General features: G+C 69.1%; 49 protein-coding genes (2 of these 49 cut by a window edge). 26 read left to right on the plus strand and 23 right to left on the minus strand.

Translation table 11 applies throughout. From position 1 onward, the window contains the following. From QE410_RS16610 to QE410_RS16635, 6 genes are all read left to right on the plus strand, one after another. Positions 1-55, plus strand: partial view of a single-stranded DNA-binding protein gene (locus QE410_RS16610; protein ID WP_307334042.1) — the 3' portion only. Its footprint begins 464 nt before the window's first position; 55 of the gene's 519 nt are visible here — the last part of the coding sequence; its start codon lies beyond the left edge, outside the window; its stop codon occupies positions 53-55. A 101-nt stretch (positions 56-156) separates the two neighbouring features. Further along, the gene (gene rpsR, locus QE410_RS16615) at positions 157-411 is read left to right on the plus strand and encodes a 30S ribosomal protein S18 (protein ID WP_013584646.1); all 255 of its coding nucleotides are present in this window, start codon (positions 157-159) and stop codon (positions 409-411) included. 10 nt (positions 412-421) lie between these two features. Continuing rightward, a complete protein-coding gene (rplI, locus tag QE410_RS16620; protein WP_307334047.1) occupies positions 422-874 on the plus strand; it encodes a 50S ribosomal protein L9 in 453 nt (150 codons plus the stop codon). A gap of 657 nt (positions 875-1,531) precedes the next feature. Next, positions 1,532-2,398 (plus strand): ABC transporter substrate-binding protein, encoded by an 867-nt coding sequence (locus QE410_RS16625; protein WP_307334049.1) that lies wholly within the window; start codon positions 1,532-1,534, stop codon positions 2,396-2,398. Positions 2,399-2,403: 5 nt separating this feature from the next. Further along, the gene (locus QE410_RS16630) at positions 2,404-3,270 is read left to right on the plus strand and encodes an amino acid ABC transporter permease (protein ID WP_307334051.1); all 867 of its coding nucleotides are present in this window, start codon (positions 2,404-2,406) and stop codon (positions 3,268-3,270) included. Next, a complete protein-coding gene (locus QE410_RS16635) occupies positions 3,267-4,010 on the plus strand; it encodes an amino acid ABC transporter ATP-binding protein (protein ID WP_307334053.1) in 744 nt (247 codons plus the stop codon). The genes QE410_RS16630 and QE410_RS16635 overlap by 4 nt, the downstream gene beginning before the upstream one ends. 260 nt (positions 4,011-4,270) lie before the next feature. Here the strand turns inward: QE410_RS16635 and QE410_RS16640 are convergent, their stop codons facing one another. The 3 genes from QE410_RS16640 to QE410_RS16650 form a co-directional block, all read right to left on the minus strand. Beyond that, positions 4,271-4,432, minus strand: a complete 162-nt coding sequence (locus tag QE410_RS16640) for an LPXTG cell wall anchor domain-containing protein (RefSeq protein ID WP_307334055.1) — start codon at positions 4,430-4,432, stop codon at positions 4,271-4,273. 46 nt (positions 4,433-4,478) lie between these two features. Next, positions 4,479-5,909: a chaplin family protein gene (locus QE410_RS16645; protein ID WP_307334057.1), complete on the minus strand. Its 1,431-nt coding sequence runs from the start codon at positions 5,907-5,909 to the stop codon at positions 4,479-4,481. A 78-nt stretch (positions 5,910-5,987) separates the two neighbouring features. Continuing rightward, positions 5,988-7,304, minus strand: coding sequence for a hypothetical protein (locus QE410_RS16650; RefSeq protein WP_307334059.1), 1,317 nt, complete (start codon positions 7,302-7,304; stop codon positions 5,988-5,990). Between the two features lie 661 nt (positions 7,305-7,965). Between QE410_RS16650 and dnaB the strand changes: the two genes are divergently transcribed. Next, the gene (gene dnaB / locus QE410_RS16655; protein WP_285836963.1) at positions 7,966-9,261 is read left to right on the plus strand and encodes a replicative DNA helicase; all 1,296 of its coding nucleotides are present in this window, start codon (positions 7,966-7,968) and stop codon (positions 9,259-9,261) included. Positions 9,262-9,406: 145 nt separating this feature from the next. Beyond that, positions 9,407-10,936 (plus strand): CoA-acylating methylmalonate-semialdehyde dehydrogenase, encoded by a 1,530-nt coding sequence (locus QE410_RS16660; protein WP_307334061.1) that lies wholly within the window; start codon positions 9,407-9,409, stop codon positions 10,934-10,936. A gap of 218 nt (positions 10,937-11,154) precedes the next feature. On the opposite strand, the gene QE410_RS16665 is transcribed toward QE410_RS16660, so the two are convergent. Then, positions 11,155-12,675, minus strand: coding sequence for a PucR family transcriptional regulator (locus QE410_RS16665; protein WP_307334063.1), 1,521 nt, complete (start codon positions 12,673-12,675; stop codon positions 11,155-11,157). Positions 12,676-12,805: 130 nt separating this feature from the next. Between QE410_RS16665 and QE410_RS16670 the strand changes: the two genes are divergently transcribed. Together QE410_RS16670 and QE410_RS16675 are read left to right on the plus strand one after the other, a co-directional pair. Then, positions 12,806-14,140 (plus strand): aspartate aminotransferase family protein, encoded by a 1,335-nt coding sequence (locus QE410_RS16670; RefSeq protein ID WP_307334065.1) that lies wholly within the window; start codon positions 12,806-12,808, stop codon positions 14,138-14,140. Between the two features lie 19 nt (positions 14,141-14,159). Then, entirely contained in the window at positions 14,160-15,494 is a 1,335-nt protein-coding gene (locus QE410_RS16675) for a Glu/Leu/Phe/Val dehydrogenase (protein WP_307334067.1), read from the plus strand. Between the two features lie 40 nt (positions 15,495-15,534). Here the strand turns inward: QE410_RS16675 and QE410_RS16680 are convergent, their stop codons facing one another. Further along, a complete protein-coding gene (locus QE410_RS16680; RefSeq protein ID WP_307334069.1) occupies positions 15,535-16,275 on the minus strand; it encodes a FadR/GntR family transcriptional regulator in 741 nt (246 codons plus the stop codon). Between the two features lie 150 nt (positions 16,276-16,425). Between QE410_RS16680 and QE410_RS16685 the strand changes: the two genes are divergently transcribed. The 5 genes from QE410_RS16685 to QE410_RS16705 are packed head-to-tail and all read left to right on the plus strand — an operon-like array spanning position 16,426 to position 22,943. Then, on the plus strand, positions 16,426-17,937 hold the full coding sequence (locus tag QE410_RS16685; protein ID WP_307334071.1) for an ABC transporter substrate-binding protein: 1,512 nt from the start codon (positions 16,426-16,428) through the stop codon (positions 17,935-17,937). A 32-nt stretch (positions 17,938-17,969) separates the two neighbouring features. Next, positions 17,970-18,902, plus strand: a complete 933-nt coding sequence (locus tag QE410_RS16690) for an ABC transporter permease (protein ID WP_307334072.1) — start codon at positions 17,970-17,972, stop codon at positions 18,900-18,902. Further along, complete coding sequence (locus tag QE410_RS16695; protein WP_307334074.1) at positions 18,902-19,792, plus strand: ABC transporter permease; 891 nt, start codon at positions 18,902-18,904, stop codon at positions 19,790-19,792. Before QE410_RS16690 ends, QE410_RS16695 begins: the two co-directional genes overlap by 1 nt. Beyond that, complete coding sequence (locus QE410_RS16700) at positions 19,792-21,537, plus strand: ABC transporter ATP-binding protein (RefSeq protein WP_307334076.1); 1,746 nt, start codon at positions 19,792-19,794, stop codon at positions 21,535-21,537. The genes QE410_RS16695 and QE410_RS16700 overlap by 1 nt, the downstream gene beginning before the upstream one ends. Further along, complete coding sequence (locus QE410_RS16705; RefSeq protein ID WP_307334078.1) at positions 21,534-22,943, plus strand: amidase; 1,410 nt, start codon at positions 21,534-21,536, stop codon at positions 22,941-22,943. The genes QE410_RS16700 and QE410_RS16705 overlap by 4 nt, the downstream gene beginning before the upstream one ends. A 303-nt stretch (positions 22,944-23,246) precedes the next feature. Here the strand turns inward: QE410_RS16705 and QE410_RS16710 are convergent, their stop codons facing one another. Genes QE410_RS16710 through QE410_RS16725 form a run of 4 tightly spaced genes read right to left on the minus strand, consistent with a single transcriptional unit; the run spans position 23,247 to position 29,735 of the window. After that, on the minus strand, positions 23,247-23,462 hold the full coding sequence (locus QE410_RS16710; RefSeq protein ID WP_307334080.1) for a helix-turn-helix domain-containing protein: 216 nt from the start codon (positions 23,460-23,462) through the stop codon (positions 23,247-23,249). Continuing rightward, positions 23,459-26,566 (minus strand): type I restriction endonuclease subunit R, encoded by a 3,108-nt coding sequence (locus QE410_RS16715; protein WP_307334082.1) that lies wholly within the window; start codon positions 26,564-26,566, stop codon positions 23,459-23,461. Before QE410_RS16715 ends, QE410_RS16710 begins: the two co-directional genes overlap by 4 nt. 14 nt (positions 26,567-26,580) lie before the next feature. Beyond that, positions 26,581-27,789 carry a hypothetical protein gene (locus QE410_RS16720; protein WP_307334085.1) on the minus strand — a complete coding sequence of 403 codons (1,209 nt, stop codon included), beginning with the start codon at positions 27,787-27,789 and terminating at the stop codon, positions 26,581-26,583. Next, entirely contained in the window at positions 27,786-29,735 is a 1,950-nt protein-coding gene (locus QE410_RS16725; protein WP_307334087.1) for a class I SAM-dependent DNA methyltransferase, read from the minus strand. Before QE410_RS16725 ends, QE410_RS16720 begins: the two co-directional genes overlap by 4 nt. Positions 29,736-31,611: 1,876 nt before the next feature. Here QE410_RS16725 and QE410_RS16730 point away from each other — a divergent pair. Further along, positions 31,612-32,337, plus strand: a complete 726-nt coding sequence (locus QE410_RS16730) for a BBE domain-containing protein (RefSeq protein WP_307334089.1) — start codon at positions 31,612-31,614, stop codon at positions 32,335-32,337. A 233-nt stretch (positions 32,338-32,570) separates the two neighbouring features. Here the strand turns inward: QE410_RS16730 and QE410_RS16735 are convergent, their stop codons facing one another. Continuing rightward, complete coding sequence (locus QE410_RS16735) at positions 32,571-33,026, minus strand: VOC family protein (RefSeq protein WP_307334091.1); 456 nt, start codon at positions 33,024-33,026, stop codon at positions 32,571-32,573. Between the two features lie 98 nt (positions 33,027-33,124). Between QE410_RS16735 and QE410_RS16740 the strand changes: the two genes are divergently transcribed. Continuing rightward, positions 33,125-34,102: a YafY family protein gene (locus QE410_RS16740; RefSeq protein ID WP_307334093.1), complete on the plus strand. Its 978-nt coding sequence runs from the start codon at positions 33,125-33,127 to the stop codon at positions 34,100-34,102. 97 nt (positions 34,103-34,199) lie between these two features. On the opposite strand, the gene QE410_RS16745 is transcribed toward QE410_RS16740, so the two are convergent. The 3 genes from QE410_RS16745 to QE410_RS16755 all read right to left on the minus strand — a co-directional run bounded on the left by QE410_RS16745 (position 34,200) and on the right by QE410_RS16755 (position 37,287). Continuing rightward, positions 34,200-35,420, minus strand: a complete 1,221-nt coding sequence (locus QE410_RS16745) for an exonuclease domain-containing protein (RefSeq protein ID WP_307334095.1) — start codon at positions 35,418-35,420, stop codon at positions 34,200-34,202. 260 nt (positions 35,421-35,680) lie between these two features. Next, positions 35,681-37,030, minus strand: a complete 1,350-nt coding sequence (locus tag QE410_RS16750; RefSeq protein WP_307334097.1) for a type II toxin-antitoxin system HipA family toxin — start codon at positions 37,028-37,030, stop codon at positions 35,681-35,683. Further along, positions 37,003-37,287 carry a helix-turn-helix domain-containing protein gene (locus QE410_RS16755; protein WP_307334099.1) on the minus strand — a complete coding sequence of 95 codons (285 nt, stop codon included), beginning with the start codon at positions 37,285-37,287 and terminating at the stop codon, positions 37,003-37,005. Before QE410_RS16755 ends, QE410_RS16750 begins: the two co-directional genes overlap by 28 nt. Before the next feature lie 212 nt (positions 37,288-37,499). Here QE410_RS16755 and QE410_RS16760 point away from each other — a divergent pair, with 212 nt between their 5' ends. Both QE410_RS16760 and QE410_RS16765 read left to right on the plus strand, forming a co-directional pair. After that, positions 37,500-38,066, plus strand: a complete 567-nt coding sequence (locus tag QE410_RS16760; RefSeq protein WP_307334101.1) for a dihydrofolate reductase family protein — start codon at positions 37,500-37,502, stop codon at positions 38,064-38,066. A 117-nt stretch (positions 38,067-38,183) separates the two neighbouring features. After that, the gene (locus QE410_RS16765; RefSeq protein ID WP_307334103.1) at positions 38,184-39,260 is read left to right on the plus strand and encodes a DUF2510 domain-containing protein; all 1,077 of its coding nucleotides are present in this window, start codon (positions 38,184-38,186) and stop codon (positions 39,258-39,260) included. Positions 39,261-39,450: 190 nt separating this feature from the next. Here QE410_RS16765 and QE410_RS16770 read toward each other — a convergent pair whose 3' ends face one another. From QE410_RS16770 to QE410_RS16815, 10 genes are all read right to left on the minus strand, one after another. Further along, complete coding sequence (locus QE410_RS16770) at positions 39,451-39,774, minus strand: hypothetical protein (protein ID WP_307334104.1); 324 nt, start codon at positions 39,772-39,774, stop codon at positions 39,451-39,453. A 131-nt stretch (positions 39,775-39,905) separates the two neighbouring features. Further along, positions 39,906-40,982 (minus strand): alkene reductase, encoded by a 1,077-nt coding sequence (locus QE410_RS16775; protein WP_307334107.1) that lies wholly within the window; start codon positions 40,980-40,982, stop codon positions 39,906-39,908. Between the two features lie 287 nt (positions 40,983-41,269). Then, a complete protein-coding gene (locus tag QE410_RS16780; RefSeq protein WP_307334109.1) occupies positions 41,270-41,917 on the minus strand; it encodes a VOC family protein in 648 nt (215 codons plus the stop codon). Next, complete coding sequence (locus tag QE410_RS16785; protein ID WP_307334111.1) at positions 41,914-42,537, minus strand: alkylhydroperoxidase domain protein; 624 nt, start codon at positions 42,535-42,537, stop codon at positions 41,914-41,916. The genes QE410_RS16780 and QE410_RS16785 overlap by 4 nt, the downstream gene beginning before the upstream one ends. A gap of 1 nt (position 42,538) precedes the next feature. Next, positions 42,539-43,177 (minus strand): CMD domain protein, encoded by a 639-nt coding sequence (locus tag QE410_RS16790; RefSeq protein ID WP_307334113.1) that lies wholly within the window; start codon positions 43,175-43,177, stop codon positions 42,539-42,541. Further along, the gene (locus QE410_RS16795; protein WP_307334116.1) at positions 43,174-44,244 is read right to left on the minus strand and encodes a putative FMN-dependent luciferase-like monooxygenase; all 1,071 of its coding nucleotides are present in this window, start codon (positions 44,242-44,244) and stop codon (positions 43,174-43,176) included. The genes QE410_RS16790 and QE410_RS16795 overlap by 4 nt, the downstream gene beginning before the upstream one ends. Further along, the gene (locus QE410_RS16800) at positions 44,241-45,926 is read right to left on the minus strand and encodes an ABC transporter ATP-binding protein (RefSeq protein ID WP_307334120.1); all 1,686 of its coding nucleotides are present in this window, start codon (positions 45,924-45,926) and stop codon (positions 44,241-44,243) included. Before QE410_RS16800 ends, QE410_RS16795 begins: the two co-directional genes overlap by 4 nt. After that, positions 45,923-46,792, minus strand: coding sequence for an ABC transporter permease (locus QE410_RS16805; RefSeq protein ID WP_307334123.1), 870 nt, complete (start codon positions 46,790-46,792; stop codon positions 45,923-45,925). Before QE410_RS16805 ends, QE410_RS16800 begins: the two co-directional genes overlap by 4 nt. Further along, positions 46,789-47,823, minus strand: coding sequence for an ABC transporter permease (locus QE410_RS16810; protein ID WP_307334126.1), 1,035 nt, complete (start codon positions 47,821-47,823; stop codon positions 46,789-46,791). The genes QE410_RS16805 and QE410_RS16810 overlap by 4 nt, the downstream gene beginning before the upstream one ends. Before the next feature lie 31 nt (positions 47,824-47,854). Further along, on the minus strand, positions 47,855-49,507 hold the full coding sequence (locus QE410_RS16815) for a TIGR04028 family ABC transporter substrate-binding protein (RefSeq protein ID WP_307334128.1): 1,653 nt from the start codon (positions 49,505-49,507) through the stop codon (positions 47,855-47,857). Between the two features lie 300 nt (positions 49,508-49,807). Between QE410_RS16815 and QE410_RS16820 the strand changes: the two genes are divergently transcribed. The 7 genes from QE410_RS16820 to QE410_RS16850 all read left to right on the plus strand — a co-directional run. Continuing rightward, complete coding sequence (locus tag QE410_RS16820; RefSeq protein ID WP_307334131.1) at positions 49,808-50,752, plus strand: aldo/keto reductase; 945 nt, start codon at positions 49,808-49,810, stop codon at positions 50,750-50,752. Beyond that, positions 50,749-52,062 carry a M20 family metallopeptidase gene (locus QE410_RS16825; RefSeq protein ID WP_307334134.1) on the plus strand — a complete coding sequence of 438 codons (1,314 nt, stop codon included), beginning with the start codon at positions 50,749-50,751 and terminating at the stop codon, positions 52,060-52,062. Before QE410_RS16820 ends, QE410_RS16825 begins: the two co-directional genes overlap by 4 nt. After that, positions 52,059-53,072, plus strand: a complete 1,014-nt coding sequence (locus QE410_RS16830) for an ABC transporter permease (protein ID WP_307334136.1) — start codon at positions 52,059-52,061, stop codon at positions 53,070-53,072. Before QE410_RS16825 ends, QE410_RS16830 begins: the two co-directional genes overlap by 4 nt. Next, positions 53,069-53,923, plus strand: coding sequence for an ABC transporter permease (locus QE410_RS16835; protein ID WP_307334140.1), 855 nt, complete (start codon positions 53,069-53,071; stop codon positions 53,921-53,923). The genes QE410_RS16830 and QE410_RS16835 overlap by 4 nt, the downstream gene beginning before the upstream one ends. Beyond that, positions 53,920-55,650, plus strand: a complete 1,731-nt coding sequence (locus QE410_RS16840; RefSeq protein ID WP_307334143.1) for an ABC transporter ATP-binding protein — start codon at positions 53,920-53,922, stop codon at positions 55,648-55,650. The genes QE410_RS16835 and QE410_RS16840 overlap by 4 nt, the downstream gene beginning before the upstream one ends. 21 nt (positions 55,651-55,671) lie before the next feature. After that, on the plus strand, positions 55,672-57,336 hold the full coding sequence (locus QE410_RS16845) for an ABC transporter substrate-binding protein (RefSeq protein ID WP_307334146.1): 1,665 nt from the start codon (positions 55,672-55,674) through the stop codon (positions 57,334-57,336). A 68-nt stretch (positions 57,337-57,404) separates the two neighbouring features. Beyond that, on the plus strand, positions 57,405-57,671 hold the start of the coding sequence (locus QE410_RS16850) for an LLM class flavin-dependent oxidoreductase (RefSeq protein ID WP_307334148.1). The gene runs 867 nt beyond the window's last position; only the first 267 of its 1,134 coding nucleotides appear in the window; it begins with the start codon at positions 57,405-57,407; its stop codon lies beyond the right edge, outside the window.

The following is a 57,671-nucleotide window of genomic DNA, read 5'->3' on the forward strand; positions in this document are numbered from 1 at the left end:
CGGCGCAGACGCGTGGAGCACTCCTGGCTCCTACGGAGACGACACCCCGTTCTGATCTTCGCTGCGCCTCCCGGCGCGACGACCCCCGAAATTCCGGATGCCATGCCCCGGTCCGCGTGACCGGCTCGGCATCCGAACCACACGAAAGAAGGAAGCATGGCTGGAAAGGCCACTGGCGACCGCCGCAAGCCGCGGAAGGGCGCGAAGAACGCAGCCCCCGCGAAGGCGATCCGCGTCGGCGTCATCGACTACAAGGACGTCGCAACCCTCCGCAAGTTCATCTCGGAGCGCGGCAAGATCCGCGCCCGTCGTATCACCGGTGTCTCCGTGCAGGAGCAGCGCCTGATCGCCCGCGCCATCAAGAACGCGCGCGAGATGGCTCTCCTGCCCTACGCCGGCGCCGGCCGCTAAGGAGCACCCGATGGCAAAGCTGATTCTCACGAATGAGGTCACCGGGCTCGGTAGCGCCGGTGACGTTGTCGAGGTCAAGAACGGGTACGCCCGTAACTACCTCATCCCGCAGGGCTTCGCCGTGGCCTGGAGCCGTGGTGGCGAGAAGCAGGTCGCGTCGATCCGCGCCGCTCGCGAGTCCCGCGCGATCCACGACCACGAAGAGGCCGTGTCGCTGAAGAACAACCTCGAGTCGAACACCGTCAAGCTGTCGGTCAAGGCCGGCAACGAGGGACGCCTCTTCGGTTCGGTCAAGCCCGCCGATGTCGCCGACGCCGTGAAGGCTGCCGGCCTGGGCGAGCTCGACAAGCGCAAGATCCAGATCACCTCCGCGATCAAGTCGGTCGGCGAGCACGAGGCGACCGTTCGCCTGCGTGACGACGTCACCGCCGTGATCACCCTCCAGGTGGTCGCCGCGAAGTAATTCGCTGCGTTTCGAGAACGGCCCCGCTCCTGCTTCGGCAGGGCGGGGCCGTTCCGCGTTCCGGGGGCGCGGGCTCGCCGTGGGGCGCGGTTGTGGGGTGGGTCGCCCGGGGGTGTGGGTGGGTTGCGGGCGTTGGGGTGGGTCGCCCGGGTTTGGGGCGGATTCTGCGCATTGGGGCGGGAGAATCTCGCCCCAATGCGCCGATCTCGCCCCGAACCGGGGGGGCGGCGCCGCCCGCGGCGTCCGGCGGCGCGCCCTCCCTGCCCGGGCGACCGGTGGGTGAGCGCCCACGGGTTGCGCTTCGTGTGCGCAGGGCGGCGGCCCTGCGTTTGGGGCAGGTTCTGTGCCGCCGGGGCGCGCGGCGGCCGCCCCGGTGCACATTTCGCGACCCGAACCGGGGGTGCGCCCCCGCGGTGCACATTCCGTGACCCGGACCGGGAGCGCGGCGGCCGCCCCGGTGCACATTTCACGCCCCGAACCGCGGGTGCGCCACCGCGGTGCACATTCCTTGACCCGAACCGGCAAGAACGGTCGCCCGCGACCCCGGTCCGCGTGTCCCCCGAAGACGCCCCCCACGCCCGGCGGAGCGCCGACTGGGTACGCTGTGCTCCACACAGCACTCCGGGGATGCCCCCGATACGTCCACGAGGAGACACCGTGACCGCTTTCGCACGCCTGCGCCGTGCCGCCGCCCTGACCGCCGTGGCCGCTGCCACGGTCGTCTCGCTCACCGCCTGCGCCTTCGCCCCCACCGGCTCCGACGCCGAATCCGCGCCTGCCGCCGAGGGGGCCCTGCAGACGGTCACCGCCGGCAAGCTCACCATCGCCACCGGCGAGCCCGCGTTCTCGCCGTGGGTCGAGAACGACGACCCGGCTTCGGGTGAGGGCTTCGAGGCGGCCGTCGCCGACGCCGTGGCGACGCAGCTCGGCTTCGCGAAGGACGACGTTGTCTGGGTGCGCACCACCTTCGACAGCGCCATCGCCCCCGGCCCCAAGGACTGGGACCTCAACGTGCAGCAGTTCTCGATCACCGAGGAGCGCAGGCAGGCCGTCGACTTCTCGTCGCCGTATTACACCACCACGCAGGCCGTCGTGACGACCGGATCGTCGCCCGCGGCATCCGCCACCACCGTCGCCGAGCTGAAGAACATCCCCGTCGGCGTGATGAGCGCCACTACGAGCTACGCGGTCGCCGAAGACCAACTCGGCACCGCGAACCTCAGTGTCTACTCGTCGAACGACGACGCCGTCGCCGCCCTGCAGGCAGGGCAAGTGGATGCCATCGTGGTCGACCTTCCCACCGCCTTCTACCTCGCCGGCGCGGTGCTCGACGACGGCAAGGTCGTCGGGCAGCTGCCCGACTCCTCGGTCGGGGGTGACGAGCTCGCGTTCGTGCTTCCGAAGGATTCGGCCTTGACCACTCCCGTGTCCGAGGCGATCGACGCCTTGCGCGCGGACGGCACCCTCGACGAGCTGCAGCAGAAGTGGCTCGCCGGCACGGCCGCCGCGCCCCTGCTGAAGTAATCAACGTGGCATCCACGCCCGTCGACGCGGCGTGGCGCCCGAGCGAGCTCGAACTCGGTCGGCGCGCCACGCGGCGGCAGCAGTCGACGAAGTCGGTGCTGATCGCGCTCGTCAGCTCCGTGGTGTTCGTCGTCGTAGTGGGGTGGGCGATCCTCTCCAGCCCCGGCTGGGAAGACGTACGCCGCAGCTTCTTCGATGTCGACATCGCGATTGCGAGCTTCCCGTCGATCCTGGTCGGGCTGTGGGTGAACATCCAGGTGCTGTTCGTCGCGGCGATCGCCGTGGCGGTGCTGGGTACGACCCTGGCCGTGCTGCGGTCGCTGCGCGGGCCGGTGTTCTTCCCCCTCCGTGCGTTGGCGACGGTGTACACGGATCTCTTCCGTGGCATCCCTCTGCTGATCGTGCTGTACCTCGTCGGCTTCGGTGTGCCGGCGCTGGGCATCTTCGGTCGCGTACCGGTCGTGCTGTGGGGGACCATCGCGATCGTGCTGACCTACTCGGCGTACGTCAGCGAGGTGCTGCGCGCGGGCATGGAGGCCGTGCACCCCTCGCAGCGCGTCGCCGCCCGCTCGATGGGCCTCACGCACGGACAGACGCTGCGCATCGTCGTCATCCCGCAGGGCGTGCGCAAGGTCGTCCCGGCGCTCATGAACGACTTCGTCTCGATGCAGAAGGACGTCGGCCTGATCTCGGTGCTCGGAGTGGTGGATGCCATTCGGGCGGCGCAGATCGCCGCGGCGGAGTACTACAACTTCACGCCGTACATCGTGGCGGCGCTGTTGTTCGTGGCGTTGGCGCTGCCGATGATCCGGCTCACCGACTACGTCTCGGCGCGGCTGGCGAAGCGCGAGCAGATGGGCGGGATCGTGTGAGCGTGCTCGATGTCCGCGGTGTGCGCAAGGTGTTCGGCGACCACGTCGTGCTCGACGGGATCGACCTCGAACTCGCGAAGCACGAGGTGGTCGTGCTGATCGGAGCGTCGGGCTCGGGCAAGTCGACCCTGCTGCGCACCATCAACCTCATCGAGCGCGTCGACGACGGGCAGATCCTGCTGAACGGCGACGACCTCACCGATCCGACCATCGATCAGGATGCCGCCCGCGCGCGCATCGGCGTCGTGTTCCAGCATTTCAACCTCTTCCCGCATCTGCGCGTCATCGACAACGTGACGCTCGCGGCGCGGAAAGTGCACCGGATGCCGAAGGCCGAGGCCTACGCCCGCGGCACCGAGCTGCTCGAACAGCTCGGCCTCGCGGCCAAGGCGCGGGAGTTCCCGGATCGACTGTCGGGCGGTCAGCAGCAGCGCGTCGCGATCGTGCGAGCCGTCATGACCGATCCCGAGTTGCTGCTTCTGGACGAGATCACTTCGGCGCTCGACCCGCAGCTCGTCGGCGAGGTGCTCGACCTGGTGCGGGTGCTCCGCGACCGGGGCTCGACGATGCTGATGGCGACGCACGAGATGTCGTTCGCGCGCGAGGTGGCCGACCGTATCGTGTTCCTGAAGGGCGGGCGCATCGTCGAGCAGGGCACGCCGGCGCAGATTCTCGACGCGCCGCAGCACCCCGACACGGTTGCATTCCTCGAGCGCGAGCGGCGCGGGGGAGCGCTGTAACGGTTGCCGCCCGGACGGCGTGGCGGTCGCCGGGTCCGTGAGACGTCAGATCGCCGTGGAGGGAGGAGATTCCGCGACGGGAGGGTTCTCGATCGTCGTGGCATCCTCCCCTTCACGAATCCCCTCCCGTCAGGTCGACGGCGGTCCTGACGCTTTCCGTACGACAGCCGTGCGGGCACGCCGCGACACCGGATACCGCCCCGAGGGTGCGGCATCCGGTGTCGCTTCCGTTAGGGAATCGACCCCCACGAACCGGTGTGTCAGACGGTCGCGCGGCGGCGTCGCGTCAGCAGCGCGCCACCCAGCACGAGGGTCAGCAGACCCGCAATGCCGAGGGCGGCTGCCGACGAGCCGTCAGCTCCCGTCACAGCCAGCGTCTTGACGTCGCCGGAGGCGACAGGCGTTGTGGCGGAGTACGACATCGCCGACACGGATGCCGTGGAACCCTCGACGGGGGCGGTGACGTTGCTACCGGGGGTGCCGGAGGTGCCGGGGGTACCCGGGGGTGCCAGGCGTTCCGGGGGTGCCGGGGGTGCCGGGGGTGCCGGGGGTGCCGGGGGTGCCGGGCGTTCCCGGGGTGCCGGGGGTGCCGGGGGTGCCGGGCGTTCCGGGGGTACCCGGCGTGCCGGTGTGCGAGCCCCCGGTGTGGCTGTCGCCGATGATCGATACGGCGTTGCCGCCGATCGTCATGGGCAGACTGATCGGCACGATCAGCTGGTTGCCGCCGAGGATGCTGTCCGACCCGTCGGTGGTGATGCCGGCGAGCAGGCCGCCGCCGTTGCCGCCGATGGTGGTGGCATCCGTCGAGGTGCTGTCGCCGATCACCGAGATGGCGTTGCCGCCGACCGTGACGGGCAGGGTAATCGGGGCGATGAGCTGGTTGCCGCCCGACAGGCTGTCACCGCCGTCGGTCGTGACGTCGCCGCCGTGGCCGGAACCGCCGGAGCCGCCGATTGTCGTGGCATCCGAGGTGTGGCTGTCGCCGATCACGGATACCGCGTTGCCGCCGATGGTGACGGGCAGCGAGATCGGAGCGGCGAGCTGGTTGCCGCCCGACAGGCTGTCACCGCCGTCGGTCGTGACGTCGCCGCCGTGGTCGGATCCGTTCGAGCCGCCGCCGGTGGTGGTGGCGTCGTGCGAGACGCTGTCGCCGATCACTGACACGGCGTTCCCGCCGACGGTGACGGGCACCTCGACCGGGATGACGGCTTGGTTGCCGCCCAGCAGGCTGTCGCTGCCGTCGGTGGTTTCGTCACCGCCTGAGCCGGAGGATTCGGTCGAGGTGGTGGCATCCGAGGTGTGGCTGTCGCCGATGACCGAGACGGCGTTGCCGCCGACGGTCACCGGCACATCGATCGGAATGACGGCCTGATTGCCGCCGAGCGGGCTGTCGGTGCCGTCGCTGGTGGCGTCGCTCGAATCGCCGTGGTCGGAACCGCCCTCGTCGGAACCGCCCGAGCCCGAACCGCCCGAGTCCGAGCCGCCCGAGCCCGAGCCGCCCGAGCCCGAGCCGCCGGAGCTGCCCGAGGTCGTGGCATCCGAGGTGTGGCTGTCGCCGATGACCGAGACGGCGTTGCCGCTCACGGTCACGGGCACCTCGACCGAGACGACGCCTTGGTTGCCGCCCAGCAGGCCGTCGCTGCCGTCGGTGGTGACGTCGCCGCCTGAGCCGGAGGATCCGGTCGAGGTCGTGGCATCCGAGGTGTGGCTGTCGCCGATGACCGACACGGCGTTGCCGCCGATGCTGACGGGTGCGTCGACCGAGACGATGGCCTGGTCGCCGCCGAGCAGGCTGTCTGCTCCGGAGGTTTCTGCGGCGTTCGCGACGCCGCATCCGAGAACGGCCAAGCCGCTCCCGACGAGCGCGCCCATGAGGACGCGCGAGTGGATCTTGCGCATGAGAGTTTCTCCTGTAGATGAGTGAGGGTGCGCGTGCGCGCGGGTCGTCAGCCGTGCAGGAGCACAGCGAGACCGGCCTCAGTCAGGAGAAGCGTCGGTGCCGTAGACGGGGATGCCGGGGAGGTCGTCGTCGACGTCGCCCCCGTGAGCCAGAAGGGTCAGCGTGAAGGCGAACGCGCCGTGGTCGGCGGTGCCGGCGGTCGTGCCGCTCGCGCCCGATCCGGTGGATGCCGACGATCCGGCGCCGGTGCTCGCGCCCAGCGTCAGGTGGGCGGCGTCGGCGGGGGAGTGGGCGGGCGTCGAGGGTGCGTCCACGGCGGAGGGGGTGGATGCCACGACCGCGGCCGCGAAGGAGCGGGCGACCTGGGCGACGGAGGGGGGTGCCGAGACCGTGGGGATGACCGCCGTGGGAGCGGCCGCCGCCTCGGGGACCGGGACGAGCGTTTCGGGCTCGACGAGCGCGGACGGCTCTCGCGGCGACGTCACGGGAGGAGCCGTGACGCCGGGCGCGGGGGTCGTGCCGGCGCCACCGGGGAGCGAGGGCGCGACCGGCGCGATCTCGGGAGCGGTGCCGACGACGACCGGGAGGGTCTCGTCGACGGTGCCGGCGACGTCGGTGACGACCCCGCCCAGGCCGGTGTCCTCGACGACTCCGCCGACGATGGGCAGGGATTCGGCGGTGTCGACCACCGGCTCGATGATCGCGCCGACGATGCCCGACGAGGCGACGTCGCCGACGGCGCCTGTCACGGCGCCGGCCGCGCCGGTGACGACGGCGTCGGCGGTGTCGAGGGTGCCGCGCACGAAGCCCGGCGAGGCGACACCGGTGACGACGTCCGCGACGGTGTCGACGGTGCCGCCCACGAGGGAGCCGGATGAGCCGACGGTGGTGGTGGCGGCTCCGATCAGCTGGGGGGCCGCGTCGGTGACAGTGGGGACGACGTCTGCGACCGGGGCCGGAGCGATCTCGGCGACGGGTGCGGCGGTGTCGGCGACGACCTCGACGACCGGCTCCACGATCTCGGTGGCGACCGGCTCGACGGTCTTGGCGACCGGTTCTGCCACGGTGGAGACGACGGGCTCGACGGTCCCGGCGGCGGGTTCGACGACGGCGGAGGCCGCGGGTGCGACGGTCTGAGCGACGGGTTCGACGACGGCGGTGGCGACGGGCTCGACCACCTCGGTGGCGACCGGTTCGACGACGTCGCCCGCGGTGTCGGCGACGACGTCCACCGTCGATCCGGCAACGCCGAGCAGGCCCGATCCGGAGTCGGAAGCGGATGCCGAGGAGGTGGAGGCGAAGAGCGAGATGACCGCGAGAGCGAGTGAGACGAGCACGCCCAGCAGGAAGGCGCGCACGATGCGCGGCGCTCCCCGGCTCAACGTGGCATCCATGATCCGCCCCCCGAAGGTGAATCGTCGGCAACTCCAGGTGGGCGACGATACGCCCGGATTCGCCCGCACGAAAGAGGCCGGGTGAATTCTCGGTAGTGCCTACGTAGACACGGGGCGGCGGGCGACACGCCCACGGGTCACGCGATTTGACATGGGATGCCGCGCATCGATAGCCGACGCCGAGTTATCCCCCGAGTTGTACACATGCATTTGTCAAGTCGAGGAACCTTCAACGCGTACTTCAACCCGGATTTCCCCACACATACTGTGGAGAAATAAAAACCTGGTCAAGATGGGTATGCGCGACAGAATCCACAGTCATCCACCGAGTTGTCCACAGGAGTTGTGCACAGACACGGCGGCGTTTCCCGCAGGCTCTCCACAGAGTTATCCACAGGCATATTTGCGCGTGGCGAAGGTGGTATCTACCGTGGGGGCAGCCCATCGGGCATCCCCCTCACTTGCCACGCGCGTCGATGTCGGACGTCGGTGATTCGATGCTCCCGAGGTCGTTCCACCCTCGCCGTCGCATCGTCTCGCGCGCGCGTGAGGGGGTCGCCGGGGCGGCCCGAGAGCAGAAGGAGAGCCCGTGTCGATCGCTGACATCGCCGAGGAGCGCCTCGGAAAGGCACCGCGTCCTGAGCGCACGCCCCCGCACGACATGCTCGCCGAGCAGAGCGCGCTGGGCGGCATGCTGCTGTCGAAAGACGCCGTGGCCGATGTCATCGAGACCCTTCGTGGCCCCGACTTCTACGTGCCGAAGCACGAGCTGATCTTCGAGGCCATCCTCACGCTGTACTCGCACGGCGAGCCGACCGACGTCGTCGCCGTCACCGACGAGCTCATCAAGACCGGTGAACTGCAGCGCGCCGGGGGAGCGGACTACCTCCACACCCTCACCTCGATCGTGCCCACCGCGGCCAACGCGGGCTACTACGCGTCGATCGTCTCGGAGCGGGCGATGCTGCGCCGCCTCGTCGAGGCCGGCACGCGCATCGTGCAGATGGGCTACGCCGGCGAGGGCGACCCGGTCGAGCTGGTCAACAGCGCTCAGGCCGAGATCTACAACGTCTCGGGCGACGACAGCGCCGAAGACTACATTCCCCTGACGGTGGCGGTGGATGCCGCCGTCGACGAGATCGAGGCCGCTCGCGGCCGCGACGGGTCGATGACGGGCATCCCCACCGGCTTCGCCGGCCTCGACCAGTTGACCAACGGTCTGCACCCCGGCCAGATGATCGTGCTCGCCGCCCGCCCGGCCATGGGTAAGTCGACGCTCGCGCTCGACTTCGCCCGCGCCGCCGCGATCAAGTCGAACGCGCCGTGCATCTTCTTCTCGCTCGAGATGGGTCGCAGCGAGATCGCCATGCGCCTGCTCAGTGCCGAGGGCCAGATCCCCCTGCAGAGCATGCGCAAGGGCACGCTCGACTCCCGCGACTGGACCACGGTGGCCGCCACCCGTGGCCGCATCAACGACGCGCCCCTCTACATCGACGACAGCCCCAACATGACGCTGGTCGAGATCCGCGCGAAGTGCCGTCGCCTCAAGCAGCGCGAGGGTTTGAAGATGGTCGTCATCGACTATCTGCAGCTGCTCACCAGCGGTAAGCGCGTCGAGTCGCGTCAGCAGGAGGTCAGTGAGTTCTCGCGTGCGCTGAAGCTGATGGCGAAAGAGCTGCAGGTTCCCGTCATCGCCCTGTCGCAGCTGAACCGTGGTGCCGAACAGCGCGCCGACAAGAAGCCGGCGCTTTCCGACCTGCGTGAGTCGGGCTCGATCGAGCAGGATGCCGACATGGTGGTGCTGCTGCACCGTGAGGCGGCGTACGAGAAGGACTCCCCGCGCGCGGGCGAGGCCGACCTGATCGTGGCGAAGCACCGTAACGGCCCGACCGACACGATCACCGTGGCGTTCCAGGGGCACTACTCCCGATTCGCCGACATGGCGCCGGGAATGTAACGCGTAACCGACCCGGCGCAGCACGTCGGCGTTCTGCCGTTCCGTCGAATCGCGCCGCGCGATGTGGACTGATCGGCATGGACCGGATGTCGGCCCCGTCGTACTGTCGCTCATGCGCCCGACGGCGCCGAAAGAGGAGGACAGCATGGCCAATCAGTCGCTAGTCGACGTCGCGGTGGTTTCGCACTGGATCGACGGTGCGGAGCGCGCCTCGACCTCGGGCCGGACGGCGCCCGTGTACAACCCCGCGACCGGTGCCGTGCAGGCCGAGGTCGCGCTGGCGAACCAGGAGGAGATCGACGCCGCGATCGCCTCTGCTCAGGCGGGGTTCCGCGTATGGTCGCAGTACTCCGTCGCGAAGCGCCAGGCCGTTCTGTTCGCTTTCCGTGAGCTCCTCAACGCGCGCAAGCCCGAGCTCGCACGCCTCGTGACGAGCGAGCACGGCAAGGTCGTCTCGGACGCGATGGGTGAGATCCTGCGCGGCCAGGAAGTCGTCGAACTGGCGACGGGTTTCCCGCACCTGATCAAGGGTGCGTTCAGCGAGAACGCCTCCACCGGTGTCGACGTCTACTCGCTCAAGCAGCCGCTGGGCGTGGTTGGCGTCATCTCGCCGTTCAACTTCCCCGTCATGGTTCCGCTGTGGTTCGTTCCCATCGCTCTGGCCGCGGGGAACGCGGTGGTGCTCAAGCCCAGCGAGAAGGACCCCTCCGCGGCACTGTGGATGGCGAAGCTGTGGAAGGAAGCCGGTCTCCCCGACGGCGCGTTCACCGTGCTCCAGGGTGACAAGCTCGCCGTCGACGGTCTGCTGACCAGCCCGGTCGTGCAGTCGATCTCGTTCGTCGGGTCGACACCGATCGCTCAGTACATCTACGAGACCGCCTCGAAGAACGGCAAGCGCGTGCAGGCCCTCGGAGGGGCGAAGAACCACATGCTCGTCCTCCCGGATGCCGACCTCGACCTCGTCGCCGACTCCGCCGTCAACGCCGGTTACGGTGCGGCCGGTGAGCGGTGCATGGCGATCTCGGTGGTTCTCGCCGTCGAGCCCGTCGCCGATGACCTCGTCGCGAAGATCACCGAGCGCATCGCGAAGCTCCGCATCGGCAACGGCGCGGGCGTCGACGGTGTCGAGCCCGACATGGGTCCGCTCATCACCGACGTGCACCGCGACAAGGTCTCGTCGTACGTCGACATCGCCGAAGCCGATGGCGCGAAGATCGTCGTCGACGGTCGCAACTACGAAGTCGCCGGCCACGAAGACGGCTTCTTCTTCGGCCCCACCCTCATCGACGGCATCCCCACCACCAGCCGCGCGTACACCGAGGAGATCTTCGGGCCCGTGCTGTCGGTGGTACGCGTGTCGTCGTACGACGAGGGTCTCGAGCTGATCAACAGCGGCGAATTCGGCAACGGCACGGCGATCTTCACCAACGACGGCGGCGCTGCACGGCGGTTCCAGAACGAGGTCGAGGTCGGCATGATCGGCATCAACGTGCCCATCCCGGTCCCCGTGGCGTATCACTCGTTCGGCGGCTGGAAGAAGTCGCTGTTCGGTGACGCCAAGGCGTACGGCGTGCACGGCTTCGACTTCTTCACCCGCGAGAAGGCCGTCACCAGCCGGTGGCTCGACCCCGCCCTGCACGGCGGCATCAACCTCGGCTTCCCGCAGAACACCTGATCGACGCGTTCACGGATGCCGCGGCCACCGACCTCCTGAGGTCTCGGGGTCGCGGCATCCGTCGTTCCGGGCGCGAGCGCCGCGCGTCGCCTCGCTCGCCCGACGCGCGACGGCTGACGCCCGCCGCGTGGCATCCGTCATCCGCCCGCCGCCGCGCGGCACGCGTCGCGCCGCAGACGCCGTCTCTCGTCACGCAGTCGACCACCGCGCGGCATCCGTCACCCCGCGGTCAGCTGCAGCGCGTTCCACAGCTCCGCGCGACCCGCGAAGCCGTCGAGGTCGAGCCCGAGACGCGCCGCCGCGCCGTCGACGCGGTGGCGCAGGGTGTGGCGATGGATGCCGAGCTCGTCGGCCGCCGGCCCCCACGATCCGTTGTGCTCGAGCCACACCTCGAGGATGCGGCGCAGTTCGACGTCGTCGCCGAGGGGCAGCAGGATGCGGCGGGCGACCTCGTGCGCGCGCGTCTGCTCGAGGTGTCCGAGGATGCCCGCGCCGGCGAGCTCGTCGAAGAACACGACGGGCTGTCGTGACGTGCTGCGCTCGCCCGCGCGGCGCGCCTCGGTCAACGCCACCGCGAAGTCGTCCCACCCGAGGCGCGAAGACACCCCGCCCGTCGGACCGTGCGGTGCCGCCGCCTCGAAGAGCCCCGCATCGTCGCCGTCGCGGAAGACGGCCACCACGTGCTCGCCCTGCTCGGCGAAGAACAGCGCCCCGGGGCGCTTCTCGGCCACCACCTCGAGCGCCGGGATCAGCGGGTGCGTGTCGAGCGCGTCGTCGGAGCGCGCGACGGCGAGGCGTGCGACGCGGATCGGCTCGGCCGGCAGCCGCCCCCACAAGTGACGCACCGTGTCGCCGGCGACCCCCGTCACGCCCGCGGCGAGGAGTTCCAGGATGCCGCTGCGAAGGCGTCGGCGCGCACTGTCGAGCGTGCTGCTCTGTTCGAGCGAGATGCTCGCGAGGGCGATCACGCTGTCGACGAGGTCTTGCCGGGCTCGGTCGAACGATTCGCCCGCGATGCCCACCGCGAGCACGCCTCGGAGCTGTCCGCCCCGCCCCAGGGTCTGCAGCATCACCTCGCCCACCCCGCCCAGGCTCACTCGGGCGGCTGCCGCCCGTCGTCCGGCGAGGACGGTGCCCACGGCTTTCGCCACGTGCTCTTCCAGCGCGGTGGGGACACCGCTCGTCTGGGGCACGAGCACGCGCGCCCCGGCCGCGTCGAACAGCGCGACCCACGTCTGCAACGCGTGCTCGAGTTCGCGCAGGATCGCGCTCAGTCCGTCGGGGCGGAGTGCCGCCCGAGCCACCCGCCGCTGCGCGAGGAGGGAGCGTTCCAGGCGCGCGCGTTCATCGGCGGCCGTCGCATCGGACACGGCCTTGATGATCCCCATGAACGGCGTCTCGCGCGACACCTCCAGCAGCGGCAGGCCCCGCCGGGCGCACTCCTCGATCAACGCGGCCGGCACCTCCGGCACGAGGATGCCGACCGAGACGCCGAGAGCCCGCACCCCCAGATCGACCAGGCGCGCGACGTACTCGCCCGGCGCGGCGTCGTGCGGCGGAAGGAAGGGCGCGCCGTCGGTCAGCAGCAGGCCGCCCGGCTCGAGCCACGGCGTCGGGTCGGGCAGATCGGAGTTGTGCGCCCACGCGAGCGGCGCCGCCAGACTCGCCTCGTCGACGGATGCCAGGGGTGTCAGGCGGAAGGTGGGCTCGTCCATGAGCGAGCGCAGGTCAGCGGGCACGCGGCATCCTCTCCTCGCCGGATCTGCCGTTCGGTCGATAGTGGCGGCAGAGGTGCGACACATCGGCATGGTACCCGTCCGCTCGCGCGAGCAGGATGAACCCCACGACCATCCCGAGCATCGAGGACCCATGACACTCACCGCAGACGCCGCCTCCGCCATGACCAACGCCGACATCTCCGAGGCCGACCGCTCCCACGTCTTCCACTCGTGGTCGGCCCAGGGCTCGCTCGCCCCGATGCCGATCGTCTCGGGCGCCGGGTGCGTCGTGTGGGACGTCGAGGGCAACGAGTACCTCGACTTCTCGAGCCAGCTGGTCAACGTCAACATCGGCCACCAGCATCCGAAGGTCGTGGCCGCCATCCAGGCCCAGGCCGACGTGCTGACCACGGTCGCCCCCGCCCACGCCAACGCCACACGCGCAGAGGCCGCGGCGATGATCTGCGAGGTCGCACCGGCCGGCTTCTCGAAGGTGTTCTTCACCAACGGCGGGGCCGACGCCAACGAGAACGCCATCCGCATGGCCCGCCTGTTCACCGGCCGCGACAAGGTCATCTCGCGCTACCGGTCGTACCACGGCAACACGGGAGCCGCGATCGTGGCGACCGGTGACTGGCGCCGCATTCCCAACGAATACTCCCGCGGCCACGTGCACGTCTTCGGCCCCTACCTGTACCGCTCGGAGTTCTGGGCCACCACCGAGCAGGAGGAATGCGCGCGAGCGCTGCACCACCTCGAGCGGGTCGTGCAGGCGGAGGGGGCCTCGACGATCGCCGCGATCCTGCTCGAGACCGTTCCCGGCACGGCGGGTGTCATGACGCCGCCCGCGGGTTACCTCGCCGGCGTCCGCGAGATCTGCGACCGCTACGGCATCGTGCTCATCCTCGACGAGGTCATGGCCGGGTTCGGTCGCACAGGGGAGTGGTTCGCCTTCGACGCCCACGGCGTCACCCCCGACCTCATCACCTTCGCCAAGGGCGTCAACTCGGGCTACGTGCCCATCGGCGGCGTCATCATCTCCGACGCGATCGCCGCGCACTTCGACGACCGCGTCTTCCCCGGCGGGTTGACGTACTCGGGCCACCCCCTCGCCGCGGCGAGCATCGTCGCCGCCATCGGCGCCATGCGCGAGGAGGGGATCATCGACAACGCCCGGCGCGTGGGTGCCGAGGTGATCGGACCGCGACTCGCCGCGCTCGCCGAGCGTCACGAGCTGATCGGCGAGGTGCGCGGCAGCGGCGTGTTCTGGGCGATCGAACTCGTCGACGACCGCGAGACGCGTACGCCCGTCTCGGCCGCGACGATGGGCGCTCTCAAGTCCGCGCTGCTGAGCCGGGGCCTGCTGCCCTTCGTCGCCGACAACCGCATCCACGTGGTGCCGCCGTGCGTCATCACCGATGACGAGGCCCACCGCGGTCTCGACATCATCGACGCGGTGCTCACCGAGTTCGCCGCGGCGCGCTGACGCGGATCGGACACCGGCCGTGTCGACCACCCTCGCGCCCCCTGCCACCCGCCACCGCGACATGATGACCGCACCCGCCGCCGCGATCGCCGCGCGTCTGCATCGCGCCGGCGGGGGCGCGCGCGGCCCGCTCGGCGACGCCCGGGCGCAGTTCGAGGCGGCGAGCCGTCTGCTGGGCCTCGACCCCGCCCTGCACGCGGTGCTCAGCGTGCCCCACCGCGAGATGACCGTCATGCTGCCGCTGCGGCGTCCCGACGGCACGACCGAGATGGTGGCCGGTCACCGCGTGCAGCACTCGCTCGCGCGAGGGCCCGGAAAGGGCGGCATCCGGTTCAGCGCCCGCGCCGACCTCGACACCGTCCGCGCCCTCGCGATGTGGATGACGTGGAAGTGCGCTCTCTTCGACCTGCCGTTCGGTGGTGCGAAGGGCGCGATCGCGGTCGACCCCGGTGGCCTCGACCGGGGCGAGTACGAGCGCCTCGTGCGCCGCTACGCCCGGGCCGTGGCCCCCATCACGGGAGCGGACACCGACATCCCGGCGCCCGACGTCGGGTCCGGCGCCGACGAGATGGCCTGGATGATGGATGCCGCGCCCGCCGGCGGTGCGGGGTGGGGCGTCGTCACCGGCAAACCGCTCGCGCTCGGCGGCTCGCAGGGCCGGGCCGCCGCCACCTCGCTGGGTGTCGCCACCGTCGCGTTGCTCGCGCTGGAGCGCGCCGGGATCGACCCGCGCGAGGCGACCGCCGCGGTGCACGGTTTCGGCAAAGTCGGTCGGGGCGCCGCTCTCGAACTCGCCCGCGCCGGCGTGCGAGTGACCGCGGTCGCCGACGTGCGCGGCGGCACGCGCGCCGTCGACGGCCTGGACCTGTCCGCGCTCGCCGCCCACGTCGATGCCACGGGCAGCGTCGCGGGATTCGCCGACGGTGACGCGCTCGCCGCAGCCGACGTGCTCACCGAGCCCGTCGACGTGCTCATCCCCGCCGCCGTCGAGGGTGTCATCACCCACGAGAACGCCGACCGCGTGCGCGCGCGCATCATCGTCGAGGGGGCGAACGGACCGGTCACCTCGACGGCGGAGGCCGCGCTGCGCCATCGCGGGATCGAGATCGTGCCCGACCTGCTCGCCAACGGCGGGGGTGTCGTCGTCAGCTACTTCGAATGGGTGCAGGCGCGGCAGGGATGGTGGTGGGATGCCGCCGACGTCGAGCAGCGCCTCACGCAGCGCATGAGGGAGTCGTGGCGGCTCGTCGCGGGCCGCGCGTCGGCGGAGGGCGTCGACCTGCGCACGGCGGCGACCGCGCTCGCCGTGGAGCGAGTGGCGGCGGCCGTGCGCGCGCGGGGCTCGGAGGGCTGAGCCGAAGCGGTGGTCGCGGCGCCGAGCCGGTGCGGGCGGGTCAGAAAGCCGCCCGCACGGCCTCGCGCTCGGCGACGGTGAGATCGGCCTCGTAGAAGCGGTAGATGCTCTCGACGCTCGCCTGGCGTGCGGCGTGCGCGTCGCGCGCGCGGATGATGTTCACGAGCTTCGTGCCGTCGGCGGCGCTGCGCCGCAGCAGAGCGGTCGGTTCGCGATGCGACGCGATGCGTCCGCCCATGAGGTCGGTCATCGTCTCGCTGACGACGCTGCCGCACACCGCGATGAGGCTGTTGTGCGCGGCCGCGCGGATGGTGTCGTGGAAGGCGCGCACGAGACCCGGGTACTGGGTGACGTCACCGGATTCGACGCAGTCGTGCAGGCGCTGCGAGTTCTCGTCGATGTGGGCCATCTGCTCGTCGGTGTGGTGCTGTGCGGCCAGGAAGCTCGCCGTCCCCTCCAGGAACAGCCGGAACTGCAGCAGTTCGGTGCGGCTGGTCGCGCTGCGCGAGAGCTGGCCGAGCGACTTCTCGAGCAGGCGCGGCGTGAACGCCGCGATCACCGGGCCCCGCGGGTCGCCCGGACGGGACTCCACCACACCGGTCGCCTGCAGCACGCGCAGCGCCTCGCGCACGGTGGCACGGCTGACCGAGAAGTCCTCCATCAGCCGACGTTCGCCGGGCAGCCGGTCGCCCGGCTGGAGCTGGCCCGAGTCGACCGCGGCCTCGATCTGCTCGACGATGCCCTCGTACGCGCTGACCTTCTGAACGGGGGTGAACGCCACGTTTTGTCCCTCGGTTTCGGTGGAGGACGCGCCGTGTAAACAGTCTGTTTCCTGGCTTGCTCCGCTCTCGGCGTCATCTTATCGTTCGATTACTGGTCAGACCAGTAGACCGGTCCTGCATCCACCGACGCCCCCACCCAGGAGTAACCCGTGACTCTTCTCTCCCGTCGCTCCGCCGCCGCCGCTCTCGGCGCGGCTGCGCTCGCGCTCGCGCTCACCGCGTGCGCGGGCAGCACCGCGCCCGCCGAAGGACCCGCCCACGATCCCGTCGCGACCATCGGTCTGACCGGTGAGCCGACGAACTTCGACCTGACGACCACCTCGGGCGCGGCCATCCCGCAGGTGCTGCTCAACAACGTCTACGAGACGCTCGTCTCGCTCGATCAGGACGGTGAGCTCGTCCCGCAGCTCGCGACCGCGTGGACGGTCAGCGACGACGGCCTCACCTACGACTTCACCCTCCAGGAGGGCGTCACCTTCTCGAGCGGCGCGGCGTTCACCGCCGACGACGTGAAGTTCTCGCTGGAGCGCGTCAAGACGAACTGGACGATCAACCAGAGCAAGATGGCGCTCCTCGACCACGTCGAGGTCGTCTCGCCCACCGAGGCACGCGTCATCCTCACCAAGCCCAGCAACTCGTGGCTGTACAACATGGCGGGCACCGTCGGCATCATGTTCGACACCGACGGCGTCGCCGACCTGGCCAACACCCCCGTCGGCACCGGCCCCTTCACCATCACCGAGCGCGTGCAGGGCGACCACATCTCGCTCGCCGCCCGCGACGACTACTGGGGCGAGGCGCCCGCGATGCAGGACATCACGCTGCGCTACTTCGCCGACGCCACCGCGAGCACGAACGCGCTGCGCGCCGGTGACGTCGACATGCTCTACAACATGCAGGCGCCCGACCTCGTCTCGCAGTTCGAGACCGACCCCGCCTTCCAGGTGCTGCAGGGCTCGTCCAACGGCGAGATCCTGCTCGGCCTCAACAACCAGGCCGCGCCCTTCGACGACGTGCGCGTGCGCCAGGCGATCGCGTACGGCATCGACCGTCAGGCGGTTCTGGATGCCGCGTGGGCCGGCTACGGCGAGCTCATCGGTGCGATGGTGCCCCCCACCGACCCGTACTACGAAGACCTGAACGACCTGTACCCCTACGACCCCGACAAGGCGCGCGAGCTCCTCGCCGACGCCGGTGCCTCGAACCTGTCGGTCACGTTCAAGGTGCCCACGCGTCCGTACGCCACGGCGGTCGCCGAGGTCGTCGTCTCGCAGCTCGCCGAGATCGGCGTCACCGCGACCATCGAGACCCTCGAGTTCCCCGCCGTGTGGCTCGACGAGGTCTTCACCAAGGACGACTACGAGATGACGGTCATCCTCGCGGTGGAGCCGCGCGACATCCTCACGGTGTTCAACGACCCCGACTACTACATCGGATACGACAACGCGAAGATCGCGCCCATCGCTGCCGCGGCCGACGCGGGCACGAAGGAGGAGTGGATCGAGGGCATGAAGAAGGTCGCGAAGATCACCGCCGAAGACGTGGCATCCCTCCCTCTGTTCCTCTTCCCGAACATCGTCGTGGCGGATGCCGGGCTGCAGGGCATCGCGCCCAACGCGGTGACCGAGTCGCTCAACATGACGAAGCTCGCCTGGAACTGACCCACCCGATTCGATCCTGAAAGGGGGCGACCGTGCCTCTCCGTCTTCTCAAGCTCGCAGGGACCTTCCTGGCCACCGTCTGGGTGTCCACGCTGCTGGTCTTCCTGCTGCTGCGGGTCATGCCCGGAGACCCGGCCACGGTCGCCCTCGGGACCGACGCCACGGCCGAGCAGCTCGACGCCTGGCGTGCCCAGTACGGCACCACCGCACCGCTGTGGGAGCAGTATCTGCAGTGGATCGGCGGCATCCTGCGCGGTGACTTCGGCACTTCCTACGTGACGCAGGCGCCGATCGCACCGACCCTCGTCGAGCGGGCCCAGGTCACGCTGCTGCTGGTCGTGCTCGCCATGGTCGTGGCGCTCGTCGTGGCCGTGCCGCTGGGCACGCTCTCGGCGATGCGCCACGGCAAGGCCAGCGGCGGGGTGGTGTCGGCTCTCTCGCAGGTCGGTGTCGCCCTCCCGAGCTTCCTCGTGGGGATGCTGCTGATCGCCGTCTTCGCCATCCAGCTGCGCCTGCTCCCCTCCGGCGGCTGGCGGTGGGGACCCGACGTGCTGCGATACGCGATCCTGCCCGTGCTCGCCCTCGGGTCGGTGCAGGCCTCGATCCTCACCCGGTACGTGCGTTCCGCCGTGCTCGAGATCAAGGGCCAGGACTTCCTGCGCACCGCCCGATCCAAGGGGCTCACGGCCAACGCCGCGCTCGTGCGCCACGGCCTGAAGAACGCCGCGGTGCCGGTGCTGACGGTCGTGGGCGTGCAGCTCGCGGGTCTTCTCGTCGGTGCCGTCGTGGTGGAGCGGGTGTTCGCCATCCCGGGCCTCGGCAGCTACCTGGTCGACGCCGTCGCCAACCGCGACCTGCTGGCCGTGCAGAGCATCGTGCTGCTGCTCGTGCTCGCGGTCGTCGTCATCAACTTCCTCGTCGACGTGGCCTACACCTCGATCGACCCCCGCCTCCGGAGGGCCTGATGTCCACGACTCCTCTCACCGACCGTCCGGTCCCCGGCACCGTCTCCGAGACGGCCGTCCGCGTCCGCCGCGAACGCCGACCGCTCGAGCCGGGCCTCGTCATCGGCGGCGCCCTCATCGTGCTGGTGGCGCTGACCGCGCTGGTCTCGCTCGTGTGGACGCCGTACGACCCGACGATGGCCGTGGCATCCGACCGCCTGCAGCCGCCCTCGGGCGCGCACTGGATGGGAACCGACCGGTACGGCCGCGACGTGCTCTCGCAGGTCATGGCGGGAGCGCAGATCACGATGCTGGTCGGCACGATCGCGGTCGCCATCGGCCTGGTGATCGGCGCGCCGCTCGGCATCCTGGCCGGGATGCGCCCGAAGCGGGCCGGAGTGCTCGTCATGGGCGGCAGCGATGTGCTCATGGCCTTCCCGGGCCTGCTGCTGGCCATCGTGTTCGGGGCGGTCTTCGGCGGCGGCACCGTCACGGCGATGATCGCGCTGGGCATCGGTTCGGCACCGGCGTTCGCCCGGGTCGCCCGCGCCGGCACCCTGCAGGTGATGTCGATGGACTACGTGTTCGCGGCGAAGGCCGCCAACCGTCCCGACATCGCGATCGCGGTGCGGCACGTGCTGCCGAACATCGGCGGGATGCTGATCGTGCAGTGCTCGGTCAACTTCGCCATCGCGGTACTCGCCGAGGCGGGACTGTCGTTCCTGGGGCTCGGGACGATGCCGCCCACCCCGTCGTGGGGGCGCATGCTGCTGGATTCGCAGCAGTTCCTCGGTGTGAACGACTACCTCATCATCTTCCCGGGTCTGGCGATCGCCGTGGCCGTGCTCGGGTTCAACCTCTTCGGCGACGGTCTGCGCGACCGGCTCGATCCCACCCTCAGGAGTCGATGATGTCCACCGTTCTGCAGTCAGGCCCCGTGGGCACCCCTCCGGTCGAGGGTCGCGCCGTCGATGTGTCGGGCCTCACCATCCGCTCCGGCGACCGCACGCTCGTGTCGGAGCTGTCGTTCCACATCGAGCGCGGCGAGCGCGTCGGACTGATCGGCGAGTCGGGCTCGGGCAAGTCGCTCACCTCACTCGCGGTGATGGGTCTGCTTCCCGCGAACCTGCGGGCCGAGGGCAGCGTGCTCGTCGGCAGCGACCCGCGCAACCTGGTCGACCTGGGTGAGCGCGAGCTCGCCGGCATCCGGGGCACGCGCTCGGCCATGGTCTTCCAGGAGCCGATGACCGCGCTCAACCCGCTCATGCAGGTGGGTCCGCAGATCGCCGAGGCGATGATCGTGCACGGCACGCAGCGCGACCGCCGCGCGGCGACCGCTCGCGCCCTGCAGCTGCTCGAGGATGTCGGCATCCCGTCTCCCTCCGAGGCTGCGCAGGCGTATCCCCACCAGCTGTCGGGTGGTCAGCGGCAGCGGGTGGTGCTCGCCATCGCGCTGGCGAACGACCCCGAGCTGCTGGTGTGCGACGAGCCGACGACGGCGCTCGACGTGACGGTGCAGAAGCAGGTGCTCGACCTGGTGCTCGCGACCGTGAAGCGCCGCGACACGGGTCTGCTCTTCATCACGCACGACCTCGCCGTGGTCGGCGAGACGTGCGAGCGGGTACTCGTGATGAACAAGGGCGAGGTCGTCGAGCGAGGCTCGATCGATCAGATCTTCACGCGCCCGCAGCACCCGTACACGCGCGGGCTGCTCGCGGCATCCGATCTCTCGGCCACCGACGACAGCGGCCGGCTCTTCACCGTCGCCACCGCAGCGAACTACCGCCCGGGTCACGCGGTCTCGCGCATGACCGCGGCAGCCCCCGAGGTGTCGGGTGACGTGGTGCGGGTCGAGAACCTCACCCGCGTGTACAAGTCCCCCCGCACGTCGCTGTTCACCGCCCCGCGCGAGGTGAAGGCGCTGAACGGCGTCTCGTTCTCGATTGCCGCGGGCGACCGGTTCGGCATCGTGGGCGAGTCGGGGTCGGGCAAGTCGACGCTGCTGCGTCTGCTGTCGGGACTCGACCAGCCGACCTCGGGCGAGCTCGAGGTCGTGGGACGCAGCCTGGTGAAGGCCGGCGCGAAAGACCTGGCCGAGCTGCGCCGCAACCTGCAGATCGTGTTCCAAGACCCGATGGCCTCGCTCGATCCGCGCATGCGCATCCGCGACATCGTGGCCGAGCCGCTGCTGAACGCCGCGAACCTCGAGCATGGCACCGCCATGAACGCCAAGGAGCGGGCGGATGCCGTGGCCGAGATGATCGAGGCGGTGGGCCTGCCGCGTGACGCGGTGGACCGCTTCCCGCACCAGTTCTCAGGCGGTCAGCGCCAGCGCATCTCGATCGCGCGGGCGCTGGTGTGCCGGCCGCGCATCCTCGTCGCCGACGAGCCGGTGAGCGCCCTCGACGTGTCGGTGCGTGCGCAGGTGCTGAACCTGCTCGCCGACCTCGTCGACGAGTACCGTCTGACCCTCATCTTCGTCTCGCACGACCTCCACGTCGTGCGGTATTTGTGCGACCGCGTCGCGGTCATGCGCAAGGGCGAGATCGTCGAGCAGGGTCCGACCGAGTCGGTCTACGCATCCCCCCAGCAGGAGTACACGCGCGTTCTCATCGACGCGACTCCGACCATCAGCCACGTGCAGGAGACGCGATGACCGCGCAGCCCACCATCACCCCCGCGATCGAGATGACCGGGGCCGCCCTCACCGCGGCGTACGCGTCGGGGGAGCTCACGCCGGTGGATGCCGCCGAGTCGGTGCTCGCCGACATCGCCGCCCGCAACGGCGTGATCAACGCCTTCACCGACCTCGATCCCGCCCAGGTGCTCCAGGATGCCGCGGCCTCCGCCGCGCGGTGGGAGCGCGGCGAGCAGCGGGGTCCGCTCGACGGGCTGCCCGTCACCGTGAAGGAGAACTTCGTGCGCGCCGGCATCCCGGCGCACGCGGGCGTCGCCGGGACCGCCGGTGTCGTGCCCGAGCGCGACTCTCCCGTGGTGGAGCGCCTGCTCGAGCAGGGCGCGGTCATCGTCGGGTCGACCACCATGCCCGACTGGGGCATGCTCTCGTCGGGGGTGTCGAGCCTGTCGGGCATCACCCGCAGCCCGTGGAACCCTGAGTGGACGGTGGGCGGCTCGAGCTCGGGCGCGGGAGCGGCCGCCGCGGCCGGCTTCGGCGTCGTGCACATGGGCACCGACATCGGCGGCTCGGTGCGGCTGCCCGCCGCGTGGACGGGGGTTGCCACCCTCAAGCCGAGCAACGGCCGCATCCCGCTCGACAACCCGTACTTCGGGCGCTCGGCCGGCCCGCTGGCCCGTACCATCGCCGATGTGGCGCTCGGCATGCACGCCGTCGCGCGCCCCGACGAGCGCGACTACACCTCGCTTCCGGATGCCGACATCGACTGGCTCGACCTCGACACCGACGTGCGGGGGCGCCGCATCGCCGTGCACCTCGACCCGGGCGCGGGCATGCCCGTCGACCCCGAGGTGCGGGCGGCGGTGCTGCGCGCGGCGGACACGTTCGCCGACGCCGGAGCCGAGGTCGTGGAGCTGCCGGCGTTCATCGACGACGGCATTCTGCGCGACATCGACGACTTCTGGCGGATCCGCTTCTGGCGCACCTACCTGGGCCTGTCGCACGAGGCGCAGATCGCGGTGCTGCCCTACATCGCCGAGTGGGTGCACCCCGGCTCCGACATGACGGGCCGCCGCGCCCTGGAGGCGTACGAGACGTTCGGTGAGCTGCAGAAGCGCACGGTCGCCGCAACCTCGTCGTTCGACGCCGTGCTCGCGCCCGTCGCCCCGATGGCGGCCTTCCCCGCCGAGTGGCCGATGCCGTGGGGCTTCGACGCGAGCGAGGCCATGTCGCACATCGCGTTCACGCTGCCCTACAACATGTCGGGGCAGCCGGCGTCGTCGATCAACTGCGGGTTCACGGCCGATGGGCGGCCGATCGGGTTGCAGATCTCGGGGCGGCGGTTCGCGGATCTGGAGACGTTGCGGATGACGGCTTGGTACGAGGGGGCGCGGCCGGTGGATGCGAGGCCGGTGTTTCCGGGCTGAGGTTCGCAAGCGCCGCGAGCTTGTGCAACGGCGCGGGGTCGCGATGACCTCACGAGGGCGTGAATCCGGCGCTGCGACGAGCCACGCGGTTCGTTGATGTGGCGGGCGCTTCCTCGGACGGCGAGAATTTAGCGATCGTCACGCCTCCGTTCTCGCCGCTCAGTCTTTACAGACTCTCTGGCGCGCGTCGCATGGCAGCCGCACGACAACGGTGGAACGCTACTTCGGAGTCTTGAATCCGACATGCTTCACCGAGGAGTTCCCGTTCGTCCTGACGAGCGAGTTTTACCAATTCCATCATCGTTACTCCGTCTCCCGCTCGGCAAGCAGGATCTGCAGTCCGAGCACGTCAGCGATCTTCGTCAAATTCGCAGTCGACACGTCATCGCCGCGCTCGACACGTGCGACTGTGGGTCGGGAGACTCCGGCCTTCTCGGCCAGTATCTCCTGACTCCATTCCCGCTTTTTACGCGCCTCCCGAATGACGTCGCCGAACGAGGGCGGGGGCACGCCCGTCACGACACAACCTCGCTGGCGTCATTCCGGTACTGCGAATGGAGCGCGTCGGCGGCGATCGCGGCGATGTCGTTCAGGAACGACGGATCTGCCATGTACGTCTGAATCTCTTGTGCCTCGCGCACGGCCTTGAACATCGCCAGACCGACGGCATTCTGAAAGCTCTCCGACGCCTTCATCTGCGCCGCGGAGTTGTTCTGCGCCATCGCAACGGCGTCATCGTCGGCATCGAGGAAGCCCCAGAACGTCGTGATGAAGCCGGCGACGCTGTCCTTGCCGACGTCGACGCCCTTCGTGGAGAACAGCTCGTTGACCGCGTCAATCGCTTCGTCGAGCGGACCGCGCTTAGGAGCTGCGGCGCCGCCGCCGTGCTCACCGTCGAACTGCGGGAGCTCAATGCCGTCACTGCTGCCCTCACTAAGGGAGTAGTCCACAGCAATCGCGGCAGGAACAAGCTTCACCCCCGAGAGCTGAACCCCATCGAGGTAGCTGAGGTCGACCTGGATGCCGTCCGTGTGCAGACGGCGTGCGAGCAGCGTCGTCAGCACTGCGCGCTTGGCAAGCATTGGGTCGTCGTAGTCCACAATCTGGCTGAGAAACTGCCAGGCGTTGCGGTAACTGATGACATCGGAGCGGAAGCTCTCGATCTGCTCGTGCGCCGCTTTGTCCTTCGCGAGCTTCGCCTGCTTCCACTCGCCCTGCCACTTCGCGACGATCGGTGAGACGGCCTTCGAGATCTGCTCACTGCCCAGGTTCTCGATGTATGCCCTCGCCGCAGCCTCCAACCCGCTCTCGGTGTAGAAGCCGGCGGTGTCTAGGCGCTCTGCGAGCGTATGCAGCGCGTTCGGATCGACCTCACCCTTCACGTGCGCGTCTTCGTAGTAGAGCCGGAAGTCCTTTTGTATGTCCTCCGGCGAATTCATGAAGTCCACGACCATCGGCGCGGTCTTGCCCGGGTACATGCGGTTGAGGCGCGACAGCGTCTGCACGGTGGTGATGTTCGACAGTTTCTTGTCGACGTACATCGCCATGAGCCTCGGCTCATCGAACCCGGTCTGGAACTTATTCGCGACGATGAGCACCTTATAGATGCCTTCCTCGCGGAACGCGCGCGCGACATCGCCGGTGCCGTTGAGCGCAACCTCGGTGACCGTATCGCCGGCATCGTTCTTGAGCGAGCCGGAGTAGGCGACGAGTGTGTCCATGTCGTGGTACCCGCGCTCAGCGATGTATTCGTTCATCTTCTTCGACCAGGTGTAGGCCTCCATGCGGGTGCCGGTCACGACCATGGCCTTCGCCTCGCCGTCCAGCAGGTGCATGACGTTGCGACGGAAGTGCTCAACGACCACACGCACCTTCTGCGCGACGGCGGTCGGGTGCAGGCGGGCATACTTGACGATGTTCGTCACCGCCTCGCCCGTATTCACCTCTAGGTCGTGAGCTTCGCCGAGCGAATTTTTGACCCTCAGGAACATGTCGTAGGTCGAGTAATTCTGCAGCACGTCGAGGATGAAGCCCTCTTCGATCGCTTGAGCCATCGTGTACGTGTCGAAGGCCTCCCAGCGATCCGTGTCGGGATTCTGCGTGCCGAACAGGCGCAGGGTCTTCGACTTCGGCGTCGCGGTCAGCGCGATGAACGTGATGTTCTCCGCGTTCGCGACCGCGCTGTTATTTGCACGTAGCAGATCCTCGGCCGAGAGCTCGGCGTCGATGTCGTCCTCGTCGAAGTCCACTCCGACGGTATCGGCGAGAAGCTCCTTGAGCTTGCGCGCGCTCTCACCGGTCTGCGACGAGTGCGCCTCGTCGGCAACGACCGCCCAGCGACGGCCACGCAGGTCTTGAGTGTTCTCGATGAGCTTCATAACCTCAGGGAAGGTCTGCAGAGTGCAGGTGATGATGTGGTCGCCTTCGATGAGCGCCTTCTTCAGCTGCGGAGACTTCGCACCGGACTTCTCGCCCACCGATACCACGAGCCCCTTCGAAGACTGCACGAGATTCATGTCGTCGCGGATGTTCTCGTCCAGCACCGTGCGGTCGGTGACGACGATCACCGAGTCAAACGTCGAGGTGCTGTCCGGGCCCATGTGCCGGATTAGACGGTGGCTGAGCCACGCGATCGTCTTCGTCTTTCCGGAGCCCGCCGAGTGCCAGAGGAGATACTTCCCACCCGTGCCGCGCTGCTCGACGTCCGTGACGACACGCTCAACCGCGCGGAGCTGGTGAAAGCGCGGGAAGACGAGACGGCCGTCCTTCTTACCGGACTTGTTCGGCTCGAACAGCGCAAAGTCCTTCAGTATCCGCAGGAACGTCGGGCGCGCGAGGATCTCTCGCCACAGGTAGTTGGTCGGTGAGCCCGTGTCTGAGACAGGGTTGCCCTCGTGACCGTTGTTGCCCTGGTTGAAGGGCAAGAACACGGTGTCACTACCGGCGAGCTTCGTCGTCATGAACACGAGGTCGTTCGACACGGCGAAGTGCACGAGCGCACGGCCGGGTGCGAGGAGTGGACGGTTCTTGTTCGGCACGCGGTCCTGCTGGTACTGCCGGATCGCGTGCTGCACCGTCTGCGTGTTGTCGGTCTTCAGCTCCATGGTCACGAGCGGAATGCCGTTCGCCGTCAGCACGACGTCAATCGTCTCGGTCGACGTGGTGTCGAAACGCACCTGGCGCAGGATGCGGAGCGTCACGGCGTCGGACTGCCCAACGACCTCGGTGAGGTTCGGGTTCGCCGGCGGGAACACGACTAGGGGTCCGAATGTCGCCGACGGCCGCCCGACCTGCGCGTAGGAGAAACCCTTGCGGAGCACGCCGAGCAGGCCGCCCACCGGGTGCCCGGTGATGGGATCCATGCGCGTCTGCTTTGCCAGCTCCTTCGTGATATGTGTGAGGAGCTTCATCTCGGCGGCGTCACGCTGTCCGTTCACGAGATCGGCGGGCACCGCCTTCTCGTACTCGTCGGGGTACTGCGTCTCGAGCCACGGGAGCACGTCGCGCGGAACCATGGCGAGACCCACGTCCCAGCCGGCGGTGCCGGTGTTGCCATAGTCCTCGTATATCCATCCGCGTTCGGACAGCTCCGCGCAGAGGTCCTGCTCGAGGGCGAGTTCCATCAGCTGCGCATCGCTCATGAGCGCAGTTGCTTCTTTCCGGTAACAACGTCTGTGATGAGTGCCGAACGGCGCTCAAGGAGGAGAGATTTCAACTCAGCGGTCTTCGCTAGCATCTGGTCGATCTTGCCGGTGACCTCGTCGAGGTGATCGGCGATGCGGGCTTGTTCATGGGGGGACGATAAGGGGATACGGAAGTTTCGCACCTGATCCTCACTGATGTGTGGAACGCTAATTCCCGTGAACTTAGGGGTCGCGTATTCCTTGAATGATTGTGCACGCAGAGCATAGTAAACATAGCGCGCGTTACCCATGCCTTCGCGCACACGAATGCGGAGAACGCGTTGCACCAGGAGAGAGTGCGGAGCGTCCGCAGGTACTTGAACCACGCGAGTGCCTCCACTCACGAAAGGCCTGTCCATACCAAGCACGATGTCAGTTGGTCCGACGTAGTACTCGCTCAAGTCCGGAACGTTCCTGCTCCTCCAATACACTGTTTCTGACCAATCGAGCCCAAATGGCTTCACGTTGACGCCTCGGAGAAGCGGAATATCCGAGTCGTCGTTGCTGAATTGTCCGCTCGGAAAGGCGTATCCAGGGAGGCAATCAATTATGTGCCCAAGAGCACCTCGACGCCCGTCCGCAAAGATCGCGACTTCGATTGCCACGGCGCGCCGCGCCTCGAGTGTCTCCGACAGCTCGTTCATCTTCGCCAGCATCGCGTCGATCTCACCGGTCTCGCGGTCAAGGTAGTCGGCGATCCGCCTCTGCATTTCCCGAGGCGCATCGAGTAATTTATGCTCTTGTACGAACCGAGCGGTGATGCGACGGAGGTTTCCGACGCCCTGTAGGGAATGAGCACCCTCGTCGAGGAACGGCGCACTCTGCAACGAGTAAGTCACGAAGCGAGGGTCCACCCCCGGCTGCGCGCGGACAATATGTACCTCGGTCGACGCAACACCGAGATCTGTTGGAATCTGCGCGATGATCGACCGCCCGGCCTCAAACGTTGGAGTGATCTTGGGGACAAGAACATCGCCTCGACGGAATGTGGTGTAGCTCAACTTCTTTGACCAGCTGATTGAACGAGAGTAATCAGCACGCCCGCCAGGCCAGATCGTCTCGAGGGGCATGAAACCAACGGATTCACCCTCGTCGAGATCCTGGAACTCGGGTGTCGCTGGATTTACTTCAGCGAGCTTCCACAGGGGTGCGTAATTCGTCATTCGTGACTCACCGCCTCGAACATCTCCGCCAGCTCGCCCATGACACGCTTCACGTCGGCATCGATCTTGGTGAGGTCGCGCGGCTCTTCGGGCACGTAGAATCGGCGCGTAAAGGCAATCTCGTTGCCGGCCTTCGCGGCGGCTTCGTCCCACTGCGCGTCGGGAGCGAACGGCAAAACCTCACGCTGCATGTGCTCGTCGAGGTCTTCACTGAGCGGCACGCGCTCGGTGATCTTCCATCCGTCCGCAATGACCGGGTTGCCCTTGCGATCAACGGCAACGGGTGCGTTCTCATCCTCGACACCGACGGCCTTCATGACGGCGTCAATCTGCGTGACCGGCACCTTGAGGCCGTTCGCCGTCGCGACCTTCGGCCACGCGGTGGCGAGTCCGTTCCACGGTGACTCGTTGAGCGAGCGCAGCGCATCGGCGTGCGCAGCGGTGAAGTCCTTGCGCTCGAGGAGCGCCTCGATCGCATCATCGCTCACGACAGTCGCGAGCCGAGCCTGCTTGTAGACGGGGACGTCGATGAATTGGAAGTCCGTAGACCGCAGCACCTTCGAGGTCTTCGGATCCGCGTGATCAAAGTCACGGTACGCGCGAAGGAGCGCGGCGCGCTTGGGGTCGGAGACGTAGCGTCGCTTGTCGCCCATGGGCTTACGCATCGGGTCCCACAGGTCCGACCCGTCGATGAGCTGAATCATGCCGGCGCGGTGCTCGACTTTGTTTGTGTCGAGGATCCAGATGTAGGTCGCGATGCCGGTGCCATAGAACATCTGCGTCGGCAGAGCAATGATCGCGTCGACGAGGTCTTCGTCGAATAGCCACTGGCGGATCGCGTTCGCGCCCTTATCGCTCGTGAACAGCGGAGACGCGTTGGAGACCACCGCGGCACGACCACCGTGGCCCTGTTTGCCGGCGGGCGTGAGCTTCGATGCGCAGTGCGCAAGGAACAGCATCTGACCGTCAGACTTCGGCGGCAGGCCATGGCTGAACCGGGAGCCGTCGATCTTTGCCTGCTTGCGCACCTCGGTTTCTTGCACACCCCAGTCCGAGCCGAACGGCGGGTTAGACAGCACGTAGTCGAAGGTCTGCCCCTCGTACTCGTCGCGGATGAGCGTGTCGCCCATCCGAATCGCGTCCGGCCGGCCGCCCTGGATCAGCAGGTCCGCCTTACCAAGTGCGTAGGCGGAGGGCATCAGTTCCTGACCGAACAGTGTGACCTTGATGTCGGGGTTTAGGGCCTTAAGCGAGTCCTGCCCGACGAGCAGCATGCCGCCGGACCCAGCGGTCGGGTCATAGATCGAACGCAGCGTGCTTTCACCGACTAGGGAGTCTTCGTCGGCCGCGAAGAGCACGTCGACCATGAGCTTGATCGCGTCACGGGGTGTGTAGAACGCACCCGCGCCCTTACCCTTCTTGTCGAACGCGCGGTACATCACGTCCTCGAAGATGTCGCCCATCGCGGTGTTAGAGACCTGGTCGGGGCCTAGCGGCAGCGTGGAAAAGTGCTTCACCACCGCGTGCAGACGATTGGCTGAGGCGAGCTTGGTCACCAGCTTCGGGAACTCGAAGGCGTTCCAGATGTCAGCGATGTTGTTCGAGAAGCCGGCGACGTAACTCGTCAGCGACTTGTCGACGTTGTCGTCGACCGACGCGATGGTCGCGAGGTCCAGCTCGGAGACGTTGAAAAAGCTCAGCTTGAAGCAATCGCGGACCGCGATGTCGATCAGGTGCGGCGGCATCTCACCGAGGCTGCGCACATACTCGATCACGTCCCTCTTCGTGCTCGCGAGCAGGCACTCGAGGCGACGCAGCACGGTGAAGGGGAGGATGTAGTCGCCATACTCCTGAGGCTCGACGACATTACGGAGAAACTTGTCCGCAGTGTCCCACACGATGCGGGCAGTCGCCGATGGAGATGCGGGTGAGGCCGGGTCTGTCATGGGACTCGTCTTTCGATGGAGCGCTGCAGAACGTATCAGAAAAGTTACGCACTCAATGTATCAAATACGTCACATGTGACGATGGGCATCGCGCGAGCACACGCGATGCCCTTGAGTCAGATTTCGCTCGGAGGCATCGCTGACTACGCGTGTCCTGCGTCAGGGAGAAGATCGATCACCGTCGAGGTAATACTTTTCCACTTGTTCGAGATCGTTCTACTTCTCGTTCAACAGCATCAGACCGACTTCCCTCATCAGCTTCCAGCAATGCTGACCCAGGACCCTGAATACGCAGCTTTTCTATGCAATTGCCGTGTGCCACACTTGTGAAGTCCTAACGGGCCGCTCTAAGTTCACGCGCACTAGAGCTTGCGGTATCGCAAAGTGCGCGGTACCCACCGGGGGCGGCATCGTATCTTCGTTGCCAGGAGCGGTCGAGAAATTGATGGACATGCGAGAGGCCCGCGCCGTGTTACGGCCCCGCAAGAGTCAGGGTACAGATCGGTCGGAAATTTATCCGCACCTCCGCGTCGCTCGAATGGCGACCTGGATGTAGGCGCTGAGTGGCCATTTCATGGACAGTGGCAAAACTTGGTTTATTGCAGTGGCCTGTGCGATTGGGCCTTTCGCTTTCGGCTGCGTACGCGGAGCTTGCCCCACTAGAGTTTCACAATGTTATCAACGAGCGCACGGTTGTTAAGCACCTACGAAATGTCGGGAGATGGGGCACCCGGCTGGCCCGCGAACTGGTCTTCGCTTGTGCCCGACCTCATCGTAGCCACAGTCACCGGCCTTGCCCTTGGCCTCGCGCTTTGGCTCTTTCAGCGGTCCGTCGAACGACGTAGCCAGCAAGTGCTTGCCACGCGCACGAGCCGCCGACTGGTGCAGCCCCTTCTGCTGGTTATTCAACGCCCGACATATGTGCCGAACTACCAGGATCTTGGGCTGTTGAGTCGAAAGAACCGTGCCGCGCTCGAGCTGCTCGAGAGATCCGAACTCGACAGTTGGCACGAGACGCAACCCACGGAACTCACCAATGCACTTGTTACATGTCGCGCCCGGCTTCGAGACTTTGAGCGAGACGCCCAGGACGTTCGCGACGCCGTAGAGCGTTGGTTTCGACTCCACTCAGCGCCCCCGGGCGTGCGAGAGGTGGTTACCGCGCGGATCCTGGGAGCGGAGCTTCACGAGCTCGAGGCCGTGGCAGGCGGGAGGAAAAATCTCGCCTCCATCCAGCCCGATGTAGCAGTGGTACTCGGCAGCCGATTGGTCAAACGTCATTTTCGGGCTTACCGAGCGGCGGAGGGGCGCACTGAGCGAAGCATCGCAGCGTTACTCGACATCCTCATATTGGAGATCAGGCGGCGGAGCACTGGTCGGTCCACAGCAGGGGAAAATACAAGCAGGCGAGATTCAAAGCGCAAGGCCATCATCTCCTTCCTAACTGAGCCGCTTTGATAGATTCATTTGTCGTCGAGCTTGGGGGCGTTGACGGGAACTCGGAGCATCGGTGCTTGACCGGCTTACCTTCGGCCGGCCGGGATTCTGACTGGGGTTGGATTCGGTAACTGAATCAGTGCTTATGAGGAACGGCGCGGCAGCGTGCGGCTTGGAAAGATGCTTGTGGTCGGAGTCGCTTCGAGCGCTCTGCCTGACCTGGCGGATGCCGATGCGGTGCTTCGTGAGCAGGGCAAGACAGGTAAGCGGTAGAGCAAGGAAGAACCCGCCGGTGCCGCTGTCGGCATCGGGGTGCGTTCCCATTCACCGAGTGTCTGCTCTTCTTTGATGACTTATCGCCCGATTCAACGCCGCTGGCCGAGGTGATCGTCGTTCACTCGAGATTGATCTGCTGCCTCACGCCGACGTGTTCGCCGGGATGCTGCTGTGGGACGCCTCGCTCACGCCGGCCGTGAGTCGCGCGTGGGCGGAGTGGACGGCATCCCTTCCCGAATCCGTCACGTCGACCCTGCGCGTGCTGCACCTGCCGCCGCTGCCCGAACTGCCGCCGTTCCTCTCGGGCCGGTCGGTTGTCGTGGTCGACGGGGCAATCCTCGAATCCGATGCTCGCTCCGACGAGCTGCTGCTGCCGCTGCGCGAGCTCGCGCCCGAGATCGACACGTTCGGCCGCATCCCGTCGGCCGCTCTCGTGCACGTGCACATGGACCCGCCGCAGCCGACCCCCGCGGTCACCCGCCACCGGATGCTCCCCTCGCTGCCCGGGGAGGCCGTTGCGGCGTTCGTGGCGGCATCCGAGGATCCGGGGCTCTTCGTCGCCGAGCTGCGCCACCTGGGCGGGGCGGCCGCACGCCCGGCGGCGGATGCCGGTGCGGTGTCGGCGGTTGCGGGCGACTACATCGTGCACGGGATCGCGGTGCCGCCCGTGCCCGAGGCGGGTCCGGCGGCGGTCGCCGCGGCCACCGGCCTCGTCGACGCGCTCGAGCCGTGGGCGGGGGAGGGTCTCGCGCTGACGTTCCTCGACGGGGGAGCGGACCGCGCGCCGGGGTTCGGGGCGTCGATCGAACGCCTGCGCGAGCTCAAGGCCGAGTGGGACCCGCGGAACGTGTTCGCCGCGGCGAATCCGGTGCCTGCGGCGGGTGACTGAGGGATGCCACGGGGCGGGGACTCTTCCCCGCCCCGCTCATTTGGCCCGGCGTTAAGACCCTGGCGCAGCCCGACGCGCTTCCTCCGACCCGAAGCGTGGTGTCGGGAGAAGTATCGTCGGGCCGGAATTCGCGGCATCGATGCGCCGCTCTGACGGTGCCCCGCCCCGGACTCCGCACCTCACGTTCCCTGGGAGTGAGCGAAGGGGCCTGTCGCGTCACGCGCCCGCGCCACTCACCCCGCGTCGACGCTGCAGCTCCACGTCACGCCGAACCGGTCGGTCAGCATCCCGAACCCCGCGCTCCACGCGGACGCTGCCAGAGGCTCGACGACCGTGGCATCCACCGCCAACCCATCCCAGTAGCCCTGCAACTCGTCGAGCGTGGGCGAGCTGATCGCGACGAAGAGCGCCTGGTCGGTGACCGTCGTGTTGTTCTCGCGGTGGGTGGCGCCGCCGCCGGCGATGGCGCCCTCGGTGCGGCCGGGGATGTCGTAGCCCATGAGGCGGAAGCCGTTCTCGGCGGCGACGAGGCCGAAGACGACTTTGTCGGACCCGGGGATCTCGGCCGGCATCCCGAAATCGGCGTAGGTGTTTACGGCGAGGTGTCCGCCGAAGACGGACTGGTAGAACGCGAGCGCCTCGCGGGCGTCGCCGCGGAAGTTCAGGTGGGTGGTGGTCTGCACGGACATGTCTGCTCCTCGATGTGTCGGCCCGTTCGGGCTTGTACATCGAAGATCTCAGCCGTGTAGGTCAGTTTCCGTCCGGTACTCCAAATATCGTGGATGCCATGGCCACGACGTCGCGATTGCTCACCCTGCTGTCGCTCTTGCAGGCCCGGCGCGACTGGCCGGGCTCGGTGCTGGCGGCGCGGCTCGAGGTCAGCGATCGCACGGTACGGCGCGATATCGACCGCCTGCGCGAGATGGGCTACCGCATCGGCTCGACGATGGGGCCCGACGGGGGATACCGCCTCGAAGCGGGCACCGACATGGCCCCGCTGCTGTTCGACGACGACCAGGCGCTCGCGGTCGCCATCGCGCTGAGAGCGGCCCCGGCGCTGGGTGCCGGTATCGGCGAGGCGGCGGTGCGCGCGCTCGCGACGATGCGGCAGGTGCTGCCGTCGCGGCTGCGGCATCGGCTCGATGCGGTGGAGGTGACGACGGTCGGGCCTGCGGGTGAGGCGCCGACGCCGGCGGTTCCGCTCGACGTGCTGTTGACGCTCGCGCAGGCGGTGCGCGACCGGGTGACAGTGCGCTTCGACTACCTGCCGCGGGGCGAGGGGGATGCCCAGGCCCGCCGGTCCGAGCCGCACCACCTGGTCGCGTCCCAGGGCCGGTGGTACCTGCTCGGGTGGGACCTCGACCGCGAGAACTGGCGGCTGTATTCGGCGGAACGAGTCCGACCGCGGATGCCGTCCGGCGCCCCGTTCGTGCCGCGGGCCGTGCCGGGTGGTGATGTCGATGCGTTCGTGTCGGCGCGGTTCAAGGGTTCCGACACGAATGAGTGGCCCTGTCGGGGAACGGTGCTGCTGCACGCGCCGGCCCGCGACGTGCTGCCCTTCGCCGGAGACGGTGTCGTCACGGTAGTCGACGAGGAGCGCTGCACGCTTGAGGTGGGGTCGTGGTCGTGGGGTGCGCTCGCCGCGTCGTTCGGGCGGTTCGAGGTGGCGATGGAGGTCGTCGAGCCGCCGGAGTTGGTGGAGGCCTTCGCGGTGCAGGCGGGGCGGTTCGCGGCGGCGGGGAGCTTCAGGCCGCAGGAGGTCTAGTCAGCAGCTGCGCGTTCGCATCCACCTTGGGTCCGTCGCCGCGGTGGGCATTCTGGGGCGAGCCGCCGAATCAGTCCCCTGTCGCCGATCCTCAACTTCAGGTCCCGGACGAGAGGAGCGGAACAGGGATACCCGATCGGTCCCAGGCGCGACGCGCACCTCGTTTCAGTCGTTCGTTGCAGTGAACCCCGCACACATGACGCTCCCGATGAATCCAGTGGGCCTTCGGGCGAATAGCCGTCCCGCACCACAAGCACGGCTCATCGCCCTTTGCCGGACCCGACGGATGCGCCAGGGCCGCGCGATACCAGGTCCAGCAATCGCCACCATCGGGGCCACTGCCGGCTTGCGAGACCACCCAATCGGCGACCTTCGTCCGGGCCCCGCTAGCGGCGATTTTCGCGCGGAGCTCCTCTTCACTCATCGACATCCGTGTGACGAAAGCGTCCTCCGTGATGATCTCGAGCGGTTGCCCGCCTTCGACCTGACGAAAAGCCTTCGCGAGCTTCGAAGTGAAGGCCGTTCCCGGGCGGAAGGTCCGGTCGTCGAAGTCGCCGGTCACCAGAATCGTCGTGGTGCGCGTGACCCCCTCCTGCCACGTTCCCCCCTGCTCGACAACCAACTCGCGGGCCCGACTGCGCACCATGTGCTTCAGAGCCCCGGTGAAGCAAACGACCTCACCCGCGAAGCCCGTCCCCACGATGGGATCGCCCTCGGCGGTGAGTGCAGCGAAGAGATCGTCGTCACGCTCTGACCACGTCGCTGTCGGAGGGACCGCAAGCGCTCGCGTCAGATCATCGACAGAGTCCACTGCCGCGGTCGCCGCCAGCGCGAGCAGGACGAGTGCACAGGCCCGTGCATCGGCGAGAGGGTCGTGGTGGTCGAACGACGGCACGTTCAAGTGGGCGGCAACCCAGGGCAACGAGTAGGACGGCAGGTGAAGGGCTGCCCGCGATAGACGTAGTGTGCACACCACGTCGAACGTCGGCCAGTCGATATCGAACGCGCCACACGTATTCAGCAGGACTGCGGTGTCGAAGGCTGCGTTATGCCCGACGATGACATCGTCCCCGAGGAACTCTCGCAAAGCCGGGTAGATCTCGGGCCACTGTGGCGAGCGCGCGACGTCTTCGGAAGTGATGCCGTGGACGCGGACGTTGCCAGGTGCGAACTCATCGTGATCGACAGGCGGCCGGATGAGCGAGAAGAACTCATCGGTGATCCGCCCATCGCGGACACGTACGGCGCCGACCGCGCACGCCGACGATCGAGAGCCGTTCGCAGTCTCGAAGTCCAACGCGACGAAGTCCAGTCCCATCACATGCCTCCCGGGTCGGCAGATTGAGCAAACCGGCCACGTCACCAGCCGGGATACTGTGCGGAGAAGAGACCTCTGCGCACAGGTGCAAGTATCGGAGATAAGGCGCGCAGGCATGACACAGCCCCACCGCTACGCCATCAACGTCACCCGCGACGGCTGCGTTCATCACGAGGCGGGCCTGCCGGCGCATGCCGAGGCCATGGCGTTCTCGACCGACGAGCTCCGGCGCTTTGGCACGTTTTCAGCTGGTGGAGCGGTCACGACCGTCGATCTAGCTGGCGCCGCAGATCTTGTGTTCGCTCGCGGGCTCGATCGACCAGAGTTGCGGCAAACTGTCGTTCTTGCCCGCTGAGGGAGGCCTCCTCGGCGGCAAGACTCAGCGCCTCGGGCAACCCATCGACGTACGTCCGTGCGCGCGAGTACACCCAGTCCGCTGTGGCTCCTTGCCCCAGGATGCCGTTGAGAACACGAGCCTCGCGCACGATATGCCGAGGCTCGATCTCGAAGGTGCGGTAGCGGCCGTCGAACGACATCGCGAGCTTTGCTCTGCGATTGTTGATCTCGGGGTACGGCAGTGCTGAGCCGAGGTCATAGAGAGGCGCAAGGCGCGGCCATCCTGTTCGAGCCATCGGCCAAAGCAACGCGTAGTTCTTCGCGTGAGCGTCGGTGCCCAGCGCGACCCAGTTGAAGATCGTGGCGTCGAAAAATCTGAGGGCCTGCTCCGGGCCCGTGGGACCGAATCTGTCGATGATGAGTTGTGAGATCGAGGCGATGCCGGGGCCGCCCTCGTTCTGGTACTTCGCAGTCGGGTGCGTACCCGCCGCCTGCGCGAAATCTTCCTGGTGCCTGCGGGCGATCGACCTTTCCTCGGTTTGCGCGGTGCGGCGATGCCGGTCGAAGCGCTCGATCACGATCGCGCGCTCCCCGTCGAAGTTCACCAGTCGGCTGTGCGCGACTTCCATGTTCAGGTGATGCGCAGCGCGCATTGTCAGGTGCTCATTCAGATCGCCCCAGCGGAGCCCTGCCACGCCGGGCTTGACGATGTGCGTCGACGCGGCGCGTCCGGTCGCAAATCCCCAGGCGTCGGAACCACGGACGAGAGTGAACTTGGACTGTGCCCCGGCGAGCGAGAAGTAGCCTCCGTCATACCCGGTCGCCACCCACGCGGAAGGGTCGGCTCGCAGTTCGCGCAGGTGCGAGGCTATGATCGCGTCGTCGACCCACTCGATCTCGCCCGATCCGTCGAGGACCGGATCGTCCCACTCGGCCGAGTCGATGAGCTGCACGGCGCCCGCCGCATCCCGTCCAACGTGGGCAAGCAGCGCCATCGGGTTGCGCGGGGAGACGCCGAACGTCCGCCCCCACCGCGCCAGCACGTCGTCGTTGTCGGGCAGAAGGTTCCAGAGGAAGTTCCCTGGCGCGGTGCCCTCGTGTCGGCGTCGGCTCTTCGGCAACGACAGTGACAGTTCGAGGCGGCCGGCATCACGCTGCCAGACGGGATCGAACTCCAGCGAGATGTCGCCCCCGTCGCGTTGGGCGAACCAGCCGATGCGGCGCCCATCCAGATACGCGGTGAGCCTCACGGCTGGGCCTTCGGTGCGTTCCACGGGTCGACGACATCCATGAACATCGGATCCGAGTCCGTCTCCTCCTCAGCCGTGTCGACCTCGGCATACAGGTCAAGTGCATTGAGCACCGCCATCAGGCTGTCCACACTCGCGCTGCCCGCGTGACCGGACTCGAACCGGACCACCCACTGGCGAGCACGCCCGATTCGCCGCGCCAGCTCCGCCTGGGTGAGTCCCAGATCGGTGCGGCGATCGCGAACGATGTTCCCCCAATCGTTGGAGACGTTCACGAGCATTGGTCGGTCCTCCCCGCTCACGCCATGCACGAAATCTCGGTCATGGTCTGCTATGTACGATAATGCTGACATTTCGCTACGTGTACGTCAACGCGTACATGGGTGCCCGCAGCATGTCACCGTGGCGTCGGTGGAGGCGTCCGCGGCGAGGTGGTTCGCGGCACCGGGTACAGGCACTTCCGGCGCGGGGGGCTGAGGAGGAAGCTGACGGCATGACCCAACCCCTCCGCTACGCCATCAACGTCACCGTCGACGGCTGCGTCCACCACGAGTCGGGCCTGCCGCCGGACGCCGAGTCCATGGCGTTCTGGACCGACGAACTGCGGCGCTCCGACACGCTCCTCTACGGCCGCGTCACTTACGAGCTCATGCAGGGTGCGTGGCGTCGGCCCGAGTCGGGGGAGTGGCCCGAGTGGATGGATGCCAGCGAGGTGGCGTTCTCGGAAGTGATGGACCCGATGCGGAAGGTCGTGGCATCCACTTCTCTCGACGTTGTCGATTGGAATGCCGAGCTGATCCGCGGCGATGTGGTGGAGGCGGTTCGGGTGTTGAAGGAGCGTCCTGGCCGGGGGATCGCGCTGGGTGGTGTGCAGCTGCCGGCGACGCTCGCCGCGCACGGGCTCATCGACGAGTACACGTTCGTCGTGCATCCGGTGATCGCGGGGCGGGGGCCGCGGCTGCTCGACGATGTCGACCTGACGCTCGAGCTGGTGGAGCGGCGGGAGTTCGGGTCGGGCGCGAGCGTGCAGCGCTACCGACCGGCGAAGCAGGAGTTGTGAGTTCGATATGAATCAGTTGAGCGTTCCCTCATAGACTGTCGGGGCTCGTCGGCAGACGGCGGGCACTCAGCTCAGAGGCCGCGAATCCAACGCGGCCCTTTCCGTGGGGGAAACACCTTGACTGATTCGATCACTCCAGCCGCGCCCGCAGGCTGGTTCCCGGCAGGCGTCGAAGGACAGGAGCGCTACTGGGACGGCGCCGCGTGGACCGACCACGTTCGTCCCGTCGGCACCGCATCCGGCGAGAGCGACGTCGTCGCGGCCGGGCCGTCGGCTCCCGAGCCCGAGAAGAAGCCTCGCAACGTTCTCGGCATCGTGGCGCTCGCGCTGGCGGCCGTGGGATTCATCTTCGCGTGCATCCCCGGGGCCCTCATTGTCGGGTGGGTTCTGCTGCCGATCGCCTTCATCCTCGGCATCGTGGCGCTCTTCCAGAAGGACAAGCCCAAGTGGCAGGGTGTCACCGCCATCATCGTGTCGGTCGTCGGCACGATCATCGGGGTCATCGTCTTCCTCGTGGTCGCGGCCACCGCTTTCAACAACGCGTTCGATGACACGGTGATCGGAGAAGCGGGCACGTCCGGCATCGTGGAAGAGGAGGCGCCCGCGACCGCTGACGAGCCCGCGCTCGCAGCCGCGCAGGAGTTGGTGCTGGGCGAGACAGCATTCGGCGTGGACACCGAGAGCGGCATGGGTTGGTATGCCGTGCAGGTGACCAATCCGAATGAGGACTACGTCTTCGGCAACGCCGGCATTGATGTAGAGGCGTACGACGCGAACGGTGTGCTCATCGACACCGGCACGGATTACAGCACGATCCTTTCGGGCAGCTCGTGGTTCGTTGGCCGGTTCTTGCAGGTGGGGTCGGCGCAGATCGATCGCATCGAGGTGCGGGGGCCCACCGCTGACGCGGCGACGTACGCGCCCGCCGCCGAGACCGGATCCTTCACGGTCGGCGAGGTGACCACCGGCTCCGAGTATGACTGGATGACGGTCAACGGCACTGTCACGAGCAATTTCACCGAGGACCAGGACATGGTTCGCATCGACGTGATCGCCCGCGACGGCGGCGGGAAGATCGTGGGTGTCGACTTCACCTACACGGATCGAGTGCCCGCCGGCGGAACGGTGGCATGGAACGTGCCGCTGTGGCAGGTGCCGCTGGACAGCAAGGTCGAGGCGTTCCCTCACCTGTAAGGTCCGACCGCTTCACCACTTCGAGGGCCACAAGGGGCCGCCTTCGGGCGCTCCCTTGTGGCCCTCGCTCGTGTGAGAAGACAACTCCTTAGTCGGGCGGTGACGAGTGGTTGGGTTCACCCGCGTTGGAATGCAGCACCGGTGCTTCCCGCGGTTTCTCGTCGATCATCGACCCCGAGGGGTGCGCGAGCTACGGCGACTCGACCGCGCCCATCTCGGACCGGCCCGATTCGAGAAACCGTACGGAGACGGGGTGGGTTCGCCCGTCCGTCAGGCGCACGGGGTTGCGCTTCGACGCCTTGGTCGTTCCAAACTGTGCGATGACCTTCTCGCCTCTCACATTGGTTCGTTCCTCCGTCCGATTACGCGGCGGTTCCCGGTGTTGGACGGGCTTGGGCTTCTTGCGCGTGGTCTTGCCGGTCTTCTGCGAGGGGAGCCCCTGCTCCTTACGGCGCGCGTTCAGAATCTCCTGCGCCTGCTCGTTCGCGCGCGCCTTCCGACTTTTGGTCACCACGATCACCTGCCTTCCAGCAGACACGTTAGGGGACGCCACCATCGCGACGATCTGTGCCTGTTGGTGAGGGTTCCGCGTGAGCAACGCCAGGGGCCCCGCACGAGGAATGTGCGGGGCCCCTTCACGGTGCGTCAGCCCTGCAGCGCCGGGTAATCCGTGTAGCCGCGCTCGCCGCCGCCGTAGACCGTGGCTTGGTCCACCTCATTCTCCGAAGCGCCCTGCTCCCAGCGCTCCACGAGGTCGGGGTTGGCGATCGCAGGGCGGCCGACGGCCACGAGGTCGGCGATGCCGTCGTCGACCGCCGAGACGGCCTCGTCGCGCGTGGTGACCGCCGAGAAGCCGGAGTTCACGATGAATGTGCCGCCGAAGGCGCGGCGCAGGTCCTGGACCAGCTCGCCGGCGGGGTCGGCGTGCAGCACGCTCAGATACGCCAGGCCCAGCGGAGCAAGCCCCGCGATGAGTGCCTCGTACGTCGCGCGGGTCTCCGCGGCATCCTGCTCCCAGACGTCCTGGATGTTGTGGGCGGGAGAGATGCGGATGCCGACGCGACCGGCCCCGACCTCGGCGACGACGGCTTCGGCGACCTCGATGACGAAGTGGGCGCGGGCCTCGGGCGATCCGCCGTAGGCGTCGGTGCGCTGGTTGGAGGCGGGGGAGAGGAACTCGTGCAGCAGGTATCCATTGGCGGCGTGCAGTTCGACGCCGTCGATGCCGGCATCCACTGCCCGTCGAGCCGCGGCGACGAACTCGTCGCGCACGGTCGCGAGCTCGTCGGTCTCGAGCGCGTGGGGCGTGGCGTAGGGCACCTTCGAACCGTCGGCGAGGCGCACATCGCCGTCGATCGCGATCGCCGAGGGGGCGACGATGCGGTCGGTGCCGGTGATGTCGGGGTGCGTGACGCGTCCGCCGTTCATGAGCTGCATGAACACAGTGCCGCCCTCGGCGTGCACGGCGTCGGCGACCTTCGCCCACCCGGCGGCCTGCGCGTCGGTGACGATGCCCGGCTGACCCGGGTACGCCTTCGACTCGTCACTGGGGTAGACGCCCTCGGTGACGAGCAGGCCGATGCCCGCGCGCTGCGCGTAATAGGTCGCCACGAGGTGTCCGGGAACGCCGTCGGCGCCGGCGCGCAGGCGGGTCATCGGGGCGAGCGAGACGCGGTTGCGAACGTCGACATCGCCGACGGTGGTGGGGGAGAAGAGGCTCACGGGAGTCCTTTCGTGGGGAACGGGGGCCACGCGTCCTCAACGAGGGGCGGCGGGTGCCTATTCCACAGCGGCGGGATGAGCGCGACGGGCGGGTTGACGCGCGGCCCGGTGCCCCCGGACAGCGGGCACGGCGACGTGCGCGGACCCCGCGCGGCCCGGTGCCCCCGGACAGCGGGCACGGCGACGTGCGCGGACCCGCGAGACATCGAGCGTGAGGGTTCGCCGAATTGCGCATCGTCAGCCACGGTGATGGTTCGCCGGGCCTCGCACGGTCGCCGCATCTACCCCTACAGCTCGACCACGTTCCCCGCCGGCGTGCGGAGCGTCAGCCGGAAGGCCGACTGCTCGCCCGCCACGACCTCGGCGACGCCGTCGCCCAATCCGAGGGTGTTCAGGATGCCGGTCAGAGGCGCCGGGTCGGGCTCGGTGCGCACGAACGACACGAGCTCGATCGTCGGGATGTCGCTCAGGCCGGGCTGGGGCGTGTGCCCCCAGTCGATGAGGAACGGGACGTCGATGCGGTGATGCTCACCGCGCGTCAGGCGCCACTCGAGAAGGATGCCATCGGGCGTGCGCCGCGACAGGTCGCTGACATCGCCCGGGTCGTAGCCGCGCGCCCGGGCGGCGGCGACGGTCGCGTCGATGTCGGTCGGGTGCACCGCGTACGCCTGCACGCGCGGCTCGGCGAGCGTATCGATGCCGAACGTCGTCGGCAGCTCGGGCCGAGCGCGGGCGGGGTCGGGGCCGATCAGTTCGACGTACTGCGGGCCGCGCTCCCCGTCGACCGTGAGGGCGACGAGCGCGTTCGCCGTGCCGGTCGGGTGCGCGCCCCCCGGCGCCGCGACGACGCCGGTGCGCTCGGCGAACCAGTCGATCAGGCCCGCGAGGTCGGGGCCGGCGATGACGACGTGATCGAGAAGGCGGGGAATGCTCATGACCGTCCTTGCTGTCGGGAGGGGACTTCGGGCTCGCCGAGCGACAGCATCAGCCGGTTCGCCCAGTTGAAGAAGGCGGCCCCGCCGATGACGTCGACGATGTCGGCGTCATCCAGGCCCGCCGCGCGCAGCCGCGCGATGTCGGTCTCGTCGAACGCCAGCGGGGTGTCGGCGAGGGCGACGGACGCCGCGACCACCGCGTTCCACCGCTCGTCGCCGAGGTCGGCATCCACCCCCTCGTCGAGCAGGCGCTGCACGTCGTCTTCGCGTCCGGATTCGCGGGTGGCGGAGGCCGCGTGCACCGAGGCGCAGAAGACGCAGCCGTTGCGGCGCGAGGTGGCGGCCGCCGCGAGCTCGCGTTCGGCCCGACCGATGCCGCCGTCGACGTTGTAGAAGATGTCGAGATCGGTGAGCGTGCGGGCGCGGAGCGCCTCAGCATCGCGCGCGAGCAGGCGGAAGTAGGGCATCTTCGCGCGGACCGGCTCGATCAGGGCGTCGCGCTGCACGTCGGTCAGCGCGTCTTCGGCGACGGGCAGCAGCCACGGCACCCAGCCGAGGCCGCTCTGGGTGAAAGCCTCCGGGCGAGCGAGGTCGGGGTACTCGGTGACGGTGTCGGTCATCTCAGACTCCTTCGGCGATCGAGGTGTGAACGGCGGACGTCGACGCGGGAGCCGCGGCGAGCACGCGCAGCCCCCACGCGAGACGTAGCTGGAAGGTCAGGAACGCGACGAGCTGAGACAGCGAGACGATGGCATCCGGACTCCACCCGGCATCCACGAGGCTCTTCAATGCGTCGGGACGCGCTTCGCGCGGGCGCACGACCAGCAGATGCGCGTGCGCGAGGGCCGCGGACAGACGGATGCCGAGACCCTCGGTCACGCCGGCTTCAGGGCTCCACCGCGTACCGTCGGTGGACTCGGCCGCGAGGCCCGGCTCGCGGTACTGGCCGAACGGGCCCGGGGCGCTCGCCGCGGCCGCGGCCTCGGTCACGACGGGGACGAGCTCCGCCGCCTCGTCGCCGAGCAGGTCGCCGTAGAACTCCGTCGCGGCGGCGAAGCGGTGCAGCGTCGAGACGAACAGCGCGACGGCGTAGCGCTCCGCGAGGGAGAAGTCGCCCGGGACGGCCGGTTCAAGGAGGGCCTCGAAGCTGCGTTGTGCGTTCTCGCGCGCCTGCGGGCGGCGGGAGCGCACGGTGTCGAGCGCGTCGCCCGGACGGATGCCGGCGAGCAGATCGACGATGTCGGCGGATGGCGTGCTCATGCGGGTCCTTCCACGGAGGTGGTGGCGAGCGAATGGTGGGCGTGGCGCAGGGCGTCGGCGGCATCCGGTCCGACATCGAAACCGAGTCGGGGCGCGACCTCCGCGGCCAACAGCTCCAACGAGCGCAGGGTCAGCTCGTGGGGCGCGGCGATCGAATGCACCTGGAACGACACGTCGCTGACGGCGGCGAGCGTCTCGTCGGCCGACAGAGAGGCCACGACCTCGTCGATCGTGCCGACGTGGGTGTCGGTCAGCCGTGCGAGCTCGTCGAGCCCGACCCCGTCGGTGTCGATGCCGAGCACTGTGCGCGCGAGGTGGCGCAGGCCATCGCCGGCCAGCTCGAGCGCGCGGGTGCGGTTCTCGGGGTCGACGACCAGAGCGGTGCGCGAGGCGAGCACGCGCACGGGTGCGCCGGAGGGCAGCGCCTGCGTGTAGGCCGCGATGATCGGCAGCTGCAGGTCGTGCAGGGGAGCCGCGGGTGCCTCGGGGCTGCGCGGCTGCGTGCGCGAGAGCAGCAGCCCGTCGCCGCGCACGCCCGCACGGCGACCGCCGTCGACCGAGAACGTCGCCTGCCAGATGCGCGCCGACAGGTCGCCGCCGCTCGGATACAGCCGGGAGTCGGATCCCCGGATGCCGCGCCCCTCGAGCGCGTCGAGCAGCACGTCGAAGTGGTCGGCGAAGATCTCGCGGCGGCGGTCGGACTCGCGCCCGAACGCGGCGAACGACGCCGGAGTGCCGCCCGTGGCGAGACCCAGCTGCACGCGACCGCCGCTGAGCTGGTCGAGCACGGTGGCGTCTTCGGCGACGCGGAGCGGGTCGTCGAGCGGCAGGGTCACCACCCCGGTCGCCAGCGCGATGCGGCTCGTGCGCTCGGCCGCGGCGGCCAGGAGCACGAACGGAGACGGCAGCCCTCCCTCGGTCTCGCCGAAGTGGTGCTGCGCGAGCCAGGCCGAGGCGAAGCCGTTGCGTTCCGCGTGCGCGATCTGCTCGACCGCGAAACGGTAGCGGTCGGCTGCGGACGCGGTCTCGAGCACGCGGCTGAAGAATCCGAGGCGGGGGCCGGTCATCGGAGGACCTCCTTGCGGTGGGGCGTGGCATCCGGGCTTTCGGACGACAGGTGTGCGCGCAGCGACGCACCCGGGATGGCCTGGAGCAGCTGCCGCGTGTACGCGTGCTGCGGGTCGTCGAAGACGCGGGCGGCCGGGCCCTGCTCGACCTGACGCCCCCGCTGCAGCACCGAGACGGTGTCGGCGATCTGGCGGACGACGGCGAGATCGTGCGAGATGAACACGTAGGTCAGGCCCAGGTCGGCCTGGAGTCGGGCGAGCAGGCGGAGGATCTGCGCCTGCACCGTCACATCGAGGGCGGAGACCGCCTCGTCGAGCACGACGAGCTGCGGTTCGACGATCAGCGCCCGCGCGATGGCCACGCGCTGGCGCTGACCGCCCGAGAGCTCCCGCGGACGCCGGGTGGCGATCTCGGGGTCGAGCGCCACCAGCTCGAGGTGGTGCGCGGCCCGGTCGGCGCGTTCGGCACGCGAGCCGATGCCGTAGTTGCGCAGCGGTTCGGTGAGGATCTCGGCGATGCTCTGCCGCGGGTCGAGCGAGGCGTACGGATTCTGGTACACCAACTGCGTGGTGCGGTGGAAGGCGCGGCGCGCGCGCCCACCGGCCAGGGCCGTGACCTCGGTGCCCGCCACGCCGATGCGCCCGGCGGTCGGACGGTGGAATCCCGCGATCGAGCGACCGGTGGTCGTCTTGCCCGATCCCGATTCCCCGACGATCGCGTGCGTCGTCCCCCGCGCCACGGTGAACGAGACGTCGTCGACCGCGATGAGCGGGGAACGGCCGGGGCGGGGGAACTCCTGCCGGAGGCCCGCGACCTTCACCAGGGGCTCGGCGGCGAGGGTCGTGGCATCCGGTGCCGCCCGCTCCACGACGCGTGCGAGCGACGGTGCGTCGGCGAGGAGCGTGCGCGTGTAGGCCGAGGACGGGGCCGCGAGCACTTCGGCGGTCGGGCCCGCCTCTTCCACACGACCGCGCCGCATCACGACGAGCGCATCGGAACGGTCGGCCGCGACGGCCAGGTCGTGCGTGATGAACAGGATGCCGGTGCCCGTCTCGGTACGGATCTCATCGAGCAGATCGAGCACCGTGCGCTGCACCGTGACATCGAGCGCGCTGGTGGGCTCGTCGGCGATGATCAACTCGGGCCGCAGGGCCAGCGCTGCGGCGATCAGCACGCGCTGGCGCATACCGCCCGACAACTCGTGCGGGTATTGCTTCGCGCGGGCCTCGGGATCGTCGATGCCCACGCGCTCGAGCAGATCGAGCACGCGCGCGCGGACCTTGGCGCGGTCGGTCGTGCCGTGGATGCGGAGCGCCTCGCCGACGCTCCACCCGATCGTCGCGACGGGATTGAGGGAGTTGCCCGGGTCTTGCGGGATGAGGGCGATGCAGCGACCGCGCAGGTGACGCCAGCGCCGCTCGGGCAGGCCGACCAGCTCGGTCACGCCGTCGGTGCGTTCGGAGAGGCGGATGCTGCCGCCCGACACGCGTCCGTTGGCGGCGAGCAGGCCGATCGCGGCCTGCGCGACGGTGCTCTTGCCCGACCCCGACTCGCCGACGAGGGCGGTGACGGAGCCCGCCTCGACGTCGAACGAGACGCCGCGGACGGCCTCGACATCGCCACGGCGGGCGCGGTAGCGCACCTCGAGGTCTCGGATCGACAGCAGCGGCTCGGCGCTCATGCGGCATCCCCTCCCCGAAGGGCTTGGCTCAAACGGTTGGTCGACAGCACCACGGCAACGACGACCAGGCCGGGCAGCACCGTGAGCCACCACGCGGTGGCGACGTAGTTGCGGCCCTCGGCGATGAGCAGACCCCACTCGGGCGTCGGCGGCGGCGCCCCGTAGCCGAGGAAGCCCAGGGTGGAGATCTGCAGGATGGCGGAGCCGAACTGCAGCGCGGCGAGGGCGATCACCGGCGTCAGCGAGTTGGGCAGGATGTGCCGCCACAGCACTCCGAAGAACGTGCCGCCCGAGCCGTACGCCGCCTCGACGAAATCGGTGACGCGCACGCTCACCACCCGCGAACGCGCGAGCCGGGCGAAGACGGCGATCGAGGTGACCCCGACCGCGATGGCGGCGCTCGTGGTGCCGAACCCGAGCAGGATGACGACCGCGAGCGAGAGCAGCAGCGCGGGGATCGCGAGCAGCACGTCGACGATGCGCATGAGCGTCTCGTCGACGGCGCCGCGGATCGCCCCGGCAGCCAGACCCACGGCCGTGCCGACCACCAGGCCCACGAGCACCGCGATGAGGGCGCCGATGATCGACTGCGAGGCGCCGTAGACGACGCGCGCGTAGAGGTCGCGGCCGGTCGCGTCGGTGCCGAACCAGTGCTCGGCGCTCGGCGGCTGCAGCGCGAGCGCCGCGGTCTCGGTCGGGCTCTGGGTGGTGAACAGGCCCGGGAACACCGCCCACAGCAGGGCGATGACCACGACGAGCGCGGGGACGACGAATCCGACGCGAGACCGCAGATCACGCCACCGGATGCGGCCCGTGCCGGTTCCGGTGACGACATCGCGGTCGGCCACGGGGGACGAGACGGTCATACGGTGCCTCCACGGGACAGATCGCGGGTGGGACCGCCCACTTCGGCGTCCACGAGCTCGTCGACGGCGCGTTCGGTGGCATCCGTCGCGTCCCTCCGGGTGGAGGACGCGGTGCGCAGCCGCGCGTCGAGCACCGGGTAGAGCAGGTCGACCAGGAGGTTGATCACGACGAACGCGACCGTCGAGATCACCACGACCGCCAGCAGAACGGGGGTGTCGCGGTCGGCGACGGCCTGCGCCGTCAGCTGCCCGACGCCGGCGCGGGCGAACACGGTCTCGGTGACCACCGCCCCACCGACGAGCTCGCCGAACAGCAGGCCGGCCATCGTCAGGGTGGGTAGCAGGGCGTTCCGGGCGACGTTGCGCCACAGCAGCCACGACGTGCTCGCGCCGCGCGCGCGAACCACCGTGACGAACGGCTGCTCGCGCACCTCGTCGATCGAGCGCATGAGCACCTGCGCCAGAGGGGCGGCGATCGGGATCGCCAGGGTGATGACGGGCAGGATCAATGCCTGCGCCGGATTCGCGCCGATGACGGGCACGAGCCCGAGACGGAACGAGAAGACCTGGATGAGGATGATCCCGATCCAGAACACCGGCAGCGACACGAAAAGCGGAGGGATGCCGCGGAACACGCGCCGGAGCCACCGGCCGCCCCCGTAGGTCGCGGTGAACGCGATGGTCACCGCGAGCACGACCGCCAGGGCGAGCCCCAGCACGGCGAGGGTCAGGGTGGGCGGCAGGGCGGTGACGATGAGATCGGACACCGCCGCGCCGCTGGCCACCGAGTACCCGAAGTCGCCCGTCACGAAGCCGGCGATCGAGCGCACGTACTGCACGATCAGCGGCTGGTCGGCGCCCAATGACTGCCGGATCGCCTCGATCTGGTCGGGCGTCAAGCCGAGCTCGGGACTGCCGTAGCGGGCGAGCACGGCATCGCCCGGCAGCGCGGCCAGCAGCAGATAGGCCGCCGTGTAGGCCAGGACCAGCACGAGGACGGCCTGACCTACACGACGAACGACGTACGACATGGATTCTCCGTGAACCGGGTTCGCCCCGGACTCAGCCCGCGAGCCAGGTCGAGTAGAACGACGGGCGTCCGACCGACTCGGTGTCGAAACCCTGCACCTTCGCGGTGAGGCCGAACACCTGCGGCTCCTCGAAGATCGGCAGGATGTAGGCGTTCTCGGCCAGGTACTGCTGCGCGGCCTCGGATGCGGCCTGGCGCTCGGCGGTCGTGGGCTCCGAGGCGATGGCCGACAGCAGCGTGTCGAGCTGCGGGTCGCCGACCGACCCGTCGGCGGGGTTCAGGTTGAGCAGCGTGTTGCGGTTCTTCGAGAAGTACTGCGACTTCAGCACATCGAAGTCCGCGCGCCCGACCATCGAGTGATACACCTGGATCGTGCTCTGATCGGTGGACGCCTTCGTCTGCGCGGCCATGTCGCCCGCGAACAGCGACACCTGGATGCCGATCTTGCCCAGCTGCTCCTGGATCAGCGTCACGACCTCTTTCGAGCGGGGCTGCGGCAGGGCCTCGTTGAACGTGAGGGTGAGCTTCTCGCCGTCCTTCGCGCGGATGCCGTCGGCACCGAGCGTCCAGCCGGCCTCGTCGAGCAGGGCGGCGGCCTTCTCGGGGTCGTAGGTGTAGAACGACGACGTGTCGACGTAGCCCAGGGCGGTCTTCGCGAGCGCGCCGGTGGCCAGCGGATAGTTGGCGGTGAAGAGGGTGTCGACGATCTTCTGGCGGTCGATGCCCGCGATGATCGCCTGGCGCACGCGCACGTCTTCCAGTCGCGGCTCGCGGAAGCGGAAGCTCAGGCCGTTGTTCACACCGTTGGTGGCCGCCGCGTGCAGCGACAGCGAGCCGCCGGCGAACTGCGCCTCGTCGGGGGCGGGGATGTTGCGGGCGACGTCGGCCTGACCCGCGACGACCGTGCCGACGCGAACGCTGTTCTCGGCGGCGACGATGTAGTCGATGCCCTCGAGGTAGGCGGGGCCTTGGTGCGCCAGCGACGGGGGAGCCCAGTTGTAGTCCGCGCGCGCGGTGACGCTGGTCTGCGTGCTGATCTGCTCGTCGGAGATGACGAACGGGCCGCTGCCGATGATCTCTTTCGCGTTGCCGGGACCGAACTCCTCGCTCGTGCGGTCGAGGCTCGCGTCGGACAGCAGCCCCGAGTTGATGGTCGACACCGCCTGCGCGAAGCCGGGCGAGGGGGCGGTGAAACGGAAGACGACGGTGTCGTCGTCGACGACCTCGCCGCCGCCGTAGTTGTTGATGGCCTCGGAGACGGGCAGGGCGCGGTCTTTGTCGCCCTTGCCGTAGAGGTCGATGTTCTTGACGACGTTGGCGGCGGTGAGCGGCGTTCCGTCGGAGTAGGTGACGTCGGTGCGCAGGTCGAAGGTGTACTCGGTGGCGTCGGCGTTGACCGAGTAGTCGGTGGCGATCCACGGCTCGAGCTCGAGCGTCTCGGGGTTCTGGTACAGCAGTCGGTCGGTGATGTTGTTGACGATGCCGCCGTTGGGGTAGAAGCCCGCGGACGGCGGGTACAGCGTCGTCCAGGTCTGCGGTTCCAGATAGGTGAGGGTGCCGCCGCTGACGGGTTCGGTGCCGGCGTCGGGGCCCGTCGACGGCGCGGTCGCCGAGCACCCGGCGAGGAGGGCGACCACGGCGAGGGCCGAGACCGAGGGGACGGCTATACGGGTGAGTCGGGACATGTGAACTCCAGGAGGGCGCCGCGGTGCGGCGTGCGAGACAGGATGTCCCCACCCCACCACGACGACGGGTCGGTGCTCCAACCGACGGTCACGATTCGTCATGACGCGAGAGGAGGCCCTCGCGCGCACATTCCGGCCGGATCGGGAGGGTGTTCACGGAGCCGGCGCGCGCAAGTGCGCTGCGGAAGATGACGCTTCTTGACGGTGGGTTACGCACCTTGACCTCACGTGACGACGCGCCGTCGCCGCCCGTCGCCGTCCCCTAGCGTCTTGGCTCACCCGACCCCTCGAAGGATGCCCGTGAGCCTCGCCCCGCCCTCCGCCCTGCCCGATTCGTCCGTGGCCGACCGCCTCGTCATCGCCGGTCGCCGCGTGTCGCGCGTCGCCTTCGGCGGTGCGCGGCTCACCGCGGGCGACGGATGGGGTGTGCCGCGCGACCGGGAGGTGCCCCGTGGGATCCTCCGCGCCGCCCTGGAGGCGGGCATCGATCACATCGACACCGCCGACGCGCTCGGCCCGGCCGTGAGCGAACAGATCATCGGCGACGTGGTCGGCGACCGCGACGACGTCCTGGTGGCCACGAAGGTCGGGATGCTGCGCCCGGGACCGGGCGAATGGGGTGTGCTCGGCCGGCCCGACTACCTCCGCCAGCAGGTGCACGCGAGCCTGTCCCGGCTGCGCCGCGAACGGATCGACCTCGTCTACCTCCACCGCATCGACCCCGACTACCCTCTCGCCGACCAGCTCGGCGCCCTCCAGCAGCTGCGGACGCAGGGTCTCATCGGGCACATCGGTGTCAGCCAGCCCACCGCATCCCAGCTCGAAGAGGTGCTCCTTCTCGAGCCCGATCTCGCCGCCGTGCAGAGCCTGTACAACGTCGCCGCCCGGCACGACGCAGAACTGGCCCGCACGCTCGAGGTGCGCGGCATCCCGTTCCTGGCCTACTGGCCGCTGCTCGGACGGGGTATCGCCGCGGCCCGCCACCGAGCGCTCTTCGAGGGCCTGGCGTCGATCGGGGGTCCGCTCGGCCTCGACGGCGCGCAGGTCGCGCTCGCCTGGATCTTCTCGACCCTGCCGGGAGCCGGGGCCGTCGTGGGCAGCCGCTCGGCCGCACACCTGCGCGCGAATGCGCGCGCCGCCCGGCTGCGCCTCGACGTCGAGAACCTCGCTCGGGTGACCGCGCTCGTGGACGACGTGCTCGGTGACACCGTGTTCGACCCCCGCACCTCGAAGGACGACGAATGACCACGGCGAAGACCATCGACCCCCTCGACGTCTACACCGACTGGAGTCGCCGCCGTGCCCGTGCGGTCGCGGACGAGACGCCCCGACGCGACCACCGCGGCGCGGCGCCTGCCGTGCACGCCGCGATCGCGGAGCGCGTCGAGGCCCTGCGCCCCGAGCTCGTCGCCCTGGCGAGCGACCTGCACGCCCATCCCGAGGTGGGATTCGAGGAGGTGCGCAGCGCCTCCCGCATCGCCGACCTGCTCGACGCGCACGGCGCCGCCGTCGAGCGCTCCGCCTTCGGCCTTCCGACGGCGTTCCGCGCGACCCGCGGGTCGACCGGGCCGCACTTCGCGGTGGTCGCGGAGTACGACGCGCTCCCCGGCATCGGGCACGCGTGCGGCCACAACATCATCGCCGCGATCGCGGTCGGCGCCTTCCTGGCGGTTCCGGATGCCATCGGCGACGGGCGCGTGAGCATCATCGGCGCGCCCGCGGAGGAGAGCGGTGGCGGCAAGGAGCTCATCCTGCGCGCCGGGGGCTTCGACGACGTGGACGCCGCCGGCATGGTGCACCCCTCGACCGGTGACGACGTCAGCCCGATCCTCGGCGGAGGCACGAGCGGCGTGCGACGCCTCACCGCGACCTATCACGGCCGTGCCGGACACGCCGCGCTGAGTCCGTACCTCGGATTGAACGCTCTGGATGCCGTGGTGACGGCGTATCAGTCGATCGCCCTGCTGCGTCAGCACATCCTGCCCGTCGACCGCATCCACGGGATCATCACCGACGGAGGTGCGGCGGCCAACGTCGTGCCCGAACGCGCGGCGGCGGAGTTCCTCATCCGCTCCGACGACATCGACACCCTCGACGTGCTCGTGGAACGGGTGGTCGGCATCCTCGAAGCAGCCGCGCTGTCGACGGGAACCCGGCTCGAACTCGATCTCGACTTCGCGCCGCCCTACCTGCCGCTGCGACCCAACGTCGCGTTGACGACCCGATGGGCGGCCGCCCTGGAACGACGCGGGCGCGTCGTGCCCCCGCGATCGCGCGTCCCGCGTCAGGGCGGTCCATCGACCGACATGGGGAACGTGAGCTGGTTCGTCCCGTCGATCCACCCGTCGCTGGGTCTGGGGGGAGCCCCGGGGGTCCTGCCGCACAACGCGGCGTTCGCCGAGACCACCGTGCAGCCGGCGGCGTTCGACGCGCTCGTGGACGCCGCCATCGCCCTCGCCGGCGCGGCGGCCGATTACCTCGCCGACGAAGACCTGCGCGCGGACGTCGACCGGGAGTTCGCCGCGACGGGAGGCCGACGGCGGGTGGGATCGTGACCCTCGAGACCGCCACCGCGCACCTCGTCGACGACGAGATCGCCGAGGTCGCGGACGATCGCCGCGGCTCGCGCCGTCGCACGGGGGCCCGGGTCGTCCTGCGCACGCTCGTCGACATCGTCCTCGTCGTGTGGGCGGCCGCGACCCTGACGTTCCTCGCCGTGAAGCTGATCCCGGGTGACCCGCTCGACAAGCTCATGGCCGGCATCCAGGACGTCACCCCCGAGATGCGTGCCGCCGTCGCCGAGCAGTACGGACTCGACCGGCCCGTTCTCGTGCAGTACCTGTCGTACCTCGCGGGGGTGGCCCGCGGCGACCTGGGCGTGAGCTACCAGCGCGGCGTCCCCGTGACCGAGGCGCTGGGGGCGGAGCTCGGCGCGACCGCTGAGCTGACGGCGTGGACCATGGTCGTGGCGATCGTGGCATCCGTCGTCCTGGCGCTCGCCACCAGCGGGCGGCGGCCGTTCGCGCGGCTGCTCGCGCAGGGCTTCGAGCTCATCGCCGTGTCGACGCCGTCGTTCTGGGTGGGCATCGTGCTGATGACGGTGTTCTCGTTCGGGCTGCGGTGGGTGCCCGCCTTCGGCGGCGACGGCCCCGCCTCCCTCGTGCTCCCGGTGGTGACCCTCGCGATCCCGCTCGTCGGTGTGCTCACGCAGGTGCTCCGCGAGCGCATGGAGCACGCGTTGCACGAGCCCTTCGTGACGACCCTGCGCGCGCGCGGACTGAGTGAAGGCGCCGTGCGCTCGCGTCATGTGCTGCGTCACGCGAGCCTGCCCGCCCTCACCCTCAGCTCGGTCATCGTCGGGTCGCTGCTCAGCGGCACGGCCGTCATCGAGACGCTCTTCGCTCGCCCCGGGATCGGACGGCTCGCCGTCGATGCCCTGCAGGACCGCGACATTCCGCTCGTGATGGGCGTCGTCATCTTCGCGGCCTTCGTCTTCATCGTGCTGAACACGCTGGTCGACCTGCTCTACCCCCTTCTCGACCCCCGGCTCCGGAGGAACCGATGACGCTCAGCCTCACCGCCCGAACGGCGCCCGCCCGTCGCGAGCGGGTGCCCGCCGGCGTCGTGGTCGCCTTCGCCGTCATCGGCGTGCTGGTGGTGGCCGCGGTCGCCCCCGGGCTGCTCGCGACCGAGGATCCCCTGGCCAGCGACCCGGCCGACGCCTTCGCTCCACCGAGCCTCGAGCATTGGCTCGGCACCGACCAACTCGGACGCGACCTCTACTCCCGGCTCGTCTACGGCGCGTGGTACTCGCTCTCGCTCGGCGTCGGTGCCACCGTGATCGCCGTCGCCGGCGGCATCCTGCTGGGAGTGATCGCGGGCTACGCGCGCGGTGTCACCGACCGCGTGGTCTCGCGGGGGCTCGATGTGCTGCTCGCTTTCCCCGAGGTGCTCGTCGCCCTCGTCGCGATCGCCGTCCTCGGGCCCGGCCAGGCCAGCGTGATCTGGGCAGTGGGACTCGGGCGCATCCCCGGCTCGGCGCGTCTCGTGCGCTCGCAGGTCTTGCAGGTGCGCCAGTCGGGCTACGTGGGCAGCGCCCTGACGCTCGGGCTGTCGCCGCTGCGCCTGATCGCCCGCCACGTGGTGCCCAACAGCCTGGGCCCCGTTCTCGTGAACGCGGTGCTCGGGGTGGGCGTGTCGATCATCTTCGGCGCCGCCCTGAGCTTCTTGGGGCTGGGCGCCGTGCCCCCCACCCCGGAGTGGGGCCTCGTGCTCGCCGAGTCGCGGCAGTACCTGTCGATCGCCCCCGCGCTGTCGATCTGGCCCGGACTCTGCATCACCGTGACGGTCGTGGCGATCACCGTCGCCGGTCGCTGGGCGCAGCAGCGCTACGTCTCCCGACGGAGCTCGCTGTGAGCCGCCCGCTGGTGCGCGTCCGCGATCTGAGCGTGCATTTCGGCGACACCGCGGCGGTCGAGGGCGTGAGCTTCGACCTCGAGCCGGGACGATGCGTCGCGCTCGTGGGCGAGTCGGGCTCGGGCAAATCGGTCACCGGGCGCAGCCTGCTCGGCCTGGTCGGACCGGGATCGCGCGTGCAGGCCGACGAACTCAGCCTCGACGGTTCCGACCTGCGCTCCTTCTCCGAGCGCGAGTGGCGGCGCGTGCGCGGGGGAGAGGTGGCGCTCGTGCTGCAGGACGCCCTCGTCTCGCTCGATCCGCTCGTGCGGATCGGCTCCCAGGTGACCGACGCCGTCCGGGTCCATTCGGATGCCACGCGCAGCGCCCGCCGCGCGCGTGCGCTGAGTCTGCTCGCCGACGTCGGCGTCCCCGAACCGGAACTGCGGGCCGCGCAGTACCCGCACGAGCTGTCGGGCGGACTCCGCCAGCGCGCCCTGATCGCGAGCGCCCTGGCCGCCTCTCCGCGGGTGCTCATCGCGGACGAGCCGACGACCGCCCTGGACGTCACCGTGCAGCGGCAGGTGCTGCAGTTGCTCGGTCGCGTTCGCGAGGCCGGCACCGCGCTCCTGCTGATCAGCCACGACCTCGCGGTCGTCGCGCAACTGGCCGACGAGATCCTCGTACTCAAAGACGGCCGCGTCGTCGAGCGCGGCGCCCCGCGGGAGGTGCTCACGGCGCCGACGGATCCGTACACCCGCCGTCTCATCGCCGCCATCCCGTCGGGGCGCACGCGCGGCGAACGCCTCTCGGGTGCGGCATCCGTCTCCCTCGCGCGCGCTCCGCACTCCCGCGCGGCGGGGCGGACGGGCGTGCGCACCGAAGCCCCCAGCGTCGCGACCCCCGCCTTCACGGCCTCGCGCGCTGCGGCCCCCGCCGCCGTGGCAGCCGGCGCGCCGGGCGCCCGCCCGCCGGCCCCGGTGCTGACGGCGCACGGGCTCACCAAGACGTACCGCCGGCCCGACGGGGGGCGCCTCCGCGCCGTCGACGACGTGTCCTTCGCTCTCGGTCGGGGCTCCGCACTGGGTGTGGTGGGCGAATCGGGTTCGGGCAAGTCGACCGTCGCGGGGATCGTGCTCGGTCTCACCGACCCCGACGCCGGCACGGTCGAGCTCGACGGCACGCCCTGGGTTCCCGCCCCCGAGCGCCTGCGTCGGCCCCGCCGACACGGCATCCAGGTGATCTCCCAAGACCCGCTCGGCTCGTTCGATCCCCGTCATACCGTCGAGGCGATCGTCTCCGAGGCGCTCGCGCAAGCGGGGGTGCATCGTCGAGAGCGTCGGGAGCGGGCCGCGAGCCTCCTGGAGCAGGTCGGGCTCGATGCGACCCTGCTGTCGCGGCATCCGCTCACCCTCTCCGGCGGACAGCGTCAGCGCGTCGCGATCGTGCGGGCGCTCGCCGTGGAGCCCGACGTGCTGGTGTGCGACGAGCCCGTCTCGGCGCTCGACGTCTCGGTACAGGCGCAGGTGCTCGACCTGCTGGCCGACCTGCGTGCGGAGCTCGGCATCAGCCTGCTGTTCATCTCGCACGACCTGGGGGTGGTGCGCCACGTCGCCGACGACGTGGTGGTCATGCGCGGCGGCCGGATCGTCGAAGCCGGCCCCGTTGACACGGTCTTCGACGACCCCCGGCATCCGTACACCCGGGAACTCATCCACGCGATCCCGACTCTGCTCACCCGACCCTGACACAGCCCGAGAAAGAACCTCATGTCCCGTAGATCCCGCCTCATCGCCCCGGCGCTCGCCCTGGCCGCGGCAGTGCTGCTCTCCTCCTGCGCCGGCGGCGGCGCCTCCTCCGCGCCGAGTGCCGACGTCCCCGCAGAACCGGTGTCGGGAGGCACCCTCACCTACCTCGCCAACACCGAACCGCCCGTGTGGGACGGCCAGCGCATCCCGAGCCTGACCGTCAACTCCCTCAACAGCTCGATCTTCGACACGCTCATCGCGCAGGATGCCGACGGCACCTACAAGCCGGGCCTGGCCACGTCGTGGGAGATCAGCGACGACGGCCTGACCTACACCTTCGACCTGCGCGCGGGCGTCACCTTCCACGACGGCAGCCCCTTCGACGCGGCGGTGCTGAAGCAGAACATCGACCGCCCGCTCAACGAACCCGACCTCGCCACCGTGTCCACCGGCATCGCCGCGACCGAGGTGGTCGATGCGGACACCCTCGAGGTCACGCTGTCGCGTCCGAACGCGGCATTCATCCACGCGCTCTCCACCCCGCACTGGCCGATCTACTCCGGCGTCGTGCTCACGGAGCACACGCCCGCCGAGCTCAGCAGCAACCCTCTGCTGTCGATCGGCACCGGCCCCTTCAAGGTCGCCGAGTACGCCAAGGGCAGCAAGCTCGTGCTCGCGCGCAACGACGCCTACGCCTGGGCTCCCGAGACCTGGGGACACACCGGCGCCGCCTACCTCGACGAGGTCGTCGTCCAGTTCGTGTCGGAGCCGCAGGCGCGCATCGGCGCCCTCACCTCCGATCAGGCGGACGCGGTCGACCAGGTGCCGCCGCTGAACATCGCCGAGGTCGAAGCCGCCGGCGACACCGTGCTGCAGCAGGACAACACCGGCACGCCGTACTACCTCGCGCTCAACCCGAACATCGCCCCGTTCGACGACCGCGACGTACGCCTGGCCTTCCGCTCCGCGATCGATGTGGAGGGGCTGCTCCAGGGCGTGTACGGCGGCGTGTACCAGAAGGCGTGGTCGACCACGCTTCCGGGTACCCCTCCGGAAGGAGCCTTCGACGAGTCGCTCGTCGACTCGTGGGGATACGACCTCGACGAAGCCGTGTCGCTGCTCGAGAAGGCGGGGTACACCGACGTGGATGCCGAGGGCTATCGCGTCAAGGACGGCACGCGTCTCACCGTGCAGTGGGCCGTCGACAGCCTGTACGTGCAGACCGACCAGCGCCAGCAGCTCGGCGAGGCCATCGCCTCGTCGCTGAAGAAGGCAGGCTTCGACGTCGTGCGCACGCCGTACGACACCGCATCGTTCACGACCGAGTTGACCAAGGGCCGGCACAATCTCGCCGACGCCTCCCGCGGCTTCGCCGACGTGGGGACGAGTGTCGTGCCGTTCACCACCCGGGCCATCCCGTCGTCCGGCGGTGGATCGGGCATCAACTACGGCCTCGTCAGCGACCCGGCCATCGACGCGGCCTACGGGGTGATCTCGTCGAGCCTCGACCCGCAGAAACGCATCGATGCCGCGCACGAGGTGCAGCACCGCATCCTCGACGAGGGCTACGCCGTGCCGCTCTACATCCCCCAGAAAATGGTCGGCACGACACCCGCCGTGCAGGGGTGGAAGTTCGACAAGGTCGGCTACACCGACTCCTTCTACGACGTCTGGCTCGCGCCCTAAGCCTCTCTGCCGGGGCGGCGTCTCGACGTCGTCCCGGCTCCCCTCGATCCCTACACGGAAAACGAACCATGCCTCGTATCGATCTCTTCTCCTACGGCGACGTCTCGCCGGAACAGTCGCCCGCCGCCTTCTACCGTGAGCTCGAAGAGCAGGTCGTGCTGGGCGACCAGCTCGGCTACCACGGCGTCTGGGTCACCGAGCATCACTTCCGCATGCGCGGCGAGGTGCCCGATCCCCTCACCCTGTTCGCGCGGTTGAGCGGAGTCACCTCCCGCATCCGACTCGGCACGTCGATCGTGTGCGCACCGTTCTATCACCCCATCCGACTCGCCGAG

This window comes from Microbacterium sp. SORGH_AS_1204 (assembly GCF_030818935.1).
GTDB lineage: Bacteria > Actinomycetota > Actinomycetes > Actinomycetales > Microbacteriaceae > Microbacterium.

What these genes read in the sequence shown, in the direction of transcription:
- rpsR (WP_013584646.1), top strand. Translation starts at nt 157, where the DNA reads ATGGCTGGAAAGGCCACTGGCGACCGCCGCAAGCCGCGGAAGGGCGCG.
- rplI (WP_307334047.1), top strand. Translation starts at nt 422, where the DNA reads ATGGCAAAGCTGATTCTCACGAATGAGGTCACCGGGCTCGGTAGCGCC.
- QE410_RS16640 (WP_307334055.1), bottom strand. Translation starts at nt 4,432, where the DNA reads ATGTCGTACTCCGCCACAACGCCTGTCGCCTCCGGCGACGTCAAGACG.
- QE410_RS16645 (WP_307334057.1), bottom strand. Translation starts at nt 5,909, where the DNA reads ATGCGCAAGATCCACTCGCGCGTCCTCATGGGCGCGCTCGTCGGGAGC.
- QE410_RS16650 (WP_307334059.1), bottom strand. Translation starts at nt 7,304, where the DNA reads ATGGATGCCACGTTGAGCCGGGGAGCGCCGCGCATCGTGCGCGCCTTC.
- dnaB (WP_285836963.1), top strand. Translation starts at nt 7,966, where the DNA reads ATGCTCGCCGAGCAGAGCGCGCTGGGCGGCATGCTGCTGTCGAAAGAC.
- QE410_RS16660 (WP_307334061.1), top strand. Translation starts at nt 9,407, where the DNA reads ATGGCCAATCAGTCGCTAGTCGACGTCGCGGTGGTTTCGCACTGGATC.
- QE410_RS16670 (WP_307334065.1), top strand. Translation starts at nt 12,806, where the DNA reads ATGACACTCACCGCAGACGCCGCCTCCGCCATGACCAACGCCGACATC.
- QE410_RS16695 (WP_307334074.1), top strand. Translation starts at nt 18,902, where the DNA reads ATGTCCACGACTCCTCTCACCGACCGTCCGGTCCCCGGCACCGTCTCC.
- QE410_RS16700 (WP_307334076.1), top strand. Translation starts at nt 19,792, where the DNA reads ATGTCCACCGTTCTGCAGTCAGGCCCCGTGGGCACCCCTCCGGTCGAG.
- QE410_RS16705 (WP_307334078.1), top strand. Translation starts at nt 21,534, where the DNA reads ATGACCGCGCAGCCCACCATCACCCCCGCGATCGAGATGACCGGGGCC.
- QE410_RS16715 (WP_307334082.1), bottom strand. Translation starts at nt 26,566, where the DNA reads ATGGAACTCGCCCTCGAGCAGGACCTCTGCGCGGAGCTGTCCGAACGC.
- QE410_RS16720 (WP_307334085.1), bottom strand. Translation starts at nt 27,789, where the DNA reads ATGACGAATTACGCACCCCTGTGGAAGCTCGCTGAAGTAAATCCAGCG.
- QE410_RS16725 (WP_307334087.1), bottom strand. Translation starts at nt 29,735, where the DNA reads ATGACAGACCCGGCCTCACCCGCATCTCCATCGGCGACTGCCCGCATC.
- QE410_RS16730 (WP_307334089.1), top strand. Translation starts at nt 31,612, where the DNA reads ATGCTGCTGTGGGACGCCTCGCTCACGCCGGCCGTGAGTCGCGCGTGG.
- QE410_RS16735 (WP_307334091.1), bottom strand. Translation starts at nt 33,026, where the DNA reads ATGTCCGTGCAGACCACCACCCACCTGAACTTCCGCGGCGACGCCCGC.
- QE410_RS16740 (WP_307334093.1), top strand. Translation starts at nt 33,125, where the DNA reads ATGGCCACGACGTCGCGATTGCTCACCCTGCTGTCGCTCTTGCAGGCC.
- QE410_RS16745 (WP_307334095.1), bottom strand. Translation starts at nt 35,420, where the DNA reads ATGGGACTGGACTTCGTCGCGTTGGACTTCGAGACTGCGAACGGCTCT.
- QE410_RS16755 (WP_307334099.1), bottom strand. Translation starts at nt 37,287, where the DNA reads ATGCTCGTGAACGTCTCCAACGATTGGGGGAACATCGTTCGCGATCGC.
- QE410_RS16760 (WP_307334101.1), top strand. Translation starts at nt 37,500, where the DNA reads ATGACCCAACCCCTCCGCTACGCCATCAACGTCACCGTCGACGGCTGC.
- QE410_RS16780 (WP_307334109.1), bottom strand. Translation starts at nt 41,917, where the DNA reads ATGAGCATTCCCCGCCTTCTCGATCACGTCGTCATCGCCGGCCCCGAC.
- QE410_RS16785 (WP_307334111.1), bottom strand. Translation starts at nt 42,537, where the DNA reads ATGACCGACACCGTCACCGAGTACCCCGACCTCGCTCGCCCGGAGGCT.
- QE410_RS16790 (WP_307334113.1), bottom strand. Translation starts at nt 43,177, where the DNA reads ATGAGCACGCCATCCGCCGACATCGTCGATCTGCTCGCCGGCATCCGT.
- QE410_RS16795 (WP_307334116.1), bottom strand. Translation starts at nt 44,244, where the DNA reads ATGACCGGCCCCCGCCTCGGATTCTTCAGCCGCGTGCTCGAGACCGCG.
- QE410_RS16800 (WP_307334120.1), bottom strand. Translation starts at nt 45,926, where the DNA reads ATGAGCGCCGAGCCGCTGCTGTCGATCCGAGACCTCGAGGTGCGCTAC.
- QE410_RS16805 (WP_307334123.1), bottom strand. Translation starts at nt 46,792, where the DNA reads ATGACCGTCTCGTCCCCCGTGGCCGACCGCGATGTCGTCACCGGAACC.
- QE410_RS16810 (WP_307334126.1), bottom strand. Translation starts at nt 47,823, where the DNA reads ATGTCGTACGTCGTTCGTCGTGTAGGTCAGGCCGTCCTCGTGCTGGTC.
- QE410_RS16815 (WP_307334128.1), bottom strand. Translation starts at nt 49,507, where the DNA reads ATGTCCCGACTCACCCGTATAGCCGTCCCCTCGGTCTCGGCCCTCGCC.
- QE410_RS16825 (WP_307334134.1), top strand. Translation starts at nt 50,749, where the DNA reads ATGACCACGGCGAAGACCATCGACCCCCTCGACGTCTACACCGACTGG.
- QE410_RS16835 (WP_307334140.1), top strand. Translation starts at nt 53,069, where the DNA reads ATGACGCTCAGCCTCACCGCCCGAACGGCGCCCGCCCGTCGCGAGCGG.
- QE410_RS16845 (WP_307334146.1), top strand. Translation starts at nt 55,672, where the DNA reads ATGTCCCGTAGATCCCGCCTCATCGCCCCGGCGCTCGCCCTGGCCGCG.